Source organism: Citrobacter sp. RHB20-C16, from assembly GCF_013890155.1.
GTDB classification, from domain to species: Bacteria; Pseudomonadota; Gammaproteobacteria; order Enterobacterales; family Enterobacteriaceae; genus Citrobacter_A; species Citrobacter_A amalonaticus.
The window spans coordinates 573,390-630,835 of sequence record NZ_CP057630.1 but is presented as its reverse complement, the minus strand read 5'-3'; the positions used below and the strand labels follow the sequence as shown (position 1 = coordinate 630,835).

The 57,446-nt window shown below is 53.3% G+C and carries 55 protein-coding genes and 2 tRNA genes (2 of these 57 cut by a window edge); 30 read left to right on the top strand and 27 right to left on the bottom strand.

What is annotated here, in order from left to right; genetic code table 11:
* From garK to garP, 4 genes are all read right to left on the bottom strand, one after another.
* Positions 1–556, bottom strand: the start of a protein-coding gene (gene garK / locus HVX64_RS03070; RefSeq protein ID WP_044255847.1) for a glycerate 2-kinase. It extends 590 nt beyond the left edge of the window; the window shows 556 of its 1,146 coding nt (coding positions 1–556); the start codon lies at positions 554–556; its stop codon lies beyond the left edge, outside the window.
* Positions 557–653: 97 nt separating this feature from the next.
* Positions 654–1,544: a 2-hydroxy-3-oxopropionate reductase gene (gene garR / locus HVX64_RS03065; protein WP_042325204.1), complete on the bottom strand. Its 891-nt coding sequence runs from the start codon at positions 1,542–1,544 to the stop codon at positions 654–656.
* 29 nt (positions 1,545–1,573) lie between these two features.
* Positions 1,574–2,344, bottom strand: a complete 771-nt coding sequence (gene garL / locus HVX64_RS03060) for a 2-dehydro-3-deoxyglucarate aldolase (protein ID WP_042998245.1) — start codon at positions 2,342–2,344, stop codon at positions 1,574–1,576.
* Between the two features lie 28 nt (positions 2,345–2,372).
* A complete protein-coding gene (gene garP, locus HVX64_RS03055) occupies positions 2,373–3,707 on the bottom strand; it encodes a galactarate/glucarate/glycerate transporter GarP (RefSeq protein WP_044255850.1) in 1,335 nt (444 codons plus the stop codon).
* Positions 3,708–4,089: 382 nt separating this feature from the next.
* On the opposite strand from garP, the gene garD reads away from it, so the two are divergent.
* From garD to HVX64_RS03020, 7 genes are all read left to right on the top strand, one after another.
* Positions 4,090–5,661: a galactarate dehydratase gene (gene garD / locus HVX64_RS03050; RefSeq protein WP_044255853.1), complete on the top strand. Its 1,572-nt coding sequence runs from the start codon at positions 4,090–4,092 to the stop codon at positions 5,659–5,661.
* A gap of 356 nt (positions 5,662–6,017) precedes the next feature.
* A complete protein-coding gene (locus HVX64_RS03045) occupies positions 6,018–7,277 on the top strand; it encodes a sugar ABC transporter substrate-binding protein (protein WP_044255857.1) in 1,260 nt (419 codons plus the stop codon).
* A gap of 80 nt (positions 7,278–7,357) precedes the next feature.
* Positions 7,358–8,302, top strand: a complete 945-nt coding sequence (locus HVX64_RS03040; RefSeq protein ID WP_181825230.1) for a sugar ABC transporter permease — start codon at positions 7,358–7,360, stop codon at positions 8,300–8,302.
* Between the two features lie 10 nt (positions 8,303–8,312).
* Positions 8,313–9,137, top strand: a complete 825-nt coding sequence (locus HVX64_RS03035) for a carbohydrate ABC transporter permease (protein ID WP_080343276.1) — start codon at positions 8,313–8,315, stop codon at positions 9,135–9,137.
* Positions 9,138–9,148: 11 nt separating this feature from the next.
* Positions 9,149–10,261, top strand: a complete 1,113-nt coding sequence (gene ugpC / locus HVX64_RS03030; RefSeq protein ID WP_181825229.1) for a sn-glycerol-3-phosphate ABC transporter ATP-binding protein UgpC — start codon at positions 9,149–9,151, stop codon at positions 10,259–10,261.
* 104 nt (positions 10,262–10,365) lie between these two features.
* The gene (locus tag HVX64_RS03025) at positions 10,366–11,622 is read left to right on the top strand and encodes a Gfo/Idh/MocA family oxidoreductase (RefSeq protein ID WP_044255867.1); all 1,257 of its coding nucleotides are present in this window, start codon (positions 10,366–10,368) and stop codon (positions 11,620–11,622) included.
* A gap of 18 nt (positions 11,623–11,640) precedes the next feature.
* Positions 11,641–12,561, top strand: a complete 921-nt coding sequence (locus HVX64_RS03020) for an ROK family protein (protein ID WP_042998252.1) — start codon at positions 11,641–11,643, stop codon at positions 12,559–12,561.
* Positions 12,562–12,600: 39 nt separating this feature from the next.
* On the opposite strand, the gene agaR is transcribed toward HVX64_RS03020, so the two are convergent.
* On the bottom strand, positions 12,601–13,371 hold the full coding sequence (gene agaR, locus HVX64_RS03015) for a transcriptional repressor AgaR (RefSeq protein WP_042998253.1): 771 nt from the start codon (positions 13,369–13,371) through the stop codon (positions 12,601–12,603).
* 310 nt (positions 13,372–13,681) lie between these two features.
* Positions 13,682–14,497, bottom strand: a complete 816-nt coding sequence (locus HVX64_RS03010) for a DeoR family transcriptional regulator (protein WP_042998254.1) — start codon at positions 14,495–14,497, stop codon at positions 13,682–13,684.
* Positions 14,498–14,766: 269 nt separating this feature from the next.
* On the opposite strand from HVX64_RS03010, the gene kbaZ reads away from it, so the two are divergent.
* The 12 genes from kbaZ to HVX64_RS02950 all read left to right on the top strand — a co-directional run bounded on the left by kbaZ (position 14,767) and on the right by HVX64_RS02950 (position 25,194).
* Entirely contained in the window at positions 14,767–16,044 is a 1,278-nt protein-coding gene (gene kbaZ / locus HVX64_RS03005; RefSeq protein ID WP_043001755.1) for a tagatose-bisphosphate aldolase subunit KbaZ, read from the top strand.
* 19 nt (positions 16,045–16,063) lie between these two features.
* Positions 16,064–16,537: a PTS N-acetylgalactosamine transporter subunit IIB gene (agaV, locus tag HVX64_RS03000; protein WP_042998255.1), complete on the top strand. Its 474-nt coding sequence runs from the start codon at positions 16,064–16,066 to the stop codon at positions 16,535–16,537.
* 10 nt (positions 16,538–16,547) lie between these two features.
* Entirely contained in the window at positions 16,548–17,327 is a 780-nt protein-coding gene (gene agaW / locus HVX64_RS02995; protein WP_042998256.1) for a PTS N-acetylgalactosamine transporter subunit IIC, read from the top strand.
* Entirely contained in the window at positions 17,317–18,195 is an 879-nt protein-coding gene (gene agaE / locus HVX64_RS02990) for a PTS N-acetylgalactosamine transporter subunit IID (RefSeq protein WP_042998257.1), read from the top strand. Before agaW ends, agaE begins: the two co-directional genes overlap by 11 nt.
* Before the next feature lie 16 nt (positions 18,196–18,211).
* Entirely contained in the window at positions 18,212–18,646 is a 435-nt protein-coding gene (gene agaF / locus HVX64_RS02985) for a PTS galactosamine/N-acetylgalactosamine transporter subunit IIA (protein WP_042325173.1), read from the top strand.
* The gene (gene nagA, locus HVX64_RS02980; RefSeq protein WP_044255873.1) at positions 18,643–19,776 is read left to right on the top strand and encodes an N-acetylglucosamine-6-phosphate deacetylase; all 1,134 of its coding nucleotides are present in this window, start codon (positions 18,643–18,645) and stop codon (positions 19,774–19,776) included. Before agaF ends, nagA begins: the two co-directional genes overlap by 4 nt.
* Before the next feature lie 295 nt (positions 19,777–20,071).
* The gene (locus HVX64_RS02975) at positions 20,072–21,226 is read left to right on the top strand and encodes an AgaS family sugar isomerase (protein ID WP_044255876.1); all 1,155 of its coding nucleotides are present in this window, start codon (positions 20,072–20,074) and stop codon (positions 21,224–21,226) included.
* Between the two features lie 12 nt (positions 21,227–21,238).
* Positions 21,239–22,114, top strand: coding sequence for a tagatose-bisphosphate aldolase subunit KbaY (kbaY, locus tag HVX64_RS02970; protein WP_044255879.1), 876 nt, complete (start codon positions 21,239–21,241; stop codon positions 22,112–22,114).
* A gap of 188 nt (positions 22,115–22,302) precedes the next feature.
* On the top strand, positions 22,303–22,779 hold the full coding sequence (gene agaB / locus HVX64_RS02965) for a PTS galactosamine transporter subunit IIB (protein ID WP_044255882.1): 477 nt from the start codon (positions 22,303–22,305) through the stop codon (positions 22,777–22,779).
* 54 nt (positions 22,780–22,833) lie between these two features.
* Positions 22,834–23,640, top strand: coding sequence for a PTS galactosamine transporter subunit IIC (agaC, locus tag HVX64_RS02960; RefSeq protein WP_044255885.1), 807 nt, complete (start codon positions 22,834–22,836; stop codon positions 23,638–23,640).
* Positions 23,630–24,421, top strand: a complete 792-nt coding sequence (agaD, locus tag HVX64_RS02955; RefSeq protein WP_042998263.1) for a PTS galactosamine transporter subunit IID — start codon at positions 23,630–23,632, stop codon at positions 24,419–24,421. The genes agaC and agaD overlap by 11 nt, the downstream gene beginning before the upstream one ends.
* 53 nt (positions 24,422–24,474) lie before the next feature.
* The gene (locus HVX64_RS02950; protein ID WP_044255887.1) at positions 24,475–25,194 is read left to right on the top strand and encodes a galactosamine-6-phosphate isomerase; all 720 of its coding nucleotides are present in this window, start codon (positions 24,475–24,477) and stop codon (positions 25,192–25,194) included.
* Positions 25,195–25,243: 49 nt separating this feature from the next.
* On the opposite strand, the gene rsmI is transcribed toward HVX64_RS02950, so the two are convergent.
* Positions 25,244–26,107, bottom strand: coding sequence for a 16S rRNA (cytidine(1402)-2'-O)-methyltransferase (rsmI, locus tag HVX64_RS02945; RefSeq protein WP_044255890.1), 864 nt, complete (start codon positions 26,105–26,107; stop codon positions 25,244–25,246).
* Between the two features lie 64 nt (positions 26,108–26,171).
* Between rsmI and HVX64_RS02940 the strand changes: the two genes are divergently transcribed.
* From HVX64_RS02940 to dolP, 4 genes are all read left to right on the top strand, one after another.
* Positions 26,172–28,226: a penicillin-binding protein activator gene (locus HVX64_RS02940; protein WP_044255894.1), complete on the top strand. Its 2,055-nt coding sequence runs from the start codon at positions 26,172–26,174 to the stop codon at positions 28,224–28,226.
* A complete protein-coding gene (locus tag HVX64_RS02935; protein ID WP_181825228.1) occupies positions 28,184–28,579 on the top strand; it encodes a YraN family protein in 396 nt (131 codons plus the stop codon). Before HVX64_RS02940 ends, HVX64_RS02935 begins: the two co-directional genes overlap by 43 nt.
* Before the next feature lie 165 nt (positions 28,580–28,744).
* Complete coding sequence (gene diaA, locus HVX64_RS02930; RefSeq protein ID WP_023246631.1) at positions 28,745–29,335, top strand: DnaA initiator-associating protein DiaA; 591 nt, start codon at positions 28,745–28,747, stop codon at positions 29,333–29,335.
* A gap of 9 nt (positions 29,336–29,344) precedes the next feature.
* On the top strand, positions 29,345–29,920 hold the full coding sequence (dolP, locus tag HVX64_RS02925) for a division/outer membrane stress-associated lipid-binding lipoprotein (RefSeq protein ID WP_042998268.1): 576 nt from the start codon (positions 29,345–29,347) through the stop codon (positions 29,918–29,920).
* Between the two features lie 96 nt (positions 29,921–30,016).
* Here the strand turns inward: dolP and HVX64_RS02920 are convergent, their stop codons facing one another.
* Together HVX64_RS02920 and HVX64_RS02915 are read right to left on the bottom strand one after the other, a co-directional pair.
* Complete coding sequence (locus tag HVX64_RS02920) at positions 30,017–31,054, bottom strand: permease (RefSeq protein WP_044255902.1); 1,038 nt, start codon at positions 31,052–31,054, stop codon at positions 30,017–30,019.
* 69 nt (positions 31,055–31,123) lie between these two features.
* Positions 31,124–31,765, bottom strand: coding sequence for an NAD(P)H-binding protein (locus HVX64_RS02915; protein WP_044255906.1), 642 nt, complete (start codon positions 31,763–31,765; stop codon positions 31,124–31,126).
* Between the two features lie 128 nt (positions 31,766–31,893).
* On the opposite strand from HVX64_RS02915, the gene yhbO reads away from it, so the two are divergent.
* A complete protein-coding gene (gene yhbO, locus HVX64_RS02910) occupies positions 31,894–32,412 on the top strand; it encodes a protein/nucleic acid deglycase (RefSeq protein ID WP_042325142.1) in 519 nt (172 codons plus the stop codon).
* Here yhbO and HVX64_RS02905 read toward each other — a convergent pair.
* Positions 32,392–32,835: a YhbP family protein gene (locus HVX64_RS02905; protein WP_044255909.1), complete on the bottom strand. Its 444-nt coding sequence runs from the start codon at positions 32,833–32,835 to the stop codon at positions 32,392–32,394. The two genes, yhbO and HVX64_RS02905, sit on opposite strands and share 21 nt — an antisense overlap.
* Before the next feature lie 52 nt (positions 32,836–32,887).
* On the opposite strand from HVX64_RS02905, the gene HVX64_RS02900 reads away from it, so the two are divergent.
* Positions 32,888–33,190 (top strand): GIY-YIG nuclease family protein, encoded by a 303-nt coding sequence (locus HVX64_RS02900; RefSeq protein ID WP_044255912.1) that lies wholly within the window; start codon positions 32,888–32,890, stop codon positions 33,188–33,190.
* Here HVX64_RS02900 and HVX64_RS02895 read toward each other — a convergent pair.
* Positions 33,177–33,680, bottom strand: coding sequence for an N-acetyltransferase (locus HVX64_RS02895; protein WP_042998273.1), 504 nt, complete (start codon positions 33,678–33,680; stop codon positions 33,177–33,179). The genes HVX64_RS02900 and HVX64_RS02895 overlap by 14 nt on opposite strands.
* Positions 33,674–34,198, bottom strand: coding sequence for an SCP2 domain-containing protein (locus tag HVX64_RS02890; protein ID WP_042998274.1), 525 nt, complete (start codon positions 34,196–34,198; stop codon positions 33,674–33,676). The genes HVX64_RS02895 and HVX64_RS02890 overlap by 7 nt, the downstream gene beginning before the upstream one ends.
* A 220-nt stretch (positions 34,199–34,418) precedes the next feature.
* Between HVX64_RS02890 and HVX64_RS02885 the strand changes: the two genes are divergently transcribed.
* The 3 genes from HVX64_RS02885 to HVX64_RS02875 all read left to right on the top strand — a co-directional run bounded on the left by HVX64_RS02885 (position 34,419) and on the right by HVX64_RS02875 (position 37,389).
* On the top strand, positions 34,419–35,414 hold the full coding sequence (locus HVX64_RS02885; RefSeq protein WP_042998275.1) for a peptidase U32 family protein: 996 nt from the start codon (positions 34,419–34,421) through the stop codon (positions 35,412–35,414).
* Positions 35,405–36,301, top strand: a complete 897-nt coding sequence (locus tag HVX64_RS02880; protein ID WP_054176899.1) for a U32 family peptidase — start codon at positions 35,405–35,407, stop codon at positions 36,299–36,301. The genes HVX64_RS02885 and HVX64_RS02880 overlap by 10 nt, the downstream gene beginning before the upstream one ends.
* Before the next feature lie 80 nt (positions 36,302–36,381).
* On the top strand, positions 36,382–37,389 hold the full coding sequence (locus tag HVX64_RS02875) for an LLM class flavin-dependent oxidoreductase (protein WP_044255915.1): 1,008 nt from the start codon (positions 36,382–36,384) through the stop codon (positions 37,387–37,389).
* Between the two features lie 85 nt (positions 37,390–37,474).
* Here HVX64_RS02875 and mtr read toward each other — a convergent pair whose 3' ends face one another.
* From mtr to HVX64_RS02815, 12 genes are all read right to left on the bottom strand, one after another.
* Positions 37,475–38,719, bottom strand: a complete 1,245-nt coding sequence (gene mtr, locus HVX64_RS02870; RefSeq protein ID WP_042998278.1) for a tryptophan permease — start codon at positions 38,717–38,719, stop codon at positions 37,475–37,477.
* Positions 38,720–38,862: 143 nt separating this feature from the next.
* Positions 38,863–40,740, bottom strand: a complete 1,878-nt coding sequence (gene deaD, locus HVX64_RS02865; protein ID WP_042998279.1) for an ATP-dependent RNA helicase DeaD — start codon at positions 40,738–40,740, stop codon at positions 38,863–38,865.
* Positions 40,733–40,813, bottom strand: a complete 81-nt coding sequence (gene yrbN, locus HVX64_RS02860; protein WP_010723222.1) for a protein YrbN — start codon at positions 40,811–40,813, stop codon at positions 40,733–40,735. The genes deaD and yrbN overlap by 8 nt, the downstream gene beginning before the upstream one ends.
* A 105-nt stretch (positions 40,814–40,918) precedes the next feature.
* On the bottom strand, positions 40,919–41,803 hold the full coding sequence (nlpI, locus tag HVX64_RS02855; protein WP_042998280.1) for a lipoprotein NlpI: 885 nt from the start codon (positions 41,801–41,803) through the stop codon (positions 40,919–40,921).
* Between the two features lie 109 nt (positions 41,804–41,912).
* Positions 41,913–44,048, bottom strand: a complete 2,136-nt coding sequence (pnp, locus tag HVX64_RS02850) for a polyribonucleotide nucleotidyltransferase (protein WP_042998281.1) — start codon at positions 44,046–44,048, stop codon at positions 41,913–41,915.
* Positions 44,049–44,293: 245 nt separating this feature from the next.
* Entirely contained in the window at positions 44,294–44,563 is a 270-nt protein-coding gene (gene rpsO / locus HVX64_RS02845) for a 30S ribosomal protein S15 (RefSeq protein ID WP_000059465.1), read from the bottom strand.
* A 149-nt stretch (positions 44,564–44,712) separates the two neighbouring features.
* Positions 44,713–45,657: a tRNA pseudouridine(55) synthase TruB gene (gene truB / locus HVX64_RS02840; protein WP_044255920.1), complete on the bottom strand. Its 945-nt coding sequence runs from the start codon at positions 45,655–45,657 to the stop codon at positions 44,713–44,715.
* Entirely contained in the window at positions 45,657–46,058 is a 402-nt protein-coding gene (rbfA, locus tag HVX64_RS02835) for a 30S ribosome-binding factor RbfA (protein WP_042998283.1), read from the bottom strand. Before rbfA ends, truB begins: the two co-directional genes overlap by 1 nt.
* 210 nt (positions 46,059–46,268) lie before the next feature.
* Positions 46,269–48,959 carry a translation initiation factor IF-2 gene (infB, locus tag HVX64_RS02830; protein WP_042998284.1) on the bottom strand — a complete coding sequence of 897 codons (2,691 nt, stop codon included), beginning with the start codon at positions 48,957–48,959 and terminating at the stop codon, positions 46,269–46,271.
* Between the two features lie 24 nt (positions 48,960–48,983).
* Positions 48,984–50,471 carry a transcription termination factor NusA gene (gene nusA / locus HVX64_RS02825; RefSeq protein ID WP_042325113.1) on the bottom strand — a complete coding sequence of 496 codons (1,488 nt, stop codon included), beginning with the start codon at positions 50,469–50,471 and terminating at the stop codon, positions 48,984–48,986.
* Positions 50,472–50,498: 27 nt separating this feature from the next.
* The gene (gene rimP, locus HVX64_RS02820; protein ID WP_043001756.1) at positions 50,499–50,951 is read right to left on the bottom strand and encodes a ribosome maturation factor RimP; all 453 of its coding nucleotides are present in this window, start codon (positions 50,949–50,951) and stop codon (positions 50,499–50,501) included.
* Between the two features lie 207 nt (positions 50,952–51,158).
* Positions 51,159–51,235: transfer RNA gene (locus tag HVX64_RS02815), tRNA-Met, on the bottom strand.
* Between the two features lie 298 nt (positions 51,236–51,533).
* On the opposite strand from HVX64_RS02815, the gene argG reads away from it, so the two are divergent.
* Positions 51,534–52,877, top strand: coding sequence for an argininosuccinate synthase (gene argG, locus HVX64_RS02810; RefSeq protein ID WP_044255923.1), 1,344 nt, complete (start codon positions 51,534–51,536; stop codon positions 52,875–52,877).
* Positions 52,878–53,262: 385 nt separating this feature from the next.
* Complete coding sequence (locus HVX64_RS02805; RefSeq protein ID WP_181825227.1) at positions 53,263–56,430, top strand: autotransporter outer membrane beta-barrel domain-containing protein; 3,168 nt, start codon at positions 53,263–53,265, stop codon at positions 56,428–56,430.
* Positions 56,431–56,740: 310 nt separating this feature from the next.
* Here the strand turns inward: HVX64_RS02805 and HVX64_RS02800 are convergent.
* The 3 genes from HVX64_RS02800 to glmM form a co-directional block, all read right to left on the bottom strand.
* Positions 56,741–56,827: transfer RNA gene (locus tag HVX64_RS02800), tRNA-Leu, on the bottom strand.
* Between the two features lie 9 nt (positions 56,828–56,836).
* The gene (secG, locus tag HVX64_RS02795; RefSeq protein WP_042998286.1) at positions 56,837–57,169 is read right to left on the bottom strand and encodes a preprotein translocase subunit SecG; all 333 of its coding nucleotides are present in this window, start codon (positions 57,167–57,169) and stop codon (positions 56,837–56,839) included.
* Positions 57,170–57,397: 228 nt separating this feature from the next.
* Positions 57,398–57,446, bottom strand: partial view of a phosphoglucosamine mutase gene (gene glmM, locus HVX64_RS02790; RefSeq protein ID WP_042998287.1) — the end only. The gene runs 1,289 nt beyond the window's last position; 49 of the gene's 1,338 nt are visible here — the last part of the coding sequence; its start codon lies off the right edge, out of view; it ends in the stop codon at positions 57,398–57,400.

The window sequence follows — 57,446 nt, the reverse complement described above, 5'->3', positions numbered from 1 at the left end:
AATGTTTAATGCGCGGATCCAGACCAGACACATCAATGGTATTGAGAGTGTTCAGACTACCGCCGCCGTAGCCAATTTCAGTTCCGTTGGCATCACACAGCTTCGCGCCCAGCGCCTGAACCATCCCGGCACCGCCGTCATTGGTCGCGCTCCCGCCAATGCCGATAATAATATTGCTCGCCCCACTGTCCAGCGCCTGCAAAATAAGCTCCCCGGTGCCGCGCGAAGTGGTAATCAGGGGGTTACGTTTTTCGGGGGGGACCAGCGCCAGTCCGCTGGCGGCCGCCATTTCAATAAACGCGGTCTTTCCATCGCCTGACATGCCCCAGTTGGCATTCACTTTTTCACCCAGCGGTCCGGTCACCAGAGCGGAATGTGCAGAACCGTGTGTGGCGGCAATCATGGCTTCAACCGTCCCCTCACCCCCATCGGCGACCGGAACGGAAACATACTGCGCATCGGGGAAAATTTCCCGAAATCCTTTTTCTATCGCCTGCGCTACCTCAGTAGCAGAAAGGCTTTCTTTATAAGAGTCTGGGGCAATTACGATTTTCATGATGATCGCCTGTTACTGCACAACGCCGGATGGCGCTTTACTTATCCGGCCTACAATCCAGGCCCGGATCGCGATACGCCATCCGGGCGCAAGGTCATTAGCGAGTGACTTCCACTTTCGCCAGTTTTTCGTAATAGCATGCCAGAGCACTGTGGTCGGCGGTTCCCAGGCCATCAGCACGCAGCGCCTGCATCATCTCCATAACAGCCGCGGTCAGCGGAAGCTGAGCACCAACACCGTGAGACGTATCCAGCGCGTTTGCCAGATCTTTAATGTGCAGATCGATACGGAAACCCGGCTTGAAGTTACGATCCATCACCATCGGCGCTTTCGCATCCAGGACGGTGCTGCCTGCCAGACCACCACGGATCGCCTGATAAACCAGATCCGGGTTTACGCCGGCTTTGGTTGCCAGGGTCAGCGCTTCAGACATCGCGGCAATGTTCAGCGCCACAATCACCTGGTTCGCCAGTTTGGTGACGTTCCCCGCCCCGATATCACCGGTATGAACAACAGACCCCGCCATCGCTTTCAGCAGATCGTAGTATTTATCGAAAATCGCTTTGTCGCCGCCAACCATCACCGACAACGTGCCGTCGATCGCCTTCGGCTCACCGCCGCTCACCGGCGCGTCCAGCATATCGATGCCCTTAGCTTTCAGCGCGTCGCTGATCTCACGGCTCGCCAGCGGCGCGATGGAGCTCATATCGATCAGCACCGTCCCCGGTTTCGCCCCTTCGATAATGCCGCCTTCGCCCAGCGCAACCTCTTTCACATGCGGAGAGTTTGGCAGCATGGTGATGATCACATCACACTGCTCAGCAATCGCTTTGGCGTTAGACGCGGTTTCTGCACCTGCCGCGATAACGTCAGCGATCGCTTCAGGATTACGGTCAGAAACCACCAGCGAGTAACCTGCTTTCAGGAGGTTTTTACTCATTGGTTTACCCATGATACCCAGGCCAATAAAACCAACTTTCATCGTCATATCAATTATCTCTCTTGTTTCGGTGGTGGTTATTTCTTAAAGGAATCAGCCAGTTTCTGCGTGGCGGAACGGAACACGCCCAGGTCGCTGCCGACAGCAACAAACGTGGCCCCCCATTCCAGATAGCGACGGGCGTCGGCATCAACCGGTGCCAGAATGCCGCTCGGTTTGCCGTGCGCTTTCGCCCGGGCAAAGATGTGCTGAATGGCTTTCTGCACCTCAGGATGAGAGGCATTGCCGAGGTGGCCTAACGCCGCAGCCAGATCGCTTGGACCAACGAAAATACCGTCGACACCTTCGGTGGCGGCGATAGCATCGACGTTATCCACGCCCTGCTGGCTCTCAATCTGCACAATGATGGTGATGTTTTTGTTGGACTGCGCGAAGTAATCCGGGACGGTGCCAAACATGTTGGCGCGATGCGATACGGACACGCCACGGATCCCTTCAGGCGGATAGCGCGTCGACGCAACGGCGTTTACTGCCTCTTCTTCTGTTTCAACAAACGGAATCAGAAAGTTGTAAAAACCGATATCCAGCAGACGTTTAATAATCACCGGCTCATTGGTCGGTACACGCACCACTGGCGCGCTGGAACTGCCTTTCAACGCCATCAGTTGTGGAATAAAGGTGGAGACATCATTTGGCGCATGCTCGCCATCCAACACCAGCCAGTCGAAGCCCGCCAGTCCTAAGACTTCTGTACTGATGGGGCTTGCCAGCGCTGACCAGCAACCAATCTGAATCTGATGCGCAGCCAGCGCTGCTTTGAACTTGTTCGGGAAGATGTCGTTATTCATCACTTTTACCTTGTCACTTAACCGTTAATTATTTCTGCAGTTCCATACGTTTAATGTCACCGACAATAAACAGGTAGCACACCATTGCCATCAGCGCGGAACAGCCAACGAATACCAGCGCGGCGTTGAAGGAATGCAGTTCACTTACCAGGTAACCGATAACCAGTGGCGTTACGATAGATGCCACGTTGCCAAAGACGTTAAATACCCCGCCACACAGGCCCACAATCTCTTTCGGCGCGGTGTCCGAAATCACCGGCCAGCCCAGTGCGCCAAATCCTTTACCAAAGAAGGCCAGCGCCATCAGCGTCACCACCAGCGCGGTGTTGTCGGTGTAGTTGCACAAAATGATGGTGGAAGCCAGCAGCATTCCCAGCACAATTGGCAGCTTACGCGCAACGGTGATAGAAAAACCGCGCTTAATCAGATAGTCCGAGAACACGCCGCCCAGTACGCCGCCAGCGAAACCACATAGCGCCGGAATCGAAGCCACCAGACCCACTTTCAGGATCGACATTCCTTTTTCCTGAACCAGATAAATCGGGAACCAGGTCAGGAAGAACCAGGTGATCGTGTTGATGAAATACTGTCCAAAGAACACGCCAAGCATCATGCGGTTGGTCAATAACTGCTTGATGTAATGCAGTTTTGGACCACTTGCCATGGAGCTGCCCGGTTTTTTGTGGTCCATATCCACGACCGCACCGTTTTCAGAGATGAACTTCAACTCTTCTGCGGACATCCGCGGGTGATCGGTGGGGTTATGAATCAGTTTGACCCACAGCGCCGTCAGGACAAATCCAATCACGCCCATCACAGTGAAGACGTGCTCCCAGCCCCAGGCAAAGGTCAACCAGCCCAGCAGCGGCGAGAACAGTGCCAGTGAAAAATACTGAGCAGAGTTAAAGATTGCCGACGCGGTTCCACGCTCTTTGGTCGGGAACCAGGCCGCAACAATACGGGCGTTTGCCGGGAACGAAGGCGCTTCCGAGAAACCCAACATAAAGCGCATAAAGAACATGGAAACCCCGGCCCAGGCCAGCGGGAACATATCCACGAAGCCTTGCAGGAAAGTGAACAGCGACCAGAAAAACAGGCTCCAGGTGTACACTTTTTTCGAACCAAACTTATCGAGCAGCCAGCCGCCGGGGATTTGCATCAGCAGGTATGCCCAGCCAAAGGCAGAGAAGATGTAGCCCATTGACACAGCACTCAGCTGCAACTCTTTGGCGACTTCGGTACCGGCAATGGATAGCGTCGCCCGGTCCGCGTAGTTAACCGCTGTAACAATAAAAATTATCAGCAGAATTAAATAGCGGGTATGCGTACCTTTCTTTTTTTCTACAACGGTATCCAGGATCATTTTATTTACCTCAGGCACTTAAGCAGACACATTTATTATTATTTATTGATGACAGACGCTATCGCTTATTAATAAATACAGATACTCATTTCGTGATTCAGTATAATCAGGCAGAGAGCATTACGCATTGTGCAGATGCTCATTAACGATGCTAATTACAAATAATATCTTGAGCAAATGCACATAACGCTGGGCGCTGATGCACATATTTACGCTTTACCGCCCCTGATAGCCGGGCTTTCACCATAACGAGTGATCTGGATCACATTCTTATTTTTGAACTCCTGACATCCTTATTTCACGACAGGTCTTCCTTATTTTAATAATCAGATTCGCAGAATCTTTCTATATTATTATCACCCCGGTTGGAGAATACTGGACAATGGCCAACATCGACATCAGACAAGAATCGCCGAGCGCATTTTATATAAAGGTCCACGAAACAGATAATGTGGCGATCATTGTTAATGACAATGGTTTGAAAGCCGGGACGCGATTCCCGGATGGACTGGAGCTGATTGAACATATTCCACAGGGACATAAAGTCGCGCTGGTGGATATTCCGGTTCATGGTGAAATCATACGTTACGGTGAAGTGATCGGCTACGCCGTGCGCGACATTCCGCGCGGAAGCTGGATTGATGAATCCATGGTTGAGCTACCGACAGCGCCGCCGTTGAACACGCTGCCACTGGCGACCAAAGTTCCGGAACCGCTGCCGCCGCTGGAAGGCTATACCTTTGAAGGCTACCGCAACGCCGATGGCAGCGTAGGCACCAAGAATCTGCTCGGCATCACCACCAGCGTGCACTGTGTGGCGGGTGTGGTGGATTATGTCGTCAAAATCATTGAGCGCGATCTGCTGCCTAAATACCCGAACGTCGATGGTGTGGTCGGACTTAACCACCTGTACGGTTGCGGCGTGGCAATTAACGCGCCGGCAGCTGTGGTGCCGATCCGCACCATCCATAACATCTCGCTGAACCCAAACTTTGGCGGCGAAGTGATGGTCATTGGCCTGGGCTGTGAAAAACTGCAGCCGGAACGTTTACTGGAAGGTACTGACGATGTGCAAAGTATTCCGGTCGACAGCGCCAGCATCGTCAGCCTTCAGGACGAAAAGCATGTGGGCTTCCGTTCCATGGTCGATGATATCCTGCAGGTCGCTGAGCGCCATCTGGCTAAACTGAATCTGCGCCAGCGCGAAACCTGCCCGGCCTCTGAGCTGGTCGTCGGCATGCAGTGCGGCGGCAGCGATGCGTTTTCCGGCGTGACGGCAAACCCGGCAGTGGGCTACGCCTCTGACCTGCTGGTACGCTGCGGCGCTACGGTAATGTTTTCCGAAGTCACCGAAGTGCGTGATGCGATCCATCTGTTGACGCCGCGCACCATCAACGAAGCGGTGGGCAAACGTCTGCTGGAAGAGATGGCCTGGTACGACAACTATCTCGATATGGGGAAAACCGATCGCAGCGCTAACCCCTCTCCGGGTAACAAAAAAGGGGGGCTGGCGAATGTGGTGGAAAAAGCGCTGGGCTCCATTGCGAAATCCGGTAAAAGCGCGATTGTCGAAGTGCTCTCCCCAGGCCAGCGCCCGACCAAACGCGGTCTGATTTATGCCGCAACGCCCGCCAGCGATTTTGTCTGCGGCACGCAGCAGGTCGCGTCCGGGATCACCGTCCAGGTGTTCACCACGGGTCGCGGTACCCCCTATGGCCTGATGGCCGTGCCGGTGATTAAGATGGCGACCCGTACCGAACTGGCAAAGCGTTGGTACGATTTGATGGATATCAATGCAGGCACCATCGCCACGGGTGAAGAGACCATTGAGGAAGTTGGTCAGAAGCTGTTCGAATTTATTCTTGATGTCGCCAGTGGCCGTAAGAAAACCTTCTCCGATCAATGGGGATTGCACAATCAACTGGCCGTCTTTAACCCGGCACCAGTGACCTGATATTTTCGAAACGAAAGCAACCGAGAAAACGGGGAATAATCCCCGTTTTTCTTTCCTGTCCGTGAAAGATAAGGTGATAATGCTCGCAGTTTTGAAGGTTAATTTTTCACCCGCCCTTTTTCGCTTTTCGTCGGTAGAAAAATCCTAACCCGTTGAAAGAAAGAACAATGCCTGAGGCCTCCCTTTTCGCTCTCTTTTCGTTTTGATAAAAGAGAAACCTACCGAAAAGCCGGGGTGTTTTAATGCGATAATTCGCTCATTTTTCCCCCTTTGACTTTCCCCTTTGTTAAACACAAGATTCAATGGCTTCTGTAATTTACCTCACCGACATTCTGACCCGAATAAAGAGGGAAGTTATGTATACCTTGAATAAAAATAATGTCGCCCTGGCATGCCTTTTTTCCTGTTTACTGGCCGCACCGGTTGCCGCCAGTGCTGAAGGCCAGACGACAGAAAAACCCGTTAAATTACGCTACACGCTATGGGATCGAAATCAACTTCCCGGCGAACAGCAACTGGTTAATGAATTTGAAAAAAATAACCCCGGTGTAAAAGTTGAAATTGAACTAACGCCCTATGACCAATATTTCATAAAACTCAGCTCAGCGGTCGGGGGAAATGTGGCGCCGGATGTATTCTGGATGAATATGCCGAATTTTCAGCAGTACGTTAAAAACGGCATGCTGGAACCACTGACTCCTTATTTAAAAGACACATCATCACCACATCTTGATGATTTCGTGAAAAGCTCTGTCGATGCTTATCAGTACCAGTCTCAACAATACGCTATTCCACGGGATATCGACGCGATTGCCGTGTGGTATAACAAAAAAATGTTTGATCAGGCTGGCGCAACCTATCCCGATAAAAACTGGACGTGGGACGATTTAAAACAGAAATCAGAACAGTTACGTAAAAAGCTGGATCAGCATTCTTATCCGTTGGCGATGGATCTCGGCAGCGGTCAGGACAGCTACTTTAACCTGCTGCTGCAGGCCGGCACTCAGATTGTCCTGCCTGAGGGTAAAACGGACGTTGCCAGCGACAACGCGATTGCCATGTATCGCGACGTTCAGGGAATGCTGAAGGCAGGATTGCTCCAGCCGCCAGGCGAAATGAAAGCCGCCGATGTCTTCCAGTCCAATCGGGTGGCGATGATCTACGCGGGCTCGTGGTGGGCGCTGCCGTTCTCGCAAAACGAACTGATTAACGATCATGTCGGCGTCGTTCCGATGCCCAAAATGGCAGAACAGGCTGGCGTCTCTCATAGCCTGGCATTCGCCATGTCTGCCAAAAGCCAGCATAAAGAGGCCGCCTGGAAATTCATTGAATTCATGAGCTCAGAACATGCGCAGCAAACGCTGGCAGCGGGCAAAGTGGTGATTCCGGCCAATCAGAAAGTCGCCAAAGCATGGGCGGAAGGCTTTAAGGATGTTGATGTTTCCGCCTATATCGATTCACTGGCGTTTTCTCATAAATATCCCACCGCCGGTTCAAATACCGCGAAATGGAATAGCATTCTCAACGACGGGCTGAAAAAAGTCTGGATGGGAAATGATCCGCAACAGGTTATGCCGGGTGTCGCCAAACGCGTTGAGCGTGAAATGCAGAAATAATCGTGAGGGAGCCTTGCTCCCTCTCACTTCTCCTGCGTTAACCCATTTATTGTTTGTAAAGTGAGCATCCCGGAGTCTGTATGAGCTATTCAGATGAAGCGGCATCCCCGCCGTTATCGGCCAGGGAACCCAATAAAAATTCCCTGACCCGACTGGAAAAAGAAGAACGTTTCTGGGGGTGGATAATGATTCTGCCGCTGTTGGCAGGATTAGTTATTTTTTACTTTACGCCGTTCTTCCAGAACGTATTTTACAGTTTTACCGATCTGGGCGAGTTTCAGATCTGGACGACAATCAGTCTGGATAATTACATTAATTTATTCAGCGATGATGAATTCCGTTCGGCGATAGTGAATACGCTGGCCTATGTTTTTATTTGTGTGCCGGTGATCACGGTCCTGTCTTTACTGCTGGCGATTGGTTTAAACCAGGCGATTCGCGGTCAGTGGCTGTTCCGTACGCTGTTATTTCTTCCGGCCGTTACGATGCCTGCCGCCATTGCGATGGTCTGGCAGTGGTTGATGAACCGTAATTTCGGTTTACTCAATCAGATCCTGGCTTATTTCGATATTCCCGCCATTGGTTGGTTATCCGATCCGGATATTGTCCGTCTGAGCGCCTCACTGGTTATTATCTGGTCGGCTATCGCTCTGAAGATGATCATTCTGCTCGCCGGCTTGCAGGGGATCCCGAAGCAGATTTATGAAGCCATGTCTCTGGATGACATCAGTAAACTGCGCGGCTTCTGGTCAATTACCCTACCGCTAATGATCCCGACGCTGTTCTTCGTTCTGGTGATCTCGTTTATCGAAACGCTGCAAATATTCGATGTGGTGTATCTGCTGTTTGGCAGTTCTTCCATGGTGGACGATCAGACCATGACCATCGCTTATCTCTTTTATAAATACGCCTTTATCTACCATGAAAAAGGGTACGCCTCCGCGATTGCCGTGGTGATTTTCGTTATCACGATGGTACTGACCCTGCTGCAGATATGGATAGGCAAACGGCTTAAAGCACAGTAAGGCAACCACTATGTTCATGACAAAACGTGAAAAATGGCTGATTTATGGCCTGATGATCCTGGCGACGCTGGTCACGGTGGTTCCCTTTCTCTGGATGATCATCACCTCGTTTAAAACCCAGGCGGAAAGTATTGCCTTTCCGCCGATCCTGCTGCCCGCCAATCCGGGGTTTCAGGCGTACGATAAAATCTTGCATGAGATGCCGTTTGGTAGCTTTTATTTTAACTCGATCGTTTCCACGCTGGTTATCGTCATCTTACAGACGCTGATTGCCGCGATGGCGGCGTATGGTTTCTCCCGCCTGCGTTTTAAAGGGCGCGATCTCCTCTTTATGCTCTGCATTTCGATTCTGATGGTTCCCGGACAGATCTTTTTGATCCCGCAGTTTTTAACGATCGAGAAAATAGGTCTGCTGAACTCCATTCCAGGCCTGGTGCTGCCGGGATTATTCAGTATTTATAGCGCCTTTTTATTGCGCCAGTTTTTTCTTTCCGTACCGAAAGAGCTGGAAGAAGCGGCCATTATGGATGGTTATAACCATTTAACGATCTTTTTCAAAATCATGCTGCCGCTGATTAAACCGGGACTTATCGCCTGCGTCATTATTAACGGGTTGTGGAGCTGGAATAACTTAATGTGGCCGCTCATCGTCAATACCTCAATGGACAAAATGACGCTGCCGGTGGGTCTGGCCTCGCTCTCCGGTCGCGCCGGGGTGGAGTATCCCATGCTCATGGCGGGAGCGTTGCTCGCGATTATCCCCATGTTGTTACTTTATATCTTCTTCCAGCGCTATTTCATTCGTGGCATCGCCGGTGCCGGAATTAAAGGATAAGGGGCATTATTATGTCAGGCATTCAATTACAGTCAGTAGGCAAAATATATCCGAATGGCTTTCAGGCGATTCATGGCGTTGACCTTGAAATTCACGATGGCGAATTTATGGTTTTTGTCGGGCCATCCGGCTGCGTCAAATCAACGTTACTGCGCATGATCGCCGGTCTGGAAGATATTACTCATGGTCATATTTCCATTGGCGAACGGTGCGTTAACGACTTGCTGCCAAAAGAACGTGGCGTGGCGATGGTTTTTCAAAACTACGCCCTCTATCCCCACATGACGATCTACAAAAATATGGCCTTCAGCCTGCAGGGCAAAATGAACAAGCAGGAGATAGATGTTCGTGTGCGGGAAGCCGCGCGCAAACTGGAAATCGAAACGCTACTCGACAAAAAACCGGGTCAACTTTCAGGGGGTCAGTGCCAGCGCGTTGCCGTCGGCAGAGCCATTGTGCGTAAGCCTGAGGTGTTTTTGTTTGATGAGCCGTTGTCCAATCTCGACGCCAAACTGCGCGTGTCAATGCGCGTGCGCCTGACGGAACTTCACCGCCAACTGCGTCACGAAGGCGTGAACGCGACAATGGTGTATGTCACACACGATCAGATTGAAGCGATGACCATGGGTGACCGCATTTGCGTACTCAACGGTGGACGGATCATGCAGGTCGACACGCCGGGCAATATCTACCATCAGCCAAAGAATAAATTCGTGGCGGGTTTCATTGGTAACCCGGCAATGAATATCCATCTTCTGGGGCTCGACCCGCACACGCACGGACTGCGTCTGAATGACGCGCTGACCTTGCCCTTAACCGCACGACTGATCTCCCAACTGACGGATTATCCGCACGACAGCGTCTGGTTTGGCATTCGTCCGGAGGCGATTCAGTTGGCGCAGCACAACGATCCTGCGGCTTTCGACGCCCGGATCACCAACGTGGAAAGAATGGGCAATGAAGATCTGCTGCATTTCGATATCGGTGCACAGCAAATGATCCTGCGAGTCAATTCGTCACCGGACTGGAGTCCGCTGCCCGGCGAATCGATCAGGGTGAAATTCAATCTTGAAGCCGCCTTTTTATTCGATAAGCAGAATGAAGAAAATTTAGCCAGTGCCTGAAGTCGCGAACGTCATCATCAGGTGCAAGCAATCCAGTTTGTTTTTTTAATGCCCCGCCGCGCAGAACAACGCGAACGCAGGCAAGGGCAAAATGAGAGGCTTATATGTGTGCAAAGAAAGTGACCGTGTTAGTGGTGGGCGCAGGCGCGCGCGGCGAAATCTATTCTCGCTACGCGCTTGAACATCCGGACCGCATGCAGGTGGTCGGCGTGGCGGAACCCAGAGAGGCGTATCGCCAACAGTTTGTCGCTCAGCATCAAATTGAGCAGGAAAACATCTTTCGCGACTGGAAAGAGGCGGCGGCCCGCCCACGAATGGCAGATGTCGTACTGATTTGTACTCAGGATACGATGCACAAAGAGCCTGCCGTCGCGTTTGCCGACCTCGGCTATCATATTTTGCTGGAAAAACCGATCGCTCCCACGCCGGAAGAGTGCCGCACCATCATCGCTGCGGTGAAGCGCAACAACGTCTTATTGGGTGTCGCCCACGTTCTGCGCTACACCCGCTATACGCAAAAACTCAAGTCCCTGCTCGACAGCGGGGTGATTGGCGATATCGTCAGCATGCAGCATCTTGAGCCGGTGGGTTACTGGCACCAGGCGCACTCTTTCGTTCGCGGCAACTGGCGTAACGAAGCGGAATCGTCGTTTATGCTGTTACAGAAATCCTGCCACGATATGGACTGGATCCGCTACATCATGGGCGATCGCTGTCAGGCTGTGACCTCATTTGGCAACCTGAGTCATTTCGTAAAGGAGAACCAGCCGGAGGGTGCCGCCGACCGCTGCCTGGATTGCCAGGTTGAGGCGAGCTGCCCCTGGTCAGCCTGCAAAATTTATCTCGGCGAGGATCACAAATGCACGCCACATTTCCGTCGCGTGCTGACGGCGGATCCCACCGAGGAAAATGTCCGTCAGGCGCTGCGCGAAGGTCCGTATGGCCGCTGCGTTTATCGCTGTGATAACGACGTAGTGGATCATCAGGTGGTCAACTTGCGTTTCGCGCATCAGCAAACCGTGACGTTCACCATGACCGCCTTTACCCGTATGGAAGATCGAAAGACGCGTCTTTTCGGTACGAAAGGCTATCTCGAGGGCGATGGCGAGCAGATCCGGGTGTTTGATTTTCTGACGGACAGCGAGACGCTCTACACGATCGACGAGATCGCCGCAGGCACGCAGACCCAGATGGGAGGCCACGGCGGCGGGGATTACTATCTGATGGATCGCTTTATTCACGCCGTGATGGCGGGCGATCAAAGTATGATTCTCTCCGGCCCGGATGAATCGCTGGAAAGTCACTTAATGGTCTTTGCCGCAGAGCGCGCTCGCAAGGAAAACTGTCTGGTTACACTGTGAAATTCGAGGAGATGTGGCATGTTTTACGGTGTTGATATTGGCGGCACAAAAACTGAAATTGTCGCCTTTGATAAGGAAATGCAGGTTTGCTGGCGCAAGCGCGTAGCCACGCCGGTTCAGGATTACGAACTCTTTCTCTCGACCTTTACCTCGCTCATCGATACCGCCGACTGGGCTACGGGAATGCAGGGCAAAATCGGCATTGGCATGCCTGGATTGATGGACAGACATACCGGAAAGCTGCTGTCGTCGAACGTCCCCTGTCTGACCGGACGGCAGGTGATGGACGATCTGGCGCACCGACTCAACCGCTCGGTGGCCCTGGACAATGACTGCTGCTGCTTCGCGCTGTCGGAGGCGCATACCCAGCAGGCCCGTCAGTTCTCGCGAATCTTTGGCGCCATTATTGGCACCGGCATGGGCGGAGGACTGGTGATCGACGGGCAGCTCTATCGTGGGCGCAACCGGATGGCCAGCGAGTTTGGGCATTTACCGCTGCCCGCCACCTTTATGCGCCGTTATAACCTGCCGGAGATCACGTGCGGCTGCGGCTTACAGGGCTGTCTGGAGCGCTACCAGTCCGGCCCCGGTTTACTCTGGCTGCATAAGCACTTTAGCGGGGAACAGCTCAAAATGGAGACGCTGCTGGAAAATTACCGTCATGGCAACGCCAGCGCCGTCGCCACGGTTGAGGCGTGGATTGATATGCTGGGCTGTACGCTGGCGCAGTTGCAGCTCATTCTGGATGTCGACGCCTTTGTTCTGGGCGGCGGCGTCTCTAACATTGAGGAAATTTACACCTTACTGCCCGGCGCCATGTCGCGCTATCTCTTCCCGGGGCTCGCCCCCGCGAATGTCTTCCCGGCCGTGCATGGCGCATCCAGCGGCGTACGCGGTGCCGCCCTGCTGCTGGTCGAACAGGATGCACTGATGCACTAAGCGATCGCCGGCAAAACACGCTTTTGCCGGCGTTCTCTCTTATTCATCCACGATAACGACATCCACCCCCATCTGGCTGAGCGCCTGATGATAATGCTCCGGAATACCACTGTCGGTAATCACCCGGTCAATACCGCTGATTTCACTGATCATGCAAAAACTTTTGCGGCCGAACTTGCTGGAATCCGCGACGACCGTAACCTCCTGCGCTACCTGACACATCACCTGGTTAAGGTGCGCTTCCCCTGGATGCGGCGTGGTGATCCCGGCTTCCAGACAAAATCCATCAACGCCCAAAAAGAGCTTATCAAACCGATACTGTCTGAGCTGATGTTCCGCTGAAGGACCATACAGCGAGTAAACGCTTTGCCTGACATTTCCCCCTAATATCATGACATCCACCCGTTCAAAATTGGCGAGTTCCCAGGCAATGTTCAGCGCATTGGTCATCACCACCAGATCGCGACGACTTTTAAGCAACGGAGGAATAAGCGTGGTGGTCGAGCCAGAATCGAGAATCAACGTGTCGCCATCTTTGACAAAACTGGCCGCTTTTTCGGCAATCCGCGATTTCACATCGCGGTTCAGCCGGTCTTTGTCCTGTAAGGGGCGATCGAGGGCAAAGTGTTGATTTAATACGGCGCCGCCATAAGAACGCATGACGCAGCCTTTCTGCTCGAGATAACGTAAGTCATTGCGGATAGTGACGCTTGAGACGCCGAAATGCACGCTCAGGGGTTCGACACGAACACTACCTTGATCGCATAACAGATCGATGATTTGCTCGCGACGTCTTAAATTATCCAGCATTGCTTTTGCTCCATTGCATATTGTTATGTTTTAGCGATTTATCGCTTTCGTTTTCTTTTTAATATATTAAATCAGAAGACTTAAGGCGAATTTGTGAACACGTCCGCAGCGCGGATTTTGGCAAAAAAGCCTGTTTTTCTTTCGTTTTATCTAAACCGAAAATGAAAAATGCGAAAGATCGAAAAGCGTGCAGGACAGGTGAGCGGGAGAAGGAGACGAAAAATCAGTGAAAAAACGAAAGCGGGTTCGGCAAAAACCCGCTGACATTTTTCTTTTTGCTTAATTGAAGGACATCACATTTTTGTGATTTTCACGACGCCGCCTGGACGATAATGACCTCAACGCCACTGCGATGAAACTCCTTCAGGCTCTCTTCCGGGATGCCTTCATCGACGATGATGGTGTGAATACGTTGGGTATCAATAATTTTATGCAGGCTCGAGCGGTTAAATTTACTGGAGTCAGTGACCACGATAATCCGTTCCGCCACTTCACACATCCGGCGATTTAGCCGGGCTTCGTCTTCGTTATGAGTACTGACGCCTCGCTCTAAATCAATGGCGTCGACGCCCAGAAACAGCATATCGAAGTGATAATTCTGCAACGACTGCTCGGCCTGGTCGCCATAAAACGACTGCGACTGACGGCGCAGATGACCACCGGTCATCAACAATTCCACGCCGTCTGCTTCCAGTAAGGCATTGGCGACGTTCATCCCGTTGGTCATTGCAATCACATCGCTATGCTGACGCATCAGGCGCGCAATCTCATAGGTCGTGGTACCGGAGTCCAGGATCACGCGGTGACCCGGTTTGATCAACTCCACAGCCGCTTTGGCGATACTGCGTTTCACCGCCGTGTTCAGTGAGCTTTTATCTTCGACGGAAGGCTCCGCACCTGGCGTATTACTGTCGCAAATCAATGCGCCGCCATAGGCGCGAACGGCGATCCCCTGCTTTTCCAGGAACGCCAGATCGTTGCGGATCGTCACCGTGGAAACGCCAAACAATCCCGAAAGATCGTTCACCTGTACGCTTCCTTGCTGCCGCAACCGCTGGATAATTTGCTCACGCCTTTCGCTGGTGCCTGACACCCGCTTGTCTCCAGAAGCATCGGTATTGCTCATAAGAAATCCTTTGGCTAATTCTTTCGTTTCATTTCGTTTCGCCTATTAACGCCTTTCTTTTATCGGAATGCAAGCCGAAAAAAGTCGACCTGAAGGGCAAAAAATCCCGCTGAATGCTTTCATTATGTTTCTTTTGTGAAACAGATCGGAAAACTATTATCTTTCGTTTTATTTTTATAAGACCATGATGCAGTATCAAGTGAAACAAAACGAAAGATTGTATGTCGCAGTTATCTGACCTGGAGAGGAAAGTGAAACATCTGACTGATATGGTGGAACAGCATAAACGAGGTAAGACAAACGGAATTTACGCCGTTTGTTCCGCGCATCCGTTGGTGCTGGAATCCGCAATACGTTACGCACAGGCAAATCACTCGCCGCTGCTGATTGAAGCAACCTCAAATCAGGTTGACCAGTTTGGCGGTTACACGGGCATGACCCCAGCCGATTTTCGCCATTTTGTCTGCCAATTGGCCGACTCACTTAATTTCCCTCAGGAGCAACTGATTCTGGGGGGCGACCACCTCGGCCCTAATCGTTGGCAAAACCTGGCCGCAGAACCGGCAATGACCAATGCCGACGAACTGATCAGAAGCTATGTCGCCGCCGGATTCAAAAAAATCCACCTTGATTGCAGCATGTCCTGCCAGGGCGATCCCGTGCCATTGACCGATGCCATCGTCGCGGAACGTGCCGCGCGCCTGGCGAAGATTGCCGAAGAGACCTGCATTGCTCATTTTGGCGAGTCTGATCTGGTTTATGTGATTGGCACTGAAGTGCCGGTACCGGGCGGAGCCCATGAGACGCTCACCGAACTGGCTGTCACCACGCCTGAGGCCGCACGAGCGACACTGGAAGCCCATCGTCACGCCTTTGAAAAGCAGGGACTCAATGCCATCTGGCCCCGTATCATCGCGCTGGTGGTACAACCCGGCGTTGAGTTCGACCATACCCACATCATTGATTATCAACCACAAAAAGCCGTCGCGTTAAGCAAGATGGTGGAAGCGTATGACACGCTGGTTTTTGAGGCGCACTCCACGGACTACCAGACGCCGCAGTCGCTGCGCCAGTTAGTGAAAGATCACTTTGCCATCCTGAAAGTCGGCCCGGCCCTGACCTTCGCCCTGCGCGAAGCGCTGTTCTCGCTGGCCGCCATTGAAGAAGAGTTACTCCCGGCAAAAGCCTGTTCCGACCTGCGTCATGTCCTTGAGAGCGTCATGCTCGATCGTCCGGAATACTGGCAGAGCCACTACCACGGCGATGGCAATACCCGCCGTCTGGCGCGGGGCTACAGCTATTCCGATCGTGTTCGTTACTACTGGCCAGACAGCCAGATTGATGAGGCGTTTGAACGACTGGTGCGCAATCTGGCGGATGAGCCGATTCCCCTGCCGCTCATTAGCCAGTATTTACCTTTGCAGTACGTGAAAGTGCGCGAGGGAGATCTCAATGCCACACCGCGAGAACTCATCATCAACCATATTCAGGACATACTGCAGCAGTACCATGCCGCCTGCCAGGGCGTAACGTCCCAAAACGGATAACAAAAAAGAGGAACACGCTATGCCAAATATTGTACTCAGCCGTATCGACGAAAGACTCATTCATGGTCAGGTCGGGGTGCAGTGGGTCGGATTTGCGGGGGCAAATCTGGTCCTGGTCGCCAACGATGAGGTGGCAGAAGACACTGTGCAACAGAACCTGATGGAGATGGTGCTGGCAGAAGGGATCGCCGTGCGCTTCTGGTCGCTGCAAAAAGTGATCGACAACATTCACCGCGCCGCCGACCGGCAGAAGATTTTGCTGGTCTGTAAATCCCCCACCGATTTCCTCAAACTGGTCGAAGGTGGGGTGCCTGTTACACGCATCAACGTCGGCAATATGCACTACGCCAATGGCAAACAACAGATTGCCAAAACGGTCTCTGTCGACTCGACCGATATTGCGGCGTTTAACGGCCTGAAAGCCGCCGGGGTGGAATGCTTTGTTCAGGGCGTTCCGACAGAACCTGCGCAGGATCTCTTTAAACTCATCTGAGGCCTTCACCATGGAAATTAGTCTGTTACAGGCTTTTGCATTAGGTATCCTCGCCTTTATTGCCGGCCTGGATATGTTCAACGGATTAACACACATGCACCGCCCGGTGGTGCTTGGGCCGCTGGTCGGCCTGATTCTGGGCGATCTGCATACCGGTATTTTAACCGGCGGTACGCTGGAACTGGTGTGGATGGGACTCGCACCACTGGCAGGCGCGCAACCGCCAAACGTCATTATCGGCACTATCGTGGGTACGACGTTCGCCATTACAACTGGGGTGAAACCGGATGTCGCCGTGGGCGTCGCCGTGCCGTTTGCCGTGGCGGTGCAGATGGGGATTACGTTCCTGTTCTCCGTGATGTCCGGGGTGATGTCCCGCTGCGATCGCATGGCGGCGAATGCCGACACCGCCGGTATTGAACGGGTCAACTATCTGGCGTTACTGGCACTGGGGATTTTCTATTTTCTGTGTGCGTTTCTGCCGATTTACTTCGGTGCAGAGCACGCGAAAACGGCCATTGATGTTCTGCCGGAACGGCTGATTGACGGTCTCGGCGTCGCAGGCGGCATCATGCCAGCCATCGGCTTTGCCGTACTGCTGAAAATCATGATGAAAAACGTCTATATCCCTTACTTTATCATCGGCTTCGTGGGAGCCGCCTGGCTCAAACTGCCGGTACTGGCGATCGCCGCTGCGGCACTGGCCATGGCGCTGATCGACCTGCTGCGTAAATCTCCAGAACCGACGCAATCTGCGGCCCAGAAAGAGGAATTCGAAGATGGCATCTAATCAACAAACGCTTCCGACTGTTTCCGACAGCGACGAAACGCTACTTTCCGGCGTAAACGAAAACATCTATGAAGATCAGAGTATTGGCGCAGAGCTGACCAAAAAAGATATCAACAGGGTGGCCTGGCGTTCCATGCTGTTGCAGGCGTCGTTTAACTACGAACGTATGCAGGCTTCCGGGTGGCTGTACGGGCTGCTGCCTGCGCTGAAAAAGATCCACACCAATAAACGCGATCTGGCGCGCGCCATGAAAGGCCACATGGGTTTCTTCAATACCCACCCCTTCCTGGTGACGTTTGTCATTGGCATCATTCTGGCGATGGAGCGCTCAAAACAGGACGTTAACAGCATTCAGAGCACCAAAATTGCCGTTGGCGCGCCGCTTGGCGGGATTGGCGATGCGATGTTCTGGCTGACGCTGTTGCCTATTTGCGGCGGCATTGGGGCCAGTCTGGCCTTGCAGGGTTCCATCCTCGGCGCAGTGGTCTTTATTGTGTTATTTAACGTGGTGCATCTGGGTCTGCGTTTTGGCCTGGCGCACTATGCTTATCGTATGGGGGTCGCCGCCATTCCGCTCATCAAGGCCAATACGAAGAAAGTGGGCCACGCGGCGTCTATCGTCGGGATGACGGTCATTGGCGCACTCGTGGCGACCTATGTGCGTCTGAATACCACGCTCGAAATCAAGGCGGGTGATGCGGTCGTTAAGCTCCAGGCAGACGTGATCGACAAACTGATGCCCGCTTTTTTACCGCTGGTCTATACCCTGACGATGTTCTGGTTAGTCCGTCGTGGCTGGAGTCCGCTGCGCCTCATCGGTATCACCGTGATACTGGGCGTCGTCGGCAAGTTCTGTCACTTCCTGTAAAGCAAAGAGGTCTACGATGTTAGGTATTATTTTGACGGGGCACGGTGGGTTTGCCAGCGGTATGGAAAAAGCGATGAAACAGATCCTCGGCGAGCAGTCGCAGTTTATCGCCATCGACTTTCCGGAAACCTCCACCACTGCGCTGCTCACCTCGCAGCTTGAGCAGGCGATTGAACAACTGGACGGCGAGGAAGATATCGTTTTCCTGACCGACCTGCTTGGCGGCACGCCGTTTCGCGTCGCCTCTACGCTGGCGATGCTGAAACCAGGCCGGGAAGTGATCACTGGCACCAACCTGCAATTGCTGCTGGAGATGGTGCTGGATCGCGAAGGACTCAGCAGCGAAGCATTTCGTGTGCAGGCGCTGGAGTGCGGGCATCGCGGCCTGACCAGCCTGGTCGATGAGCTGGGGCGTTGTCGCGAGGAGCACCCCATCGAGGAAGGAATATGACGCAGGTTTTGCGTGCCAGACGCCTGCTCACCGAGCAGGGCTGGCTGGACGATCATCAGTTGCGCGTTGAAGAAGGCATCATCACGGCCATCGAGCCGATTGCTGCGGGCATCACCGTACGCGACGCCGAGCTACTGTGTCCCGCTTATATTGACACCCACGTCCACGGTGGCGCGGGGGTCGATGTAATGGACGATGAACCGGACGCACTCGACAAGCTGGCGATGCACAAAGCGCGTGAAGGGGTTGCCAGTTGGCTCCCCACCACCGTCACCGCGCCGCTGAAGACGATTCACCGCGCGCTGGAGCGCATCGCTCAACGCTGTTATTCCGGCGGGCCTGGCGCCCAGGTGCTCGGAAGTTATCTGGAAGGGCCCTACTTCACGCCGCAGAATAAAGGTGCCCATCCCCCGGAGCTGTTTCGCGAGCTGGACCTCACGGAACTTGATGAGCTGGTCGCCATGTCACGACAGACCCTGCGGGTGGTGGCGCTGGCACCGGAAAAACAGGGCGCCTTGCAGGCGATTCGCCATCTCAGGCAACAGGGTATACGGGTGATGCTGGGGCATAGCGCGGCAAGTTGGGCGCAAACCCAGGCCGCCTTTGACGCAGGCGCGAGCGGACTTGTGCACTGCTACAACGGTATGACCGGACTCCATCACCGTGAACCAGGAATGGTTGGCGCAGGACTCACCGATCCACGCGCGTGGCTGGAGCTCATCGCCGACGGGCACCACGTCCATCCGGCCGCCATGAAGCTCTGTTGCTGCTGTGCCAAAGAGAGGCTGGTGCTGATCACCGATGCGATGCAGGCCGCCGGTATGCCCGACGGAAACTACACGCTGTGCGGTGAAAAGGTCGACATGCATGGCGGAATCGTGCGAACCGCATCGGGTAGCCTGGCAGGCAGTACGTTGTCGGTAGATGCGGCAGTGCGCAATATGGTTGAACTGACAGGAATCGCCCCTGAGGAGGCGATCCATATGGCCTCGCTCCATCCAGCGCAACTGCTGGGGATCGACAGCCACTTAGGATCGTTAGCCGTGGGCAAACGTGCCAACATGATCGCTCTCAATGGCGGACTGCATTTACAACAGATCTGGATTCAGGGTCAGCGCCTCCCCCTTTGACCCTTTTTTTCTCCAGGGCCTTCGATCATGAATCGTAAGGCCTTTCTTTTCCTTTCGCTTAAGAAAACCCTCACCTCAGAACTTTCAGAGAGAATTATTACAGATCAATAAGATAAAAACGCTCTCCGTACAATCGATCACACTTTTCGTTTTATTTCATTTCGCATCATTGAACTTTCGATTTCTTTCCTATAGATTTTAATCAATCGATCATGTGAACAAGTGAAACGAAACGAAAGATAGCGACATTTTGCCAGCGTCTGATGTGGAATTCACAAGACTAAGGACTTACGATATGCCAGAAACCTATACCCCTGCAGCGGCAACCACCGGAACCTGGACTGAAGAAGAGATCCGCCAGCAGCCTGCCAGTTGGATCCGATCGCTGACGAACATTGACGCGATACGTACCACGATCGACAACTTTCTTGCGCCACTACTGCGTAAAGACGATCTGCGGATCGTGCTGACCGGGGCAGGTACCTCGGCATTCATTGGCGAGATCATCTCTCCCTGGCTTGCCAGCCACACGGGGCAAAACATCAGCGCCGTTCCGACCACCGATCTGGTCACCAATCCGATGGATTATCTGAATCCGGCGCATCCGCTGCTGCTGGTCTCGTTTGCCCGTTCCGGCAATAGCCCGGAAAGCGTCGCCGCAGTGGAACTGGCAAACCAGTTCGTCCCTGAGTGCTATCACCTTTCGATCACCTGCAATGAAGCGGGCAGCCTGTACCAGAACGCGGTGGCAAGCGATAACGCTTTTGCTCTGCTGATGCCGGCAGAAACACACGATCGCGGTTTTGCGATGACCAGCAGTATTACCACCATGATGGCCAGTTGCCTGGCGGTGTTCGCACCGAAACTCATCAACAGCCAGACCTTCCGCGACGTCGCGGATCGCTGCCAGACGATCCTGTCCTCACTAGGTGATTTCAGCCACGGCGTGTTTGGCAATGAAAACTGGAAACGGATCGTCTACCTCGGCAGCGGCGGATTGCAGGGTGCCGCGCGTGAATCGGCCCTGAAAGTCCTGGAACTGACCGCCGGTAAGCTGGCGGCATTTTACGATTCTCCAACCGGCTTCCGTCATGGACCGAAATCACTGGTGGATAACGAAACGCTAATAGTGGTGTATGTCTCCAGCCATCCTTATACCCGGCAGTACGATCTCGATCTGCTGGCCGAGCTGCGTCGCGATGATCAGGCCATGCGCGTTGTTGCCATTGCAGCCGAAAGCGATTCCATTATCGAAGCCGGCCCGCACATTTTGCTGCCGTCTGCGCGTCATTTCATCGATACCGAACTGGCGTTCTGCTACCTGATGTATGCCCAGGTCTTTGCGCTCACCCAGTCCATTGCAGTCGGTAATACGCCGGATACCCCTTCCCGCAGCGGTACGGTCAACCGCGTGGTGCAGGGCGTCGTTATTCACCCGTGGCAGGCTTAAGAGGATCCGATCATGAGTATCATTTCCACGAAGTATCTCTTGCAGGATGCCCAGGCAAAAGGCTACGCCGTTCCGGCCTTCAACATCCATAATGCCGAGACGATCCAGGCGATCCTCGAAGTGTGTAGCGAAATGCAATCACCCGTGATCCTCGCCGGTACGCCAGGCACCTTTAAACATATCGCGCTGGAAGAGCTTTACGCGCTGTGCACCGCCTACTCCACCACCTACGGCATGCCGCTGGCGCTGCATCTCGATCATCATGAATCGCTGGACGACATTCGCCATAAAGTGAACGCAGGAGTGCGCAGCGCCATGATCGACGGTAGCCATTTTCCGTTTGAAGAAAACGTGAAGCTGGTGAAATCGGTGGTGGATTTCTGCCACGCCCGCGATTGCAGCGTCGAAGCGGAGCTGGGGCGACTGGGTGGCGTCGAAGATGACATGAGCGTTGACGCAGAAAGCACCTTTCTGACCGATCCGCAGGAGGCCAAACGCTTTGTTGAGCTGACCGGCGTCGACAGCCTTGCCGTCGCCATCGGTACCGCGCACGGCCTGTACACCAAAAAGCCGAAAATCGATTTCCAACGTCTGGCTGAAATTCGTGAAGTGGTGGATATTCCGCTGGTGCTACATGGCGCGAGCGATGTGCCTGACGAGTACGTGCGCCGCACGATAGAACTGGGCGTCTGTAAGGTTAACGTCGCCACTGAACTGAAAATTGCCTTTGCCGATGCCGTGAAAGCGTGGTTTGCCGACAACCCACAGGGCAACGATCCGCGCTACTACATGCGCGTCGGTATGGATGCAATGAAAGAAGTCGTGAGAAGTAAAATCAATGTCTGTGGATCGGCCAATAAACTTTTAGTCGACCACGAGTTATCGTAAGCGAGTCGGCTTTATCATCACTACACAAAAGCGCTATCTGATTAATATCAGGTAGCGCTTTCTGGCCAAATAGCGGAGGAGAATAACGAGATTACATCACGCTGAATTAATTAATGAATGCGATACGGTAAGAATAATATATTTCAACAAGTTCAGTCATTCAATTATTTTATGGTGAGGATTTAAGTATGAGCAGTCCAAATATCCTGTTAACGCGTATTGATAACCGACTGGTGCATGGTCAGGTAGGTGTCACCTGGACATCAACGATCGGTGCCAATCTGCTGGTCGTCGTGGATGATGATGTCGCTCAGGATGAGATTCAGCAGAAATTAATGAGCATCACCGCAGAAACCTACGGTTTCGGTATCCGCTTCTTCTCTATAGAAAAAACTATCAATGTCATCGGTAAAGCAGCGCCGCATCAGAAGATCTTCCTGATTTGCCGCACCCCGCAAACAGTCAGAAAGCTGCTCGAAGGCGATATCACGCTTAACGACGTGAACGTCGGCAATATGCACTTCTCAGAAGGCAAAAAGCAGATCAGCAGTAAAGTTTATGTCAATGAGCAGGACCTTAATGATCTGCAGTTCATTAAGAAACATGGCGTAAACATTTTTATTCAGGATGTCCCTGGCGATCAAAAAGAAGCGATCCCGGAGTAAATAACAAGCCAACGTTTTCATAGTAAAGGGACTTATTTATATGAGGTGTTTACAATGAATGAAATAACGCTTTTACAAGGGATATCCCTCGCGGCACTAGTCTTCTTTCTGGGAATCGATTTTTGGCTGGAAGCCTTGTTTTTATTCAGACCAATTATTGTCTGTACGCTCACTGGCGCCATTCTTGGCGACATTCATATTGGTTTGGTCACCGGCGGTCTGACCGAACTGGCTTTTGCTGGTTTGACGCCCGCCGGCGGCGTACAACCGCCAAACCCCATCATGGCAGGATTGATGACCACGGTGATCGCCTGGTCTACCGGCGTGGATGCCAAAACCGCCATCGGCCTTGGCCTGCCGTTCAGTCTGCTGATGCAATATGTGATTCTGTTCTTCTATTCCGCTTTTTCCCTGTTTATGTCCAGAGCCGACAACTGCGCAAAAGAAGCCAACACCCGCGCATTTTCCCGTCTGAACTGGCTAACGACGCTGATTGTCGCCTGCTCTTACGCGATTATCGCGTTTCTGTGTACCTATCTGGCGCAGGGTGCCATGCAGGCGCTGGTGAAAGCCATGCCCGCCTGGCTTACTCATGGTTTTGAAGTCGCGGGCGGTATTCTGCCTGCCGTTGGTTTTGGTCTGCTGCTGCGCGTGATGTTCAAAGCACAGTACATTCCTTATCTGATCGCCGGCTTCCTTTTTGTCTGCTACATCCAGGTCAACAACCTTCTCCCGGTCGCTGTCCTCGGCGCGGGCTTCGCCGTGTACGAGTTTTTCAATGCCAAAGCTAAACAGCAGGCGCAACCCCAGCCTGCCGCCCATAAAAATGATGATGAAGAGGATTACAGCAATGGGATCTGAAATCAGTAAAAAAGACATTACTCGTCTTGGCTTCCGCTCTTCGCTTCTGCAGGCGAGCTTTAACTATGAAAGGATGCAGGCGGGCGGCTTTACCTGGGCGATGCTGCCGATTCTGAAAAAAATCTATAAAGATGATAAGCCGGGCCTGAGTGCGGCCATGAAAGATCATCTGGAATTTATCAATACCCACCCAAACCTCGTCGGTTTTCTGATGGGGCTGCTTATCTCCATGGAAGAGAAAGGAGAAAACCGCGACACCATTAAAGGCCTGAAAGTGGCGCTGTTTGGCCCTATTGCCGGGATTGGTGATGCCATTTTCTGGTTCACTTTGCTGCCGATCATGGCGGGGATCTGCTCCTCTTTCGCCAGCCAGGGCAATTTGCTGGGGCCGATTCTGTTCTTCGCCGTTTATCTGATGATCTTTTTCCTGCGCGTCGGCTGGACTCACGTCGGCTATTCGGTTGGGGTAAAAGCCATTGATAAGGTGAGGGAAAACTCGCAGATGATCGCCCGCTCGGCGACCATCCTCGGGATCACGGTGATTGGCGGTCTGATCGCGTCTTACGTCCATATTAATGTCGTGACCTCTTTTGCCATCGACAGCACGCACAATGTGGCACTACAAAAGGACTTCTTTGATAAGGTCTTCCCGAACATTTTACCCATGGGCTACACGCTGTTGATGTACTACCTGCTGCGGGTGAAAAAAGCACATCCGGTATTGCTAATCGGTGTCACCTTCGTGCTTTCTATCGTCTCTTCCGCACTCGGCATTTTGTAAACTGAACGGGGCGCGACAGTACGTGCGCCCCTCGTCAAAAGGATGACTGACCAATGCAATGCATACAGTACTGCGACCACTACGATGCGCTCAGCGATCGCGCCAGCGAACGATTGATTCAGGTTATACAGGACAAACCTGACGCGACGATTTGCCTGGCGACCGGTGCCACACCTGAACTGACCTATCGTTTCTTTGTCGAGAAAATACAAAAGAATCACGTTGATATCCGAAACGTGACCTTCGTGAAGCTCGATGAATGGGTGGGGATTCCCTTACACACACCGGGTACCTGTGAATCGTTCCTGCAACAGCACATCGTACAACCGCTTGGCCTGCGCCCGGAACAGTTGATCGGCTTTCAGTCGGAAAATATCGATGAGAAAGAGTGCGAACGCGTGACGGATTTGATTGCCCATCAAGGTGGCCTTGATTTATGCGTACTGGGTATCGGCAAAAATGGTCATCTGGGGCTGAACGAGCCGGGAACCGCGCTGGAGCCGTGTTGCCATATCAGCAGGCTTGATGACCAAACGCGCCATCATGACATGCTGAAAACGGCCGGTCGTCCGGTGACACACGGTATCACGCTGGGACTGAAGGAGATCCTCAATGCAAAAGAAATTTTGCTGCTGATTGCCGGGGATGGCAAGCAGGCCGCTGTCGAAAAATACCTGACCGCTACCGTGACGACGGCTGTTCCGGCCTCGTTTTTGTGGCTGCATGACAATACGACATGCTTACTGGATGGCTCGCGTTATTCTGATCGGTAGCCACTCATCTCAGCAGACACGCTACAACTTTGCAGCGTGTCTGCTGAATTTACTCCCCCTGCTGCTCCAGCGCGTACTTATACAGCGCGTTCTTCTTCACGCCGTGGATTTCTGCCGTCAGCGCTGCCGCTTTTTTTAGTGGCAGCTCGGTCTGTAAGAGTGCGAGAGTGCGCAAAGCATTGGCGGGCAGGTCATCTTCCTGCGCCTTGTGCCCTTCCACAATCAGCACCATCTCGCCTTTGCGCCGGTTCTCATCTTCTTTCACCCACGCCAGCAGTTCACCTACCGGTGCGCCGTGGATCGTCTCCCAGGTTTTGGTCAGCTCGCGCGCCAGCACCACATAACGGGATTCGCCCCACACTGCGACCATATCTTCCAGACTGTCTAACAGGCGATGGGTGGATTCATAGAAAATCAGCGTACGCGGTTCGGTTTCAATAGCTTTCAGCGCGTCACGGCGTCCCTTTGATTTCGCTGGTAAAAAACCTTCATAGCAGAAGCGGTCGGACGGCAACCCCGCCGCGCTTAACGCGGCAATCGCCGCACAGGGACCCGGCAACGGCACCACACGGATGCCTTGCTCACGACAGGTACGCACCAGGTGATAACCCGGATCGTTGATCAGCGGCGTCCCGGCATCAGAAACCAGCGCGATGTTTTGCCCCTCTTTCAACTTCGCTACCAGCGTTTCTGCTTTTTGCTGTTCGTTATGATCGTGAAGGGCGAACAGTCGGGCATTAATCGCAAAATGCTGCAATAATAATCCGGTATGACGAGTATCTTCCGCGGCAATTAAATCAACGGCTTGTAACACTTCGAGCGCACGCTGGGTAATATCAGACAAATTCCCAATTGGAGTAGGTACAATAAAGAGTTGGCCGCGAGAATTCTCCGCCGATTCGTGTTGTGTCATTGTGTCGTCCGTATTGCCGATTTAATATTGAGCATTGCGTATAAAAAATATCACTGGATACAGTATGGTACCCTTAACATTCTCTCGTTTAAAAGCCGCGCGCTGTCTGCCCATCGTTCTGGCAGCCCTGATTTTCGTCGGCTGTGGCACCCAGGCGCCCGATCAGAGCACTGCCCATATGCAGGGCGCAGCGCAAGCTGATTCCGGCTTTTATCTGCAACAGATGCAGCAAAGCGCAAATGATAGCAAGACCAACTGGCAATTACTCGCCATTCGTGCACTGCTGAAAGAAGGCAAAAGCCAGCAGGCTATCGAACTGTTTAATCAGTTGCCGCAGGATCTGAATGATTCCCAGCGCCGGGAACAGTCGCTGTTAGCCGTTGAAATCAAACTGGCACAGAAAGATTTTACCGGCGCGCAGTCGCTGCTGGAAAAGCTCACCCCGTCTGATTTTGAGCAAACTCAACAGGCTCGTTACTGGCAGGCGCAGATTGACGCCAGCCAGGGCCGTCCGTCACTCTCACTGCTGCGCGCCCTGATTGCTCAGGAACCGCTGCTTAGCGAGAAGGATAAGCAGAAAAACATCGACGCCACCTGGCAGGCGCTGTCGTCAATGACGCCGGAGCAGGCCCAGGCTCTGGTGATCAATGCCGATGAAAACGTATTGCAGGGCTGGCTGGATCTGCAACGCGTCTGGTTTGATAACCGCAGCGATCCGGACATGATGAAAGCAGGTATTGCCGACTGGCAAAAACGCTATCCGCAGAATCCAGGCGCAAAAATGCTGCCAACCCAACTGGTTAACGTACAGAGCTTTAAGCCCGCGTCCACCAGCAAAATCGCCCTGTTGCTGCCGCTAAATGGTCAGGCTGCGGTGTTTGGTCGCACCATTCAACAAGGCTTTGAAGCCGCCAAAAATCTCGGTACGCAACCGGTCGATACGCAGCCCACCGCGCAACCGACTCCGGTTGCGGCCACAACGCCAGCAGACCCGCAGCCGCAGCTGACAGATGGCGTCGCCAGCCCTTCTCAGGCGTCAGTGAGTGATTTGACCGACGAACAGCAGGCCGATCAACCTGCTCCGGTCAGCGCGCCGCAGGCTACGCCAGCGCAGCCAGCCACCGCAAGCGCGGCGGCAAATCCTTCCGCAGAACTGAAAATTTATGATACCAGCGCCCAACCGCTCGATCAGATCCTGGCGCAGGTTCAGCAGGATGGCGCGAGCATCGTGGTCGGTCCGCTGCTGAAAAACAATGTCGACGAACTGGTCAAAAGCAACACCCCGCTGAACGTACTGGCGCTTAACCAGCCGGAATCGGTACAGAGTCGGGCAAACATCTGTTACTTCGCTCTCTCACCGGAAGATGAAGCGCGTGATGCCGCGCGCCATATTCATGAACAGGGTAAACAGTCACCGCTGCTACTGATCCCGCGTAGCGCGCTTGGCGATCGTGTTGCTAACGCCTTTGCCCAGGAGTGGCAAAATCTGGGAGGCGGTACGGTGCTGCAGCAGAAATTTGGCTCAACGGCGGAGCTGCGTATGGGCGTTAACGGCGGTTCCGGCATTGCCTTAACCGGTAGCCCGGTTGCCGCGAGCACGCCGTCTCAACCTGGCGTCACTATTGGCAATTTAACCATCCCGGCCCCACCAACGGATGCGCAAATCAGCGGTAACGGAGGTCGCGTGGACGCCGTCTATATTCTGGCAACCCCGAATGAGATAGCCTTCATCAAGCCGATGATCGCCATGCGCAACGGTAGCCAGAGCGGTGCAACGCTGTACGCCAGCTCACGCAGCGCGCAAGGGAATGCCGGCCCAGACTTCCGTCTGGAAATGGATGGCCTGCAGTACAGCGAGATCCCAATGCTGGCAGGCGCGAACCCGTCGCTGATGCAGCAGGCACTCGGTGCCGTGCATAACGACTATTCGCTGGCGCGCATGTATGCAATGGGCGTCGATGCCTGGTCGCTGGCCAACCATTTCTCCCAGATGCGTCAGGTGCAGGGCTTTGAAATTAACGGGAATACCGGCGCGCTGACCGCCAGTCAGGACTGTGTGATTAACAGGAAGTTATCATGGCTCCAGTACCAGCAAGGGCAGATAGTCCCCGCCAGTTAACGAGCAAGCAGACTGGTGACGCGTGGGAAACCACCGCGCGTCGCTGGCTTGAGCGCAAGGGACTGCATTTCATCGCCGCCAACGTGCGTGAACGCGGCGGCGAAATTGATCTGATTATGCGTGATGGCAAGACAACCGTCTTTATTGAGGTCCGCTACCGACGCTCTGCGGCATTCGGTGGCGCCGCTGCCAGTGTGACGCACAGCAAGCAACGCAAAGTATTACAGGCCGCCCGTTTGTGGCTCGCGCGCCACAATGGGAGTTTTGATACTGTGGATTGCCGGTTCGATGTGTTAGCCTTCACCGGAAATGACGTTGAGTGGTTGAGAAATGCCTTTACCGACTGCTCATAATTGAAGATTCAGAGCAGACCCATTGGGCATATATTGTTGCAGCCAGTTTGGACACGGACAGCGCGGAACCACCGGCGCGTACATGTCGTACGTGAAGAGTGGGAGCACCGCCCAGGTCCAAATGGCAAATAAAATAGCCTGATGGATTAGCTCTTAAGGATTAGCGTGTTAGACAGAATCAAAGTCTGCTTTACCGAAAGCATTCAAACGCAAATTGCCGCGGCAGAAGCCCTCCCGGATGCTATCTCTCGTGCCGCCATGACGCTGGTTCATTCACTGCTCAATGGCAACAAAATTCTCTGTTGTGGTAATGGGACATCCGCTGCCAACGCACAGCATTTTGCTGCCAGCATGATCAACCGTTTTGAAACAGAACGTCCTAGTTTACCTGCGATTGCACTAAATACGGATAATGTGGTCTTAACAGCGATTGCCAACGACCGCCTGCATGACGAAGTGTATGCAAAACAGGTTCGGGCGTTGGGTCATGCGGGTGATGTCTTACTGGCCATCTCGACGCGCGGTAACAGCCGCGATATCGTGAAGGCCGTGGAAGCAGCGGTCACGCGAGACATGACGATTGTGGCATTGACCGGATATGACGGGGGTGAACTGGCTGGACTGTTAGGGCCACAGGATGTTGAGATCCGCATCCCTTCGCATCACAGCGCACGCATTCAGGAAATGCATATGCTGACGGTAAACTGCCTGTGCGATCTGATCGATAACACGCTTTTCCCCCACCAGGATGATTAAGGAGTACACATGAAGGCTTTATCGCCAATCGCAGTCCTTATTTCTGCTCTGCTGTTGCAAGGCTGTGTGGCCGCCGCTGTTGTCGGAACCGCCGCCGTTGGTACCAAAGCAGCAACAGATCCACGTAGCGTAGGCACTCAGGTGGACGATGGAACCCTGGAACTGCGCGTCAACAGTGCGCTGTCGAAAGATGCACAGATCAAGAAAGAAACGCGAATTAACGTGACGGCTTATCAAGGTAAAGTGTTGCTGGTCGGCCAGTCGCCGAATAGCGAGCTCTCCTCACGCGCCAAACAGATTGCAATGGGCGTCGATGGTACCACCGAAGTCTATAACGAGATCCGTCAGGGTGAGCCGATTGGTATGGGCACCGCCTCAAACGACACCTGGATCACCACCAAAGTACGCTCTCAGTTATTGACCAGCGACCAGGTTAAATCTTCCAACGTGAAGGTGACAACCGAAAACGGTGAAGTGTTCCTGTTAGGCCTGGTGACCGAACGTGAAGCCAAAGCCGCGGCGGATATCGCCAGCCGGGTCAGCGGCGTGAAGCGCGTCACCACGGCGTTTACGTTTATCAAGTAAGTCGTTGTGTGCCGGATGACGGCGTAAGCGCCTTATCCGGCCTACAGAATGTACGACCGTAGGCCGGGCAAGCGAAGCGCCCCCGGCATTGCTGTTTTATATCAACGCAATACTTCCCACCATCACACCCGAAATCGCCACCAGCGCACCGGTCATCCACAGCGCTTTTGCCGGAAACGCTTTACGTAGCATAATCAGCGACGGCAGGCTGACGGCGGGTAATGTCATCAGCAGTGCCAGCGCAGGCGCAGTTCCCATTCCTGCCAGCATCATGGTCTGCACAATCGGGATTTCTGCGGCAGTTGGGATCACAAACAGACAACCGGCTACCGCCAGCGCAATCACCCACAGCAGGCTGTTATCAATAGCGCCATCGGCATGAGGGAACAGCCAGACGCGCGCCGCACCCAGTACCAATACTGCCAGAATATAGACCGGGATGGTGCTCCAGAACAGCATCCATAGCGCTTTACCCCAGCGAACAAAGAACCCGCCCTGCTCGTCCGGCTGCGTGATTTCCACCGGCAATTCAGTCTGCGGAGGCTCTTTCACCCATTTTTGTACCAGCGTCGCCACTACCAGCACCATCGCCAGTCCAGCGACCAGACGGATCGCCGCGAAATGCCAGCCAAGGACAAAGCCCATAAACACCAGCGTCGCCGGGTTTAACAGTGGATTCCCCATCCAGAATGCCAGCGCACCGCCCATCGAAACCTGCTGGCGACGCATCCCCGCCGCCACCGGTGCAGCACAACAGGTACACATCATGCCGGGCAGAGAGAAAAGCGTACCGAACAGCGTGCCGCGAAAACGTGCCTGTCCAAGCGTGCGTAACAGCCAGTCACGCGGGATCAGAACCTGAATCAGCGAGCCGAGGATCACCCCCAATACCGCTGCCTTCCAGACCGCAATGAAATAGACCATCGCATAGTCCCAGGCTGCCTGCCAGGGGTTCGCATCGGCCTGCGCCAGAATAGATTTTCCGATACTGTGTGTTTCTGCGGCGGTGAAGGCTTTACCGTAGTAAGGTTGCCATTTCACATACCAGAGACCAACAATGACGACGAGAAAGAAAAGAGCGGGTTTCCACCATTGAAACGGTGTTGCCGCCTGAGACGAAGACTGACCAGCCATAGCATTCCCCAGGGAGTGTTAGATAATTTTGCCGGTGAATACTACGCCTTTGGGAAATGTTTGGAAATGCTATATTGACGCCGCCTTTTCCCGCAGTTGAGACGATGTCAGGATTGTTACCCCGTCATGTTCAGGCGCAAGCGCTTCCGCCAGCATCGCGCGCGCCACGTCCCGCGCCTCAATCGATTTCCAGTTGCCCGGCAGCAACCGGAACAACGGTGCAAACAGGGTTTCGTTCATCCGCTGCTTTGACCGATCGCCGAGCAGCATCGACGGACGCGCAATCGTCAGCGTTGGCCAATCTTGCGCAATCAGCGCCTCCTCCATTTCCCCTTTTACGCGGTTATAGAAAAACGGCGAATGGGCATTGGCCCCCATCGAACTCACCACCAGCATATGCTGCGCCCCCAGGCGGAGACCGGTCAACGCGGTGTCGACCACCAGCGTATAGTCGGCATGGATAAACGCCTCTTTACTGCCCGCTTCACGGCGGGTCGTGCCCAGGCAGCAAAAAACAATATCGACAGGATCGGTGACCTGCGCCAGCGCATCGGTCAGTTGCGGATCGTGGGGATTATAGACGCCAGGCATATCCGCCAGCGGACGTCGCGTTGGCGCGGCAATGGAATGGATCTTCGGTTCATTAAGCAACATCCGCAGTAAATGTCCGCCAACCAACCCGGTCGCCCCGGTAATCAGTACCTGACTCATCCTCGCTCCTTTCCAGAATTGTCCGCCTTGCACCCTCAGCCCTATCGACCAGGCTTAGTAGTTCACAAGGTAATTATCCATCATCAGGGAAAAATTGCCTTATCCAATGCAGATCCAGCGGAGGAAGCATGAGTAAGAAGATTGCCGTTTTAATCACTGACGAGTTTGAGGACTCAGAATTCACCTCACCCGCAGCAGAGTTTCGTCAGGCCGGGCATGAGGTTATTACGATTGAAAAACAGGCAGGTAAAACCGTAAAAGGGAAAAAAGGCGAAGCCAGCGTCACGATTGATAAAGCGATTGATGAAGTGCGTCCGGCCGATTTCGATGCGTTGCTGTTACCTGGCGGCCATTCTCCGGATTACCTTCGCGGCGATGACCGTTTCGTCACCTTTACGCGCGATTTCGTGAATACGGGTAAACCGGTCTTCGCCATCTGCCACGGACCCCAGTTGCTGATCAGTGCCGATGTGATTCGCGGGCGTAAACTGACCGCCGTTAAACCGATCATTATCGACGTGAAAAACGCCGGTGCAGAATTTTACGATCAGGAAGTGGTGGTGGATAAAGACCAACTGGTGACCAGTCGTACCCCTGACGATCTGCCGGCGTTCAATCGTGAAGCCTTACGCATTCTCGGTGCCTGACTGACGTAACCACACTAATTTTTTGCCAAAACCCAGGGTGTTGTCGGTGAACTTGAGTTCATCAAGGCGGATTTCCCATACCGGCGCGGACAGCATTCTGGCAACCGGGAAGCGGCGAAGATAGGCCTGTCGCGCCGCGTCGCTTTCCTCTCCAACCAGCTGGCGAATCTCCCCTTTAAACTGCACGCCGCGAATCAATGCGACCGTTTTCGGTTGCCCATTTACCGTTCCGGCAACGGGTGCACGCGGTCCGGACATCTGCGCATGACGCGTTTTCTCTTCCGTCAGCACATAAAAAACGACCTTTTTGGCGTCGAAAAGGTAAAACGCATTTGCACACCACAGTTCACCTTCGCGATGCACACACCAGGTCACAACGTGTTGTTTCGCCAGCCAACGACTGATCGCAGTAAGTGTTTCCATCTTGGTTCTCTTTTATACTGGATGCCAGAAACGTAACACGCCGAAGGCCACGATGACACCCTGGTATCTCTATCTGATTCGCACCGCCGACAACGCCCTGTACACCGGGATCACCACCGATGTAGCGCGCCGCTATCAACAACATCAACAAGGAAAAGGGGCAAAAGCGCTGCGGGGAAAAGGAGAACTGACGCTGGCGTTTTCCGCGCCGGTTGGCGATCGCTCACTGGCGCTGCGCGCAGAATACCGGGTCAAAAAACTCACTAAGCGGCAGAAAGAACGGCTCGTCGCAGAAGGCGAAGGGTTTGCAGCATTACTGCATGATCTGCAAACCCCGACGCTTAAAAACGATTAAAGTGATCGTGATACTCGACCAGTCCCGTGACGCCGCTTAATGCATCATCCGCTAAGCGATGCACCTGGAACGCACTTTCCGTGCCTGGCCAGCGGCAATGCAGATCGTGGTGGGCGGCCAGTTCGAAACCAAAACGGCTGTACAGTGCCGGATCGCCCAGGGTGACCACGGCGGCATAGCCAAATTCATTGAGTGAATCCAGTCCTTCATAAACCAGTTGGCGGGCCAGACCTTGTCCACGATAGTTTTCGTCTACCGCCAGCGGTGCCATACCAACCCACTGCAGATCTTCGCCCTGCACGTCGACGGGGCTGAATGCCACATAACCCACCACCTGACCTTCATCGTCGGTGGCGACCAGACCGAGCGTCAGAAAACCATCTTCACGTAGGTCGTGAACCAGTTTCGCTTCCGCATCGCTTTCGAATGAACGACGCAGCAGGGCATCAATGCCGGGGGCGTCAATGGGAATTTCTACTCGAATCAGCATGGTTCACCTACCGATGTTTGTTTGGTTTCTGGCGAGTATTTCATGCCCGCCTCAACAAAATCCGCCAGTTGCAGCAGCATAACGCGCAACGCTTTGGGCATCTGCTCCAGGTCAATGGCATCCATCAGGTTTTTCACATACAACCCTAACTCCGTATCCCCTTCGATCACCAGACGGCGCTGGAAGAAGAGCGTATCCGGATCCTGCTTACGTGCGGCGATCATCAACAGATCGCTGGCATCAGCGCTAAAACTCACGTCGGCTTGCGCATCCTCGCAGACGATCAGTTTGTCATTCTCGACCGAGGTATACCACTTCAGGCCGATATCGCGAACCGTAATGCTTAACCAACGGCCTTCCAGGAATTCCAGTTCACCGTCTGCCAGGGCCTGGCGAAACTGCCAGCTCAGGACCTGTTGCAGAACCTGGCGTTGCAGTGCAAAGGGCGTCAGTTTAACTGGCACACTCATCAGAGACGGACCGAAATGTACTAAGCGTGAACGCAGCTTATCTAACACGAGCTTTACTCCCTGTTTCAATTATCCTGCTATTTTGCCATATCAGATAAACGACATAGCGGCGTAAATCAACAATTGCGTACGAAATCTCTACCTCTTTATTACTGATATCAATACGACTTTAACTGCCTTAAATCAAAAATTGTCGCAGCAAGGTTAACTAAAATCCTTGTTCGTTAACAATTATGCGTCCCAGGCGGCGCAATCTTCAGGATAAATTATGGAGCTGCTCTGCCCTGCCGGAAATCTCCCGGCGCTTAAGGCGGCCATCGAAAACGGCGCTGATGCTGTTTATATCGGGCTTAAAGATGATACCAACGCCCGCCACTTCGCCGGCCTTAACTTTACCGAGAAGAAATTGCAGGAAGCGGTGAGTTTTGTCCATCAACACCGCCGCAAATTGCACATCGCCATTAACACCTTTGCGCATCCAGATGGTTATGCCCGCTGGCAGCGCGCGGTGGATATGGCCGCGCAACTGGGTGCGGATGCGCTGATCCTTGCCGATCTCGCGATGCTTGAGTATGCCGCAGTTCGTTATCCGCATATTGAGCGCCATGTCTCTGTTCAGGCTTCGGCAACAAATGAAGAAGCGATCAACTTTTATCATCGCAATTTTGACGTTGCCCGCGTCGTCCTGCCACGCGTGCTCTCGATTCATCAGGTGAAACAGCTTGCCCGCGTGACGCCGGTGCCGCTGGAAGTTTTTGCTTTCGGCAGTCTATGCATTATGGCGGAAGGTCGCTGTTATCTCTCGTCCTGGTTAACCGGTGAATCTCCTAATACGGTAGGCGCCTGTTCCCCTGCCCGCTTTGTACGCTGGCAGCAGACGCCACAGGGGCTGGAATCTCGTCTGAATGAAGTGTTGATCGACCGCTATCAGGATGGGGAAAACGCCGGTTATCCGACGCTGTGTAAAGGGCGTTACCTGGTTGACGGTGAGCGTTACCACGCACTGGAAGAACCAACCAGCCTGAACACGCTGGAACTGCTGCCGGAACTACTGGCGGCGAATATTGCCTCGGTGAAAATTGAAGGTCGTCAGCGCAGCCCGGCCTATGTCAGCCAGGTCGCGAAAGTGTGGCGTCAGGCGATCGACCGCTGTGTGGCCGACCCGCAAAACTATACGCCGCAAGCAGCCTGGATGGAGACGCTCGGCGCGATGTCCGAAGGCACTCAGACGACGCTTGGCGCGTATCACCGTAAATGGCAGTGAGAAAAGCAATGAAATATTCCTTAGGGCCGGTGCTTTACTACTGGCCGAAAGAGACGCTGGAAGACTTTTATCAGCAGGCCGCTGCCAGCAGCGCGGATGTTATCTATCTCGGTGAAGCGGTGTGCAGCAAACGCCGCGCCACGAAAGTCGGCGACTGGCTGGATATGGCGAAGTCGCTCGCCGGTAGCGGTAAGCAGGTGGTACTTTCAACGCTGGCGCTGGTACAAGCCTCTTCTGAGCTGAATGAGCTGAAGCGTTATGTCGAAAACGGCGACTTTTTGCTGGAGGCCAGCGATCTTGGCGTGGTGAATATGTGCGCCGACCGCAAACTCCCGTTTGTCGCCGGACACGCGCTGAACTGCTACAACGCGGTCACGCTGCGCCTGCTGCTCAAACACGGAATGGTGCGCTGGTGCATGCCGGTAGAACTGTCCCGCGACTGGCTGGTGAACCTGCTCAATCAGTGTGATGAACTGGGGATTCGCCAGCAGTTTGAAGTGGAAGTCCTGAGCTACGGGCATCTGCCGCTGGCTTACTCCGCTCGCTGTTTTACCGCTCGTTCGGAAGACCGGCCGAAAGATGAATGCGAAACCTGCTGCATCAAGTACCCGAATGGCCGCGACGTGCTCTCCCAGGAGAATCAACAGGTGTTCGTCCTCAATGGCATTCAGACCATGAGCGGCTATATCTACAATCTGGGGAACGAACTGACGTCAATGCAGGGACTGGTGGATATTGTGCGTCTGTCACCGCTGGGAACCGAGACATTCGCGATGCTTGACGCCTTCCGCGCCAACGAAACGGGGCACGCGCCGTTGCCGCTTACCGCGCACAGCGATTGCAATGGCTACTGGAAACGGCTGGCGGGTCTCGAACTGCAGCCCTGATAAATAGCTCACTTTGTTAACAACATTAACTAATCTTTAATGCAGTATGAAAAGATTAACTGGTAACAAAGTGAGCCGTTATGACTGACAAAACCATTCCTTTCTCGGTGCTGGATCTGGCACCGATTCCTGACGGATCTTCAGCAAAAGAGGCGTTCTCGCACTCGCTGGATCTCGCCCGCCTCGCGGAAAAACGAGGCTACCACCGCTACTGGCTGGCGGAACACCACAACATGACCGGTATCGCCAGTGCAGCAACGTCGGTACTGATTGGCTATCTGGCCGCCAACACCCGGACTTTGCACCTCGGTTCCGGCGGCGTCATGCTTCCCAATCACTCACCGCTGGTCATTGCCGAGCAGTTCGGTACGTTGAATACGCTCTATCCGGGACGCATTGATCTCGGCCTGGGCCGCGCGCCGGGCAGCGACCAGCCGACAATGCGAGCCCTGCGTCGCCATATGGGCGGCGATATCGATAACTTCCCTCGCGACGTCGCTGAGCTGGTGGACTGGTTTGACGCACGCGATCCAAATCCGCAGGTGCGCCCGGTGCCTGGCTACGGCGAGAAGATCCCGGTCTGGCTGTTAGGTTCCAGCCTCTATAGCGCGCAGTTAGCCGCACAGCTTGGCCTGCCGTTCGCTTTTGCCTCCCACTTCGCACCGGATATGCTGTTCCAGGCGCTGCATCTGTACCGCACGCAGTTCCGGCCATCCGCGCGGCTGGAAAAACCGTATGCAATGGTGTGCATCAACATCATTGCCGCCGACAGTAACCGTGATGCAGAGTATCTTTTCACCTCGATGCAGCAGGCTTTCGTCAAGTTGCGGCGTGGCGAAACGGGCCAACTCCCGGCGCCGATTCAAAATATGGATCAGTTCTGGTCGCCGTCAGAACAGTATGGTGTGCAACAGGCGCTGAGCATGTCGCTGGTGGGTGATAAAACGAAAGTACGCCACGGACTGGAGTCTATTCTGCGTGAAACCCAGGCGGACGAGATCATGGTTAACGGGCAGATTTTTGACCATCAGGCGCGTCTGCACTCGTTTGATCTGGCGATGGATGTGAAAGAAGAGTTGGTGGGGTAGTTTTTGCCCGGTGGCGCTTCCACTTACCTGGCCTACGAGATCGCGTAGGCCGGATAAGGTGTAGCCGCCATCCGGCACAAAAGACTTACTGGTACACAGGCAATAAATTAAAGCTCGACAGGATATGTACCAGCGCGTTACCGACACCAAAAACCAGAATCAGGACAATCATCGGCTTACCACCCCAGACACGGAATTTCGGGCTACCAAAGCGCTGACGCGATTTACGTGCCAGCAACGCCGGTACAATCGCGGCCCAGATGGTCGCCGCCAGTCCTGCATAACCAATGGCATACAGGAAACCGTTCGGCCACAGCAACCCACCGGCGATTGGCGGCACAAAGGTAAGCAGCGCCGTTTTGAAGCGCCCCAGCGCCGAATCATCGAAACCAAACAGATCCGCCAGATAGTCAAACAGTCCCAGCGTCACGCCGAGGAATGAACTCGCCACCGCAAAGTTGGAGAACACCACCAGCAACAGGTCCAGACTGCGACTGTTCAGCACGCCGCTTAGCGCCTGAACCAACACATCAATATTGCCGCCCTTCTGCGCGATACCGATAAACTCTGGACGCGGAATGTTTCCCATCGTTCCCAGCAACCAGACGGAGTAGAGCACCAGCGCCAGCAGCGTACCGTAGACCAGGCACTTCACAATAGTGCGCGGATCTTTGCCGTAGTATTTCATCAGGCTCGGGACGTTACCGTGGTAACCAAAGGACGCCAGACAGAATGGCAGCGTCATCAACAGGTACGGCGTATAAGAGGCGTGACTTTCCGAGACGTTAAACAGCGTGGTCGGCGTGACGTGCCCGAGCAGACTGCCGAAGGTCAGGAAAAAAGTAATGACTTTCGCACCCAGCACGATCGCCGTCATGCGACTCACCGCTTTGGTGCTCAACCACACCACAAACGCCACCAACAGGGCAAAGCCAAACCCTGCCGCACGCGCAGGCACATTCAGCGACATTTCGCTGAAGGTATGGTGCAAAATCGAACCGCTCGCCGAAATATAGGCGTAGGTCAGGATATAGAGCACGAAGGCAATAGAAATACCGTTGACGACGTTCCAGCCTTTGCCCAGCAGATCTTTGGTGATGGTGTCGAAGCTTGAACCGATACGATAGTTGAGGTTGGCTTCGAGGATCATCAAACCGGAATGCAGCATGCAGAACCAGGTAAAGACCAGCGCCGCCATTGACCAGAAAAACCACGCCCCGGACATGACCACCGGCAGAGAGAACATCCCTGCGCCGATAATGGTGCCGCCGATGATCACCACGCCGCCGAGCAGCGAAGGTGATGTCTGGGTGGTGGTTAGTGTTGCCATTTAGCGATTTCTCCAGCGAATAATGTTGTGACGGCATTTTAATGCGTTGCACTGTACCAGTACAATAGTACAAATGAAATAAAAAAAGCCCCGATAGTTTTACCGGGGCTGTATCTATTACTTTACGTCAGTAAGCAAGATGTTTACGCGTCACGACGACGGCTGGAGCCTTCTTCACGACGTGGTGCACGGCTACCTTCGCGACGTTCGCCGCTGAAACGACGCCCATCACCACGACCACCTTCACGACGCTCACCGCCGAAACCGCGACCGCCTTCACGACGCTCGCCACCAAAGCTACGACCACCGCCACGGCGTTCAGTGTGCGGCTGTGCATCGCCCAGCAGCTGCATGTTCATCGGCTTGTTCAGGATGCGAGTGCGCGTAAAGTGCTGCAGGACTTCACCCGGCATACCTTTCGGCAGTTCGATGGTGGAGTGCGAAGCGAACAGCTTGATGTTACCAATGTAACGGCTGCTGATGTCGCCTTCGTTTGCAATCGCGCCAACGATATGACGAACTTCAACGCCATCATCACGGCCCACTTCAATGCGGTACAGCTGCATATCGCCAACGTCACGACGTTCACGACGCGGACGGTCTTCACGGTCGCCACGCGGGCCACGATCGTTACGGTCACGCGGACCACGATCGTCACGGTCGCGGAACTCACGCTTCGGACGCATCGGCGCATCTGGCGGCAGAATCAGCGGACGTTCGCCCTGCGCCATCTTAAGCAGAGCGGCAGCCAGAGTTTCGATATCCAGCTCTTCGTCTTCCGCCGTCGGCTGCAGTTTCGCCAGCAGCGCACGGTACTGATCCAGATCGCTGCTTTCCAGCTGCTGCTGTACTTTAGCCGCAAATTTTTCCAGACGACGTTTGCCCAACAGTTCAGCGTTCGGCAGTTCAACTTCCGGAATGGTCAGCTTCATCGTGCGTTCAATGTTACGCAGCAGACGACGCTCGCGGTTCTCAACGAACAGCAGCGCACGGCCTGCACGACCCGCACGACCGGTACGACCGATACGGTGAACGTAAGACTCGGAATCCATTGGGATATCGTAGTTTACGACCAGGCTGATACGCTCAACGTCCAGGCCACGGGCCGCAACGTCGGTTGCAATCAGGATATCCAGACGACCGTCTTTCAGACGTTCCAGGGTCTGCTCACGCAGCGCCTGGTTCATGTCGCCGTTCAGCGCGGCGCTGTTATAGCCGCTACGCTCCAGCGCTTCAGCCACTTCCAGAGTCGCGTTTTTGGTACGAACGAAGATAATCGCCGCATCAAAATCTTCCGCTTCCAGGAAACGCACCAGCGCTTCGTTTTTACGCATGCCCCAGACAGTCCAGTAACTCTGGCTGATGTCCGGACGGGTAGTGACGCTGGACTGAATGCGCACTTCCTGCGGCTCTTTCATGAAGCGGCGGGTAATGCGACGAATCGCTTCCGGCATGGTGGCAGAGAACAGAGCGGTCTGATGACCTTCCGGGATCTGCGCCATGATGGTTTCAACGTCTTCGATGAAGCCCATACGCAGCATTTCATCGGCTTCGTCCAGTACCAGACCGCTCAGACGAGACAGATCCAGGGTACCGCGTTTTAAGTGATCAAGCAGACGACCCGGCGTACCGACGACGATCTGCGGCCCTTGACGCAGGGCGCGTAACTGCACGTCATAACGCTGGCCGCCGTACAGGGCAACCACGTTCACGCCGCGCATGTGTTTAGAGAAATCCGTCATCGCTTCGGCTACCTGAACCGCCAGTTCGCGGGTCGGGGCCAGCACCAGAATCTGAGGTGCCTTCAGCTCAGGATCAAGATTGTTGAGCAGCGGTAAAGAGAACGCTGCCGTTTTGCCGCTACCGGTCTGGGCCATACCCAGAACATCGCGACCGCCCAGCAGATGCGGAATGCACTCTGCCTGGATTGGAGATGGTTTTTCGTAACCCAGATCGTTAAGGGCTTCAAGGATAGGAGCCTTCAGGCCCAGATCTGCAAAAGTGGTTTCGAATTCAGCCATGTAGTACGTGTGCCTCAAAATTAATGGCGGCCAGTCTACATAACTCATCATGAAATTGATCTGCAATTTTCATTGAAAAGTGTGAACCGGCTCAAAGTAGGTGTATTAACGAACAACAACGCCCTCACCCGCGAAGGTGATGGCAATCAAAAAGATTACGGGCTGATGTGTACGTCAGCTATTGCTGGTCCGATTCTGCCAGGTCATCTTGGTCCTGGCCCAGGAGCGATAATTCCAACAATGCATATCGGTGCTCAACAAAGTTATGAACGTTGTTAGCCACCGCCAGTTTGAACAATGCCGTAGCGTTGTCCAAATCCCCCAGACTTAGGTAGTACTTACCTAAATAGAAGTTGGTTTCACTGAGATGCTCAGCGAGCGAGGTGTTATCCGTTGCGTCCGCCTTGAGCCTATCCATCAGCGTTGCTTCGCTAATGTTGCCCAGGTAGAACTCGACAATGTTCCATCCCCATTGTTCTTTATCCGATTTCTCGAAGCGCTGTTTCAGCGCGACTTTTGCCTGCTTCTCATCGAGCTTCTGCTCGGCGAGATAAAGCCACAGGCTGCGGAAAGGATCATTGGGATCGTCTTGATAAAACGCCAGCAGATCATCTTGCGCTAACTTATCGCGACCGCCGTAATACAATGCGATACCGCGATTTAAGTGCGCGTAGTTGTAAGTTGGATCAAGCTCAAGTACAGAATCAAACGCTTCATAGGCAGCATCAAAATTGCCTGCCTGCGTTAAATAAATGCCTAAGTAATTGAATACTTCAGGCATATCAGGTCGGATTGCCAGCGCTTGTGAAAAATCATTTCGCGCTAATGCCCTCAGACCGAGACTATCATACAACACTCCGCGCTCATATAAAAGCTGTGCGCGTTCGTCATCGGTTAAAGCCCGACTGGCAAGAATTTGTTCCATGCGTGCCAGAATCACTTCCTGCTGCAAAGTCGGTTGCAATGGTACTGCGAGGACTTCACTCTTACGCCAGGTGGAGTTACTGCATCCAGCCAGCGTGAGTGCTGTTGCCACGAAACACCAGCGCAAAAAAGGCTTCATTTCCCACTCCCGAAGACAACGATTAATTGAACGTCCTGTTCCCCGGTTGCTAACAAGGCGTCCTGCCAGGTTAAAAGCCCTCCGCAACGGCGGAGGGCAAATGGCAACCTTACTCGCCCTGTTCGCTTACCGGAGCTTCCGGTGCGGCGGCAGGCTGAGATTGTTCAGTTGCTTCTTTAATGCTCAGACGTACACGGCCCTGGCGGTCAACTTCCAGAACTTTAACCGGTACTTCCTGGCCCATCTGCAGGTAATCGGTCACTTTCTCAACGCGCTTATCTGCGATCTGCGAGATGTGTACCAGACCTTCTTTACCGCCGCCGATGGCAACGAACGCACCAAAGTCGACGATACGGGTCACTTTACCGTTGTAGATACGGCCTACTTCGATTTCTGCGGTGATCTCTTCGATACGGCGAATTGCGTATTTCGCTTTTTCACCGTCGGTTGCTGCGATTTTCACGGTACCGTCATCTTCGATTTCGATGGTGGTGCCAGTCTCTTCGGTCAGCGCACGGATCACAGAACCGCCTTTACCGATCACATCTTTGATTTTGTCCGGGCTGATCTTAATGGTGTGGATACGCGGTGCAAACTGAGAAATGTCGCCGCGTGGCGCGTTAATCGCCTGTTCCATCACGCCCAGGATATGCAGACGCGCACCTTTAGCCTGGTTCAGAGCAACCTGCATGATCTCTTTGGTGATACCTTCAATTTTGATATCCATCTGCAGCGCAGAGATACCGTCGCGGGAGCCCGCAACTTTGAAGTCCATATCGCCCAGGTGATCTTCGTCGCCCAGGATGTCAGACAGAACAACGTAGTTGTCGCCTTCTTTCACCAGACCCATCGCGATACCCGCAACGGCCGCTTTGATCGGCACGCCTGCGTCCATCAGCGCCAGAGAGGCACCACACACGGAAGCCATGGAAGAAGAACCGTTGGATTCGGTGATTTCAGAAACCACACGCACGGTGTACGGGAATTTATCCAGATCCGGCATCACTGCCAGCACGCCGCGCTTCGCCAGACGACCGTGACCAATTTCACGACGCTTCGGAGAACCGACCATGCCGGTTTCGCCGACGCAGTACGGAGGGAAGTTGTAGTGGAACAGGAAGTTGTCAGTACGCTCGCCCATCAGTTCGTCGAGGCTCTGCGCATCACGGGTGGTACCCAGGGTTGCGGTAACCAGCGCCTGAGTTTCGCCACGGGTGAACAGTGCGGAACCGTGGGTACGTGGCAGTACGCCAGTACGCACGTCCAGACCACGGATCATGTCTTTTTCGCGGCCATCAATACGCGGTTCGCCGGCCAGTACACGGCTACGCACCACGTTTTTCTCGATTGCGTGCAGGATTTCACCCAGTTCGTTAGCGTCCAGGGACTCATCTTCTGCAACCAGCGTTGCGATGGTTTCAGACTTGATCACGTCAACCTGAGCATAACGCTCTTGTTTGTCGGTGATACGGTAAGCGTCGCTCAGGCGAGATTCTGCCAGGGCTGCAACGCGCGCGTTCAGCGCTTCGTTCACCGCTTCCGGCTGCCAGTCCCAACGTGGTTTACCGGCTTCTTTCACCAGTTCGTTGATTTCTTTGATAACCACCTGCTGCTGTTCGTGACCAAACACGACAGCACCCAGCATCTGGTCTTCGCTCAGCAGTTCTGCTTCGGATTCAACCATCAGTACGGCGGCTTCCGTACCGGCAACGACCAGATCCAGTTTGCTCTCTTTCAGCTCGTCCTGAGTCGGGTTCAGTACGTACTGGTCATTGATATAACCCACACGTGCCGCACCGATTGGGCCGTTGAACGGAATACCAGACAGAGACAGTGCAGCAGAGGCACCGATCATCGCGACGATATCCGGGTTAACCTGCGGGTTAACGGAAACGACGGTTGCGATAACCTGAACTTCGTTCACGAAACCTTCCGGGAACAGCGGACGAACCGGGCGGTCAATCAGACGCGCGATCAGGGTTTCGCCTTCGCTTGGACGGCCTTCACGACGGAAGAAGCTACCTGGGATGCGGCCAGCAGCGTAGGTACGCTCCTGATAGTTAACGGTCAGCGGGAAGAAGTCCTGGCCCGGCTTCGCTTTTTTCTGGCCGACAACGGTCACGAATACCGCCGTGTCATCCATGCTAACCATAACAGCGGCAGTGGCCTGACGGGCCATCATGCCGGTTTCCAGCGTAACGGTATGCTGACCGTACTGGAATTTACGAACGATCGGATTAAGCAAAATAATATCCTTTCCAATTTTTTGGCGACACAGACTGAATCGCCGTTAATACCCGATCTTCTGCGCATCCTCGCGACTAATGACAACCCTAACCCATACGAAATTGGGTAAAGCCTCTCATTAGCCGCGCGAACCTCTGCAACGGAAGATCATTCATAGCAACAATACAATAGTTTCCAGTGAATTGCTGCCATCTGCTTGAAAAAAGGGGCCATGAAGGCCCCCTTTTACGAAACTCGCAAGAATTAGCGACGCAGACCCAGACGCTCGATCAGCGCGGTGTAGCGTGCAACATCTTTACGTTTCAGGTAGTCGAGCAGTTTACGACGCTGAGAAACCATGCGCAGCAGACCACGACGGCTGTGGTGATCTTTTTTGTGCTCTGCAAAGTGGCCCTGCAGGTGGTTAATCTGTGCAGTCAACAGTGCAACCTGAACATCGGTAGAACCGGTGTCGTTTGCATCACGACCAAACTCAGAAACGATTTTAGCTGTAGCTTCAGTACTTAGAGACATTTTAAAACTCCAAAGTATTAAGTATGAAAGGACGCCGATCTCTAATTCAGCGTTCCCAGTGTACGCCAGGTGAACTGTTAAAAAATTCACGCGACGTTAAGCGGCAGTATTCTACTCGTAGCGCCTTCTTATCGCAAGACGAACCCGTGCTACGCCGGATACCCCACCACTAATCGGCGAGGCGCCACGCGACCTTCGTCGTCGATCTCACCCATACCGATAAATTTACCGTCATCACCTTCCGTGACACGGACTAACCCTTCCTGCGGGGCGTCGTTCGTGCGAACCGGGTTACCGTTTTTGAAGTAAACCGATGAGGTTAGCGGCAAATTAACGACAGGGTAGTCCAATGCCGGACTGTCCATCGGCATCAACAGCGGATCAAGCAACTGTGCTGCCGGGATCCCCTGTTGCTCCGCCTGTTCGACCATTTCACGCAGACGCTCCAGCGTGACCATACGATCCACCGGATATTTGCTGACCGTCAGACGACGCAGGAAGATCACATGCGCGCCACATCCCAGCTTCTCACCCAGATCGTCAATAATAGTACGAATATAAGTGCCTTTCGAACAGTGCACTTCCAGCTCCAGTTCATCCCCTTCATGACGGATAAACAACAGCTCGTAAACGGTAATCGGTCGGGCTTCACGCGGCACTTCAATGCCCTGACGCGCGTATTCGTACAGTTTTTTACCCTGATACTTCAGCGCCGAATACATCGATGGCACCTGCTCGATATCACCGCGGAACGCGTCCAGCGCGGCCGCCAGTTGCTCGGGGGTGAAGGCGACCGGGCGCTCCTGTACGATTTGCCCATCGGCATCGGACGTGTCTGTACGCTGTCCCAGACGGGCAATCACCCGATAACGCTTGTCAGAATCCAGCAGATACTGCGAAAACTTGGTCGCTTCCCCGAGGCAAATCGGCAGCATGCCGGTCGCTAACGGATCCAGCGCCCCGGTATGCCCGGCGCGATTGGCGTTATAAATGCGTTTAACTTTTTGCAGTACGTCATTGCTGGACATGCCCTGCGGCTTATCCAGCAGCAGGACACCGTGAATGTCGCGACCACGACGACGAGGACGACTCATTAGTCCTCCTTGCTGTCGTCCGGGTTTACACGACGTTCTTCGTCATGTTTAACCACGTTGGTCACCAGGTTGGACATGCGCATCCCTTCCACCAGCGAATTATCGTAGAAGAAGGTCAGTTCCGGCACGATACGCAGTCGCATCGCTTTACCCAGTAGGCTACGGATGAAGCCGGACGCTTCCTGTAACGCTTTGATGCCTGCCTTGATAGCGTCTTCATCTTTGTCATTCAGGAAGGTGACATACACTTTGGCATACGCCAGATCGCGAGACATTTCGACACCGGAAACGGTGGTCATCATGCCCAGACGCGGGTCTTTAATTTCGCGCTGCAGGATGATTGCGATCTCTTTTTGCATCTCCTGTCCCACGCGCTGCGGGCGACCAAATTCTTTCGCCATAATAAATTCTCCAGACAAAAAAGGGGCCCTAAGCCCCTTTTAAAAATTATTGCCGGGTGGCGCTTCGCTTCCCCGGCCTACGCAAAACCATCTTCTAAGTATTTTGGGTTGCAACAAGGCAACAAGGGCGTGAATCCCCGGAGCATATAACTATGTGACCGGGGTGAACGCTCGTAGCCAACGCAGTGGCGGCCCAAAAGACGACGAAGATTATGCGATGGTACGTTGAATCTCGATGATCTCGAACACTTCGATCATATCGCCAACGCGAACGTCATTGTAGTTCTTCACGCCGATACCACATTCCATACCGTTACGGACTTCGTTAACGTCATCTTTGAAGCGGCGCAGGGATTCCAGCTCGCCTTCGTAGATAACCACGTTGTCACGCAGGACGCGGATTGGGTTGTGACGTTTGATCGTCCCTTCGGTAACCATACAGCCCGCGATGGCACCAAATTTCGGTGATTTGAACACGTCACGTACTTCAGCCAGACCGATGATCTGCTGTTTCAGTTCCGGAGACAGCATACCGCTCATCGCCGCTTTCACTTCATCGATCAGGTTATAGATGACGGAGTAGTAGCGCAGATCCAGGCTTTCGGATTCAATCACTTTACGCGCAGAGGCATCCGCACGAACGTTGAAGCCAACCAGAATCGCGTTGGACGCTGCGGCCAGGGTTGCGTCGGTTTCGGTGATACCACCGACACCAGAACCGATGATCTTCACTTTCACTTCGTCGGTAGACAGTTTCAGCAAGGAGTCGGAGATCGCTTCCACAGAACCCTGAACGTCGGCCTTCAGCACGATGTTCACTTCGTGAACTTCGCCTTCGGTCATGTTGGCGAACATGTTCTCGAGTTTAGATTTCTGCTGACGTGCCAGTTTCACTTCACGGAATTTGCCCTGACGATACAGTGCAACTTCACGTGCTTTCTTCTCGTCACGTACCACGGTCACTTCGTCACCGGCTGCCGGAACACCGGACAGACCCAGGATTTCCACCGGAATGGACGGACCTGCTTCCAGAACTTCCTGACCCAGTTCGTTACGCATCGCACGAACGCGACCGTATTCGAAGCCGCACAGTACGATATCGCCTTTATGCAGCGTACCTTCGCGCACCAGTACGGTAGCAACCGGACCACGACCTTTATCCAGGAAGGATTCGATAACCGCACCGCTCGCCATCCCTTTACGGACCGCTTTCAGTTCGAGAACTTCGGCCTGCAGCAGGATCGCATCCAGCAGTTCGTCGATACCAGTACCTGCTTTTGCAGAAACGTGGACGAACTGGCTCTCACCGCCCCACTCTTCCGGCAGAATGCCGTACTGGGACAGTTCGTTTTTAACGCGATCCGGATCGGCTTCCGGCTTATCGATTTTGTTTACTGCAACCACAACCGGCACACCCGCCGCTTTCGCGTGCTGGATAGCTTCGATGGTCTGCGGCATCACGCCGTCGTCTGCTGCAACAACCAGAACCACGATATCCGTTGCCTGTGCACCACGAGCACGCATGGAGGTAAACGCGGCGTGGCCCGGGGTGTCCAGGAAGGTGATCATACCGTTGTCGGTTTCAACGTGGTAAGCACCGATGTGCTGGGTAATACCGCCCGCTTCGCCAGAGGCCACTTTCGTTGAACGAATGTAGTCCAGCAGAGACGTTTTACCGTGGTCAACGTGACCCATGATGGTCACCACCGGTGCGCGCGGTTCAGCCGCAGCACCCGTATCACGGTCGCTCATTACGGCTTCTTCCAGCTCGTTCTCACGACGCAGGATAACTTTGTGGCCCATTTCCTCGGCAACCAGCTGTGCGGTTTCCTGGTCGATCACCTGGTTGATGGTCGCCATTGCACCCAGCTTCATCATCGCTTTGATGACCTGAGAGCCTTTAACCGCCATCTTGTTCGCCAGATCGCCAACGGTGATGGTTTCGCCAATCACAACGTCACGGTTAACAGCCTGCGCTGGCTTCTGGAAGCCCTGCTGCAGTGCGGAACCTTTACGCTGTTTGCCGCCTTTACCACCGCGAACCGCGGCACGCGCTTCTTCACGGTCGGCTTTGGATTCAGCGTGTTTGTTGCCTTTCTTCGCCGGACGCGCCGCTTTCGTGTTGCGGCCACGGCCACGACCGCCTTCCACTTCACGATCGTTTTCGTCTTCGGCCTGGCGAGCGTGCTGAGAAGTGGTGACATGATAATCGCTCTTATCTTCTTCCACTTTTTCCTGCTCAGCCCACACGCCTGCGTTCTCTTCCGCCATACGGCGAGCTTCTTCCGCTACGCGGCGCGCTTCTTCTTCAAGCTTGCGGCGTGCTTCTTCTTCCGCTTTACGCTTCAGCTCTGCAGCTTCATTCTCACGGCGGGCTTTCTCGGCCTGGGCGGTTTTGGTCATATCGTCAGTCTGTTGATTGCTCACTTTGTCTTTTTCCGCAGCTTCGCGTTTCGCTTTATCAGCGGCGTCACGCTTAGCTTGTTCTGCGGCCTCACGGTCAGCTTTTTGTTGCGCCTCGCGTTTGGCCATTTCTTCTGCCTCACGACGGGCCTGCTCTTCCGCTTCACGCTGCGCTTGCTCTTCCGCGGCAAGGCGTTCGGCCTCTTGCGGATCACGTTTCACAAAGGTGCGCTTCTTGCGGACTTCGATTTGTACCGATTTGCTTTTTCCACCGGTACCTGGAATGTTCAGGGTGCTACGCGTTTTACGCTGCAGCGTCAGCTTATCCGGGCCAGAACCATTTTCACGGTTCAGGTGCGCCAGTAAAGTCTGTTTTTCTTGTGCGGACACAGAGTCATCAGCAGACTTCGGGATACCGGCATCAGCAAATTGCTGTACCAGGCGATCCACGGAGGTCTGTATCTCTGCGGCCAGCGTTTTTACGGTTACATCTGTCATGCTGTTCCTTCCTGCTACAGTTTATTACGCTTCGTCGCCGAACCAGCAAATATTACGGGCAGCCATAATCAGCTCACCGGCTTTTTCGTCGGTCAACCCTTCGATATCAGCCAGATCATCAATGCCCTGTTCGGCGAGATCTTCCAGCGTACAAACACCACGGGCAGCCAGTTTGAAGGCCATATCGCGATCTAATCCTTCCAGATTCAGCAGATCGTCAGCCGGCTTGTTATCACCGAGGCTTTCTTCCTGGGCCAGTGCCAGAGTGGTCAGTGCGTTTTTAGCACGCTCGCGCAGTGCTTCAACGGTCGGCTCATCAAGGCCATCGATTTCCAGCAGTTCTTTCATTGGCACGTAGGCCAGTTCTTCCAGAGTGGCAAACCCTTCTTCAACCAGAACAGTGGCGAACTCTTCATCAATATCGAGATATTTGGTGAAGGTATCGATCGCGGCATGTGCTTCAGCCTGATGTTTAGCCTGGAGGTCATCAACGGTCATCACGTTGAGTTCCCAACCGCTTAATTGCGAAGCCAGGCGGACGTTCTGACCATTACGTCCAATTGCTTGCGCCAGGTTACCGGCTTCAACGGCGATATCCATGGTGTGTTTATCTTCATCCACCACGATAGACGCAACGTCAGCCGGTGCCATAGCGTTAATCACGAACTGCGCCGGGTTATCATCCCACAGGACGATATCGATGCGCTCGCCGCCCAGCTCGGTCGAAACCGCCTGAACGCGTGCGCCACGCATACCAACACACGCGCCGACCGGGTCGATACGCTTGTCGTTGGTTTTCACCGCGATTTTCGCACGGGAACCCGGATCGCGAGCTGCGGCCTTAATTTCAATCACTTCTTCGCCAATTTCCGGCACTTCAATGCGGAACAGTTCAATCAGCATTTCCGGCTTGGAACGGGTCACGAACAGTTGCGCGCCGCGTGCTTCCGGGCGAACAGAGTAAAGAACGCCACGAATACGGTCGCCAGGGCGGAAGTTTTCACGCGGCAGCATGTCTTCGCGCAGGATCACCGCTTCAGCATTGCTGCCCAGATCCAAAGAGATATTATCGCGGTTCACTTTCTTCACCACGCCGGTGATGATTTCACCTTCGTGTTCACGGAACTGATCAACAACCATCGCGCGTTCAGCTTCACGAACCTTCTGTACGATAACCTGTTTTGCGGTCTGGGTAGTGATACGGTCAAAGGTCACAGATTCAATCTGATCTTCAACGTAATCGCCCAGGTTCAGGCTTTCGTCTTCAAAACGTGCGGCTTCCAGCGTGATTTCTTTCGTCGGCTGGGTCACTTCTTCAACAATCACCCAACGACGGAAAGTGTCAAAATCACCGCTTTTACGATCGATTTCTACGCGAACATCAATCTCTTGTTCATATTTTTTCTTTGTCGCTGTAGCCAGCGCACTTTCCAACGCTTCAAAAATTTTCTCGCGTGGCAGCGCCTTTTCATTGGATACGGCTTCAACAACAGCCAAAATTTCTTTGTTCATCGCGGGCTTTTCACCTCATCCAGACTGTTAAAAGTGGGGAACCAGGTTCGCCTTCTGGATATTACTCAGCGCGAACACTTCATCTTTTCCTTCGACTGTGACGGTGATCATTTCACCATCTACCGCTTTGATAACGCCCTGCCATTTACGGCGGTTCTGTACCGCCATGCGGAGTACCAGCGAAACTTCTTCACCCAGGAAACGCACATAGTGTTCAGCAGTGAACATTGGGCGGTCGAGACCCGGTGAGGAGACTTCCAGGTTGTAAGCCACAGTAATAGGATCTTCAACGTCCAGAACTGCGCTCACCTGGTGGCTCACATCAGCACAATCATCAACATTGATGCCATCTTCACTATCAATATAGATGCGCAGTGTGGATGTGCGACCGCGAATAAATTCGATGCCGACCAGTTCGTAACCTAAGGCCTCAACTGGCGCTGTAATCATCTCTGTTAATTTTTGCTCTAATGTGGACAAGCCCACCCCCAAGACATAAAAAAAGGGCCTAAAGCCCAGTTATTCTGTAGTCAGATAACAAAAAACCCCGATAAATCGGGGCTTTAGATAACTGAACCCTATAACCGCAACTGCGGTCTGGAGAACCTTCCGAAAGAATTTTTTTCAAATCCAGCTACGAAGGCCATGGTCTTCACAGTATATTTGAAAAAGAACTCTAAGGGAAAGTGGTTGCGGGGGCCGGATTTGAACCGACGACCTTCGGGTTATGAGCCCGACGAGCTACCAGGCTGCTCCACCCCGCGCCTGAAACGTGGCAAATTTTACTCGTTTTGGGTAAAAGATGCAAATACTGCTGGGATTTGGTACCGAGGACGGGACGTAAAATCTGCGCGTATTATATTGATTACCCCCCCATTGTGTCAACCTTGTTAACGACATAACCTGACATGCCGTCATCAGCGTAATTTACGGAAATAAACACGAAACTCTTCCTGTCTCAGTAAAAAGATGATTAAATGAAAACTCATTTATTTTGCATAAACATGCACTGAGAGCAGAAAGCCGAACTCACCATCAGTCTATCAAGCAGGGTTTTATTTTATGACGACGATTCTCAAGCATCTTCCGGTAGGTCAACGTATTGGTATCGCTTTTTCCGGCGGTCTGGACACCAGCGCGGCACTGCTGTGGATGCGACAAAAAGGGGCTGTCCCATATGCATATACTGCGAACCTGGGTCAGCCAGACGAGGAGGACTATGATGAGATCCCTCGTCGTGCAATGGAATACGGTGCAGAGAACGCTCGACTGATCGACTGCCGTAAACAACTGGTTGCTGAAGGTATCGCCGCGATTCAGTGTGGGGCATTCCATAACACCACTGGTGGGCTCACCTATTTCAATACTACGCCGCTCGGTCGTGCTGTCACCGGCACTATGCTGGTTGCAGCGATGAAAGAAGACGGCGTCAATATCTGGGGCGACGGCAGTACCTATAAAGGAAACGACATCGAGCGTTTCTATCGCTATGGCCTGCTGACCAACGCTGAACTACAGATCTACAAACCGTGGCTGGATACGGACTTTATCGATGAACTGGGCGGTCGTCATGAGATGTCTGAGTTTATGATCGCCTGCGGTTTCGACTACAAAATGTCCGTCGAAAAGGCCTACTCCACGGACTCCAACATGCTCGGCGCGACGCACGAAGCCAAAGACCTCGAGTTTCTGAACTCAAGCGTTAAGATCGTCAACCCAATCATGGGCGTGAAGTTCTGGGATGAGAACGTGAAGATCGCCGCGGAAGAAGTCACCATTCGCTTCGAACAGGGTCATCCGGTCGCGCTGAATGGTAAGACCTTCAGTGACGATGTGGAAATGATGCTGGAAGCGAACCGCATCGGCGGGCGTCACGGACTGGGAATGAGTGACCAGATTGAAAACCGTATTATTGAAGCCAAAAGCCGCGGTATTTACGAAGCCCCTGGGATGGCGCTGCTGCATATCGCCTATGAGCGTCTGCTGACTGGTATCCACAACGAAGACACCATTGAGCAGTACCACGCCCACGGCCGTCAGTTAGGTCGCCTGCTCTATCAGGGTCGTTGGTTCGACTCTCAGGCGCTGATGTTGCGTGATAGTCTGCAGCGTTGGGTCGCCAGCCAGATTACCGGTGAAGTGACGCTGGAACTGCGTCGCGGCAACGACTATTCGATCCTCAATACCGTGTCCGACAACCTGACCTACAAGCCAGAGCGTCTGACAATGGAGAAAGGTGACTCCGTGTTCTCACCGGACGATCGTATTGGGCAGTTGACCATGCGTAACCTGGACATCACCGATACCCGGGAGAAGCTGTTCGGCTATGCACAGTCAGGGCTGCTTTCTGCCTCTTCGGCTACTGGTTTGCCCCAGGTTGAAAATCTGGAAAACAAAGCGAAGTAACGATTTGATTATTAAATGAAGGCCGCGAAAGCGGCCTTTTTTATCTATGCCAGATAAGTGCAATCCCATGGAGCATAACTTATTAATGATATCTGCTGGATATAGTAGAGGATTTCTACACATCAGAATGTAACAGCAAAAAAGCACTCCTGGGATTATTGATAAAAATATTATTCTATTCCCAATTGAGCGAATTTTTATTTATTTATCCTGTATTTCATTCACCTCGTAACTAATGAAAATTGTTCTTCAACGCTGATTTTCGGATTTTTATATTTGCACTCAAAAAGTCATCCTCGATATTCTTTTCATAAACGATGAAGATTAAACCAATTTAGTAATTATCTGAATCAATTGTTAATGAAGAAGCAAAAGGATGTTGCTTATGTATAGTTATAATGAAAATAATTGTCTGAAAATAAAAATGCTTACTATAACGATCATGATGGCGTTAGCACCGTGGAAGGCTATCGCGGTCAACGATGGTACCGTTATGGCTGGCGCAAACCAGACAATAACCTTAACGCCAGGTGGACAATATACGAATACCGCCTCCACTGTTGTTCTGGACGCTTACCGCACCGGAGGTATCATCAGCGGTAACAACGTGGAGATTTATGCTGACCGTACGCTTTATGGTGCGACATATACGCTTTTGAGAGCATATGGCGGTGGGGAAATTCGATTGTCGAATTCGACAGCCAGTCTGACTTCAACCACACAGTCAGGCTCTTATCACGATCGGCTTTTTTTGGCTCAGGATGCTGGAAGTCTATTAAATATTGCCAATACATCACTATGGAGTTATGCCTATCTTGGCGAAGTAAGTAATGGTGCATCTGCGGTTATCAGCAACAGTACAGTCTCCACTGGGCGAGGCGTGAAGGTTACTGGCACCGGCTCGCACCTGGATATAAACAATGATTCTGATATCACCATTCGTGGAGATAGCTACGGTTTAGATGATACAGGAATTAAGGTCACCGGCGGCGCCACGCTGAATATTGAGAACAGTCGGATTACTGTTCTGGATAACGGGGATGATTCAAGCTCATCATTACCGCCGAATCCGGCAGCCATTACCGTCTCGAATGCTCTGGCCCCGAGCGATCTTGCAACCAGAGCCACATTAAATAACCTCTCGATTGAAACAAGAGGTTATCAGTCAAATGCCGTGACTGTCACTCACGGAAATGTCTCCGCAGCGATGAACAATCTCACTATTGTCACACGCGGTCTGGGATCACATGGACTTTATATTGATGCAACTGCAAATGTTGCCTCTTCACTCTCCAATTCTTCCATTGAGACGTTTGGTTACTCCGGCGTAGGGGCGCAAGTCATAGATAATACAGAGTTGACACTGGATAACATCGATATCACATCTCACGGATACCGCTCAACCGGGATTATCGCTGCCCAGAGGGGGAGTGGTTTACCCCAGACAACAATCCTGACCGCCACAGACATCGATATTACCATGAATGGTAAAGACAGTATCGGTGTGGAAAATACCCGGTCTAAAACCTACCTGAATGATATTCGACTCATGCTTAGAGGTGATAACTCTACGGCCGTCAGTGTTGGTGCGTATATTTATGAGGCCACAGCCCATATTGACAGCCTGACAGCACAAGTTTCAGGCAATAACTCGACGGGGATGTTTCTCGGCGGAAGCCCGGATATCAGATTCAATCAGAACAGCATAAACATGACAGGTAATAATAGTCATGGTTTGCTGGTCGGCTACCAGACAATAAGCTCCAGCAGCGCGTTACCGATGGTTGATAGCCATATTGAAACCCGGGATGGCTACGCAGTGCGAACGATTAATACCGACCTTAATCTTGATTTAACCCGCTCGACGCTGACGGGACGTAGCGGCGGAGAGGCAGGTACAGCGATCAGTGTCGAAGACAACGGCGCGTACCAGTCCGGTGTGGTGAACGTCGCTGCCAACGACAATTCGCACATTTTTGGTGATGCGGTTTCGCGTTCTGCTAATGCCACGGCGCTGAATATCGCCCTGAATGGTTCATCAACAATGACCGGTCGTATTGTTCGCGGGTACAGTATGGCGCTGGATGAGACCAGCCGCTGGAATGTGACAGGGGATTCCGATATTACGAGCCTGACGAATACAGGCACAGTGGCATTTACTCCACCTGGGGAGAACGGCGTCTTCAAAACCATTACTGTCGGAAATTATCTGGGTGGCGGTACGTTAATCATGAATACTGCGCTGGGCGATGATAGCTCAGCAACCGACAAACTGGTCGTGACAGGTGATACTGCCGGAACCACCAGACTGTATGTAAACAATTTCCATGGGTCCGGCACCACAACGGTAAATGGTATAGAAGTGATAAGCGTGGGCGGGCAATCAGATGGCCTGTTTACGCTTGAAAATCGCGCTCTGGCCGGGGCATACGAATATTTCCTGCATCAGGATGAGGGTGACTGGTATTTGCGCTCTGCACTGGCTCCAGAACCAGAGCCAGAGGACCCTGTGGAACCGGAAATACCGATCAACGATCCTGAAGAACCAGAATCACCAGAAATACCGGGCAATGACACGCCAGTTGCACCTCCATCGCCCGCTGCGGAAACCGAGCAGAAACCGCAAATTTATCGCCCTGAAGCCGGGGCCTATCTCGCCAACATGGCAGCGGCAAATCGTCTTTTCAGCCATACCCTGAAAGATCGTGAAGGTCGGGCACAAGATTCCAGCATATGGTTACGGCAACAGGCGTTCCGTAGTAAATCACAAGACGGCAGCGGTCAGTTGCAGATGCGCGGAAACAGCTATGTCATTCAGGGAGGCGGTGAACTGTGGAGTGGTCAATTCAGCGAACAGGATAGACTCGGTGTAGGCATCATGGCGGGTTATGGCTACAGCCGCGGGAATACGCAATCCACAAAAACACATTATGACGCCAAAAATAGCCTCCATGGCTACAGCGTGGGCACTTACGCCACCTGGTATCAAAATTCAGAGTCCCGCAACGGCCTGTATATCGATAGCTGGTTGCAATACAGTGCGTTTCGCGCATCGGTGAATGGCGATGGAGTGGCGAGCGAAAGTTATAACATCAGTGGTCTGAGCGGTTCACTGGAGAGTGGCTATCGTCAACCGCTGCACCAGAGCGCTAATGGCTCGCTTTTCATCACCCCGCAGGCACAGGTCATCTGGAGTGGCATTAAAGCCGATCCTCATCAGGAAGTGAACGGTACGCGAGTTGACGGTAGCGCCGGCACCCAAACACGTCTTGGTCTGAATCTTTCGTACGACACGCTGAATGCGCAAACCAGGGGTAAGCAGTTTACCGTTTACGGTGAGGTCAATTGGCTGCACAACACCCGGAATGTCAATGCCACGCTGGACAACGTCAGGGTTGAACAGGCTGGAAGTCGCAATGTCGGGGAAGTGAAACTGGGTCTTGAGGGCCAGGTGACGGACACCCTCACTCTCTGGACAAACCTTGCACATCAGGTTGGAACGAAGAGCTACAGTGATACCTCGGCAAATATCGGTATTAAGTACCATTTTTGAGTCGATGATAACGCACTGAAGCGACCGTATTCTGGAAACAGTCTCAGTCCGCACAGAGAAGCCGTATCGATGTTCTCCTGACTGACTTTTCAGGGTACGGTTATCAAATAACTCCAACCTAATCGACAATATCTGCCCGGGCTAGTCCCGGGTTCTTTTTATCCGCATCCTGATGCGCCAGCCAGCAGTAAGATCGCCGTGGATGCATTCTGGGTTATCAAAGGAGCGGGTAAAAATGAGGAAGGACATCAGCATTACGCAGGCTTCAAATACGACAATGGACGTCTATTGACGTCCATTGCTTGAATATTGGTACCGAGGACGGGACTTGAACCCGTAAGCCCTATTGGGCACTACCACCTCAAGGTAGCGTGTCTACCAATTCCACCACCTCGGCACAGAAATCTTACTGTGGGATATCGCTGGTCGGCTTAGCCGGAGCAGTTGGCTGAGGCTGTTCGGTTTTCGCCGGCGCGCTCAGATTTTCCCACTCACTTCCTTTATTGGTTTTGTTGCTGTTGATATTGCCCAGCACCAGACTGATGATAAAGAACAACGTCGCCAGCACAGCCGTCATACGGGTCATGAAGTTACCAGAACCACTTGAACCAAACAGCGTAGCGGAAGCGCCTGCTCCGAAGGAGGCTCCCATATCAGCGCCTTTACCTTGCTGCAGCATGATCAAGCCCACAAGGGCAATTGCCACAATAAGGAAAACTACCAAAAGAGCTTCGTACATAATCAACCTGTTCCTTGCGGAGTTGCCGCATACCAATTGCTTCTAACCAATAAAGCGGGATATTTTACTGTTTCCCACTGAAGCGGGTGTGAATACTAACCAAAGCGAATGACCTTCGCAAGGGCAATTTTAGTGCATTGTATCAACTGCGGAAAAAAACAGCAAAAGCCGGGTTTCCCTTTAATAAAAAGGCAGCAAATGCCGCCTTTTTATGCAGTTAAGTCTGTATTACACCGCTTTAACCGCATCCGCAATGCGATGGGCAAACTCGGTCACC

What these genes read in the sequence shown, in the direction of transcription:
- garR (WP_042325204.1), bottom strand. Translation starts at nt 1,544, where the DNA reads ATGACGATGAAAGTTGGTTTTATTGGCCTGGGTATCATGGGTAAACCA.
- garL (WP_042998245.1), bottom strand. Translation starts at nt 2,344, where the DNA reads ATGAATAACGACATCTTCCCGAACAAGTTCAAAGCAGCGCTGGCTGCG.
- garP (WP_044255850.1), bottom strand. Translation starts at nt 3,707, where the DNA reads ATGATCCTGGATACCGTTGTAGAAAAAAAGAAAGGTACGCATACCCGC.
- garD (WP_044255853.1), top strand. Translation starts at nt 4,090, where the DNA reads ATGGCCAACATCGACATCAGACAAGAATCGCCGAGCGCATTTTATATA.
- HVX64_RS03045 (WP_044255857.1), top strand. Translation starts at nt 6,018, where the DNA reads ATGTATACCTTGAATAAAAATAATGTCGCCCTGGCATGCCTTTTTTCC.
- HVX64_RS03040 (WP_181825230.1), top strand. Translation starts at nt 7,358, where the DNA reads ATGAGCTATTCAGATGAAGCGGCATCCCCGCCGTTATCGGCCAGGGAA.
- HVX64_RS03035 (WP_080343276.1), top strand. Translation starts at nt 8,313, where the DNA reads ATGTTCATGACAAAACGTGAAAAATGGCTGATTTATGGCCTGATGATC.
- ugpC (WP_181825229.1), top strand. Translation starts at nt 9,149, where the DNA reads ATGTCAGGCATTCAATTACAGTCAGTAGGCAAAATATATCCGAATGGC.
- HVX64_RS03025 (WP_044255867.1), top strand. Translation starts at nt 10,366, where the DNA reads ATGTGTGCAAAGAAAGTGACCGTGTTAGTGGTGGGCGCAGGCGCGCGC.
- HVX64_RS03020 (WP_042998252.1), top strand. Translation starts at nt 11,641, where the DNA reads ATGTTTTACGGTGTTGATATTGGCGGCACAAAAACTGAAATTGTCGCC.
- agaR (WP_042998253.1), bottom strand. Translation starts at nt 13,371, where the DNA reads ATGCTGGATAATTTAAGACGTCGCGAGCAAATCATCGATCTGTTATGC.
- HVX64_RS03010 (WP_042998254.1), bottom strand. Translation starts at nt 14,497, where the DNA reads ATGAGCAATACCGATGCTTCTGGAGACAAGCGGGTGTCAGGCACCAGC.
- kbaZ (WP_043001755.1), top strand. Translation starts at nt 14,767, where the DNA reads ATGGTGGAACAGCATAAACGAGGTAAGACAAACGGAATTTACGCCGTT.
- agaV (WP_042998255.1), top strand. Translation starts at nt 16,064, where the DNA reads ATGCCAAATATTGTACTCAGCCGTATCGACGAAAGACTCATTCATGGT.
- agaW (WP_042998256.1), top strand. Translation starts at nt 16,548, where the DNA reads ATGGAAATTAGTCTGTTACAGGCTTTTGCATTAGGTATCCTCGCCTTT.
- agaE (WP_042998257.1), top strand. Translation starts at nt 17,317, where the DNA reads ATGGCATCTAATCAACAAACGCTTCCGACTGTTTCCGACAGCGACGAA.
- agaF (WP_042325173.1), top strand. Translation starts at nt 18,212, where the DNA reads ATGTTAGGTATTATTTTGACGGGGCACGGTGGGTTTGCCAGCGGTATG.
- nagA (WP_044255873.1), top strand. Translation starts at nt 18,643, where the DNA reads ATGACGCAGGTTTTGCGTGCCAGACGCCTGCTCACCGAGCAGGGCTGG.
- HVX64_RS02975 (WP_044255876.1), top strand. Translation starts at nt 20,072, where the DNA reads ATGCCAGAAACCTATACCCCTGCAGCGGCAACCACCGGAACCTGGACT.
- kbaY (WP_044255879.1), top strand. Translation starts at nt 21,239, where the DNA reads ATGAGTATCATTTCCACGAAGTATCTCTTGCAGGATGCCCAGGCAAAA.
- agaB (WP_044255882.1), top strand. Translation starts at nt 22,303, where the DNA reads ATGAGCAGTCCAAATATCCTGTTAACGCGTATTGATAACCGACTGGTG.
- agaC (WP_044255885.1), top strand. Translation starts at nt 22,834, where the DNA reads ATGAATGAAATAACGCTTTTACAAGGGATATCCCTCGCGGCACTAGTC.
- agaD (WP_042998263.1), top strand. Translation starts at nt 23,630, where the DNA reads ATGGGATCTGAAATCAGTAAAAAAGACATTACTCGTCTTGGCTTCCGC.
- HVX64_RS02950 (WP_044255887.1), top strand. Translation starts at nt 24,475, where the DNA reads ATGCAATGCATACAGTACTGCGACCACTACGATGCGCTCAGCGATCGC.
- rsmI (WP_044255890.1), bottom strand. Translation starts at nt 26,107, where the DNA reads ATGACACAACACGAATCGGCGGAGAATTCTCGCGGCCAACTCTTTATT.
- HVX64_RS02940 (WP_044255894.1), top strand. Translation starts at nt 26,172, where the DNA reads ATGGTACCCTTAACATTCTCTCGTTTAAAAGCCGCGCGCTGTCTGCCC.
- HVX64_RS02935 (WP_181825228.1), top strand. Translation starts at nt 28,184, where the DNA reads ATGGCTCCAGTACCAGCAAGGGCAGATAGTCCCCGCCAGTTAACGAGC.
- dolP (WP_042998268.1), top strand. Translation starts at nt 29,345, where the DNA reads ATGAAGGCTTTATCGCCAATCGCAGTCCTTATTTCTGCTCTGCTGTTG.
- HVX64_RS02920 (WP_044255902.1), bottom strand. Translation starts at nt 31,054, where the DNA reads ATGGCTGGTCAGTCTTCGTCTCAGGCGGCAACACCGTTTCAATGGTGG.
- HVX64_RS02915 (WP_044255906.1), bottom strand. Translation starts at nt 31,765, where the DNA reads ATGAGTCAGGTACTGATTACCGGGGCGACCGGGTTGGTTGGCGGACAT.
- yhbO (WP_042325142.1), top strand. Translation starts at nt 31,894, where the DNA reads ATGAGTAAGAAGATTGCCGTTTTAATCACTGACGAGTTTGAGGACTCA.
- HVX64_RS02905 (WP_044255909.1), bottom strand. Translation starts at nt 32,835, where the DNA reads ATGGAAACACTTACTGCGATCAGTCGTTGGCTGGCGAAACAACACGTT.
- HVX64_RS02900 (WP_044255912.1), top strand. Translation starts at nt 32,888, where the DNA reads ATGACACCCTGGTATCTCTATCTGATTCGCACCGCCGACAACGCCCTG.
- HVX64_RS02895 (WP_042998273.1), bottom strand. Translation starts at nt 33,680, where the DNA reads ATGCTGATTCGAGTAGAAATTCCCATTGACGCCCCCGGCATTGATGCC.
- HVX64_RS02885 (WP_042998275.1), top strand. Translation starts at nt 34,419, where the DNA reads ATGGAGCTGCTCTGCCCTGCCGGAAATCTCCCGGCGCTTAAGGCGGCC.
- HVX64_RS02880 (WP_054176899.1), top strand. Translation starts at nt 35,405, where the DNA reads ATGGCAGTGAGAAAAGCAATGAAATATTCCTTAGGGCCGGTGCTTTAC.
- HVX64_RS02875 (WP_044255915.1), top strand. Translation starts at nt 36,382, where the DNA reads ATGACTGACAAAACCATTCCTTTCTCGGTGCTGGATCTGGCACCGATT.
- mtr (WP_042998278.1), bottom strand. Translation starts at nt 38,719, where the DNA reads ATGGCAACACTAACCACCACCCAGACATCACCTTCGCTGCTCGGCGGC.
- deaD (WP_042998279.1), bottom strand. Translation starts at nt 40,740, where the DNA reads ATGGCTGAATTCGAAACCACTTTTGCAGATCTGGGCCTGAAGGCTCCT.
- yrbN (WP_010723222.1), bottom strand. Translation starts at nt 40,813, where the DNA reads ATGAAAATTGCAGATCAATTTCATGATGAGTTATGTAGACTGGCCGCC.
- nlpI (WP_042998280.1), bottom strand. Translation starts at nt 41,803, where the DNA reads ATGAAGCCTTTTTTGCGCTGGTGTTTCGTGGCAACAGCACTCACGCTG.
- rpsO (WP_000059465.1), bottom strand. Translation starts at nt 44,563, where the DNA reads ATGTCTCTAAGTACTGAAGCTACAGCTAAAATCGTTTCTGAGTTTGGT.
- truB (WP_044255920.1), bottom strand. Translation starts at nt 45,657, where the DNA reads ATGAGTCGTCCTCGTCGTCGTGGTCGCGACATTCACGGTGTCCTGCTG.
- rbfA (WP_042998283.1), bottom strand. Translation starts at nt 46,058, where the DNA reads ATGGCGAAAGAATTTGGTCGCCCGCAGCGCGTGGGACAGGAGATGCAA.
- infB (WP_042998284.1), bottom strand. Translation starts at nt 48,959, where the DNA reads ATGACAGATGTAACCGTAAAAACGCTGGCCGCAGAGATACAGACCTCC.
- nusA (WP_042325113.1), bottom strand. Translation starts at nt 50,471, where the DNA reads ATGAACAAAGAAATTTTGGCTGTTGTTGAAGCCGTATCCAATGAAAAG.
- argG (WP_044255923.1), top strand. Translation starts at nt 51,534, where the DNA reads ATGACGACGATTCTCAAGCATCTTCCGGTAGGTCAACGTATTGGTATC.
- HVX64_RS02805 (WP_181825227.1), top strand. Translation starts at nt 53,263, where the DNA reads ATGTATAGTTATAATGAAAATAATTGTCTGAAAATAAAAATGCTTACT.
- secG (WP_042998286.1), bottom strand. Translation starts at nt 57,169, where the DNA reads ATGTACGAAGCTCTTTTGGTAGTTTTCCTTATTGTGGCAATTGCCCTT.